The following is a 57671-nucleotide window of genomic DNA, read 5'->3' as shown; positions in this document are numbered from 1 at the left end:
ATTCATTCATTTAAATATATTTTTAAAAACTATTTTCTCTTAAACAATTTTTTTATTAAATTAATAATAACTCTAAAAAATCCTATTACTAGATATATCAAAAAAACATAAAGGAAAGGATGATATGCCATAGAGTGAGAAAACAGTGACTCCATATGTTCCATTGGATGGTTTATCCAAGCATCGAAATGTATTCCAATAGATACAATCACTAATAGTGAAAAAAAGATTATCAACTCTTTTTTTAAATTAATCAAAATTCGTCCTAACTATTTAGAGTAAGGAAAAGCCTTACTCTTTCATACTATTTTTTATAGAAATTTGTCTCTATATATTTAGCCATTTCATCTGGGCTATATCTCATACCTTTGTCTTCAATCTTCTCTTGGTTGTGTTCCATTACTTCATGGTCAGTTCCTGAAGATTGTGTTACGCTTCCTCTTTGAATCTCTAATAATTCAGATTCAATCTCATGAGCTGTCATTTTATTAAGTGCAGGTCCTTTTTTCTTAGGATTTCCCTCTGCATCTATTCCATGACATTTTGAACACATTTTTCCATATATTTCAGAAACAGTATATTTAGACTCTGAAACTTTTTTATAGTATTTTGCGTTTGGATTAAATTTAAAGAAAATATATTCTGACATTGATTTAGGCTCATAATTCATACCCTTTTCAATGATTTTCTTCATATTGTGTTCCATAATCTCATGCTCTGTACCAGAAGATTGATTTAATCCACCACTTTTTAAATCGTATAGACTAATCTCAAGCTCATGTGCAGTTTGGTCATTTAATGCAGGTCCCTTTTTTTCTGGGTTCCCCTCTGCACTTAATCCATGACATTTTGAACACATTTTAGTATAAATTTCTGCATTAGTATAATCTTCTGCATTTGCTGCCACAGCCATAACAGAAACAATGAAACTTATTAAAACTGCTTTTTTTACTTGCATAAATATCCTTTTCTATTTTTTACCTAGAGATGGTTATTACAACCGCACCTCTTATATCTCCACTCTTGTGTCCGTATCCTCTATCATTTTTATAAACTTCAGAGAATCTTCTCTTTGACTCTTTATCAACTTTACTATCTAAACCATGACATTTTTTACAGTCTCTACTATTCATCTCAATTGGAGAATAGATTTTATAAGTATTATCGTTTATAACTTGTACTATCTGCTCAGGCTCGTAGGCATCTGATTTTTGTATTAAATCAAAAGCTTTTAAGATATTTATTTCATTATTCTCTGGTTTTGCTTTTTCATTTCTATTATTTAAACTAACTCTTTTAATAGAAACTTTAGGACCATACTTACTATTAATCTCTTCTAAAACTTTTTTTGATTCATTAATACAATAATCTGTCATACCTTTTGTATCATTTACTTTTTTCGCCTCTTTTAGCTCTCTTTTAAGTCTAGATTCAAACTCTTTTGTAACTTTATATGCAAGCTCTTTTGCTTCTATCAAAGTTACTTCTTGAGCATATATATTTTGCACAAATAGCATTGATAATAAAAATATAAGACTGTTTTTAAATATCATTTTAACAATACCTTCTTACGCTCTACCAGAAAGCATTCCATATACTGTCATTGGTTTAAGTAAATAAACTTTTAATAGCCACCAAATATATCTCTCTTGAGTAGGATCAAGAGGGAATGATGGAGTTGGTTTTTTAGACCAGTCAAACTCAGCAAGCATTACTTTACCTAAATCAGTAATTAGTGGACAAACTGTATATCCAGCATATTTAGAAGTTAAATCTTTACCCTCCATTGCAGATATTAAGTTTTCAACTAATACTTTATACTGTTTTCTTGCACTACCACCGGTTTTCCCCATTGGAATACCAGCAACATCACCTATACCAAATACATTTGGATATCTTGTATGTTGAAGAGTCTCTTTATTTAATTCAACCCATCCACCTTTTGCAGCACTTCCTTTTTGCCAAGCTAAACTAGAATTTTTAACCGCATCAGGAGCTCTCATAGGAGGAGTAACATGCATAAAGTCATACTCTCTTTCTATTTTTTCACTCATTGGAACCATTTCATAATCTTCAATATCTGGATCCCATGCACCTTTTTCAAACCATCTTTTTTCAAAAGTTGCAATTTTTTTCTCAGTATCAACTTCAACTAAATTGTTTTTATATTCCCAGTGCATATTTCTTGCTTCAAACTGTTTTACAATCGCTTCATGATACTCAGGAACACCAAACATTGTTCCTCCATTAGGATAGAACCACATATCTACATTGTCTCTTACTCCAGCTTCTCTAAGTCTTGCTTCTGTTAGATACATAATTTTCTTTGGAGCCCCACCACATTTGATTGGAGTATTTGGGTGTGTATATAGTGCTTTTAATTTTTTCCCTGTTTTTGCTTCTGAAATCAGCTCTTGGATACCCTTCCAAGTGTTTACTGCTCCATCAGCATAGTAGATTGAATGTAAACCATTTTTACCTACTTTTTTAGATACCTCTTCATTTGCTTCTGATGAATGACCTACCCCTTCTAGTCCTTTAATTTCACCATAATCTAAAACTAGACCTGTTGCAACAATTAAATAATCATAAGAAATAGTCTCTCCCCCTTGAGTTAATACTTTATTAGCTTCAGGATTAAACTCTACAACTTTATCTTTTATCATTTTTACACCACTTGGTACAAAATCTTTTGTATTATAAACAATATCAGATTTTTCCCAAACTCCACCAGCAACTAAAGTTTGTCCTGGTTGGTATGATACTGAAACAGGATTTGGTTCAATAATTGTAATATCAGGATTAGATAAATCATGTGTTAATTTAGCTGCTGTTGCAATACCTGCCAAACCTCCACCAACGATTACAATTTTTCCTTTTGCTTCACTTGCTTTTGCCACTGTTGCAGCTTCAGCTTCAGTTGTATTACCCATTAAAAATGATGCTGAACCAAGTCCAGCTAGTTTAAAGGCATCTCTTCTTGAAATTCCTTTCTTTTTTAACTCTGAATCTAATAATTCTAAAGCTTTTTTAAGCTCATCATTATTTGCCATATAGCGTCCTTTGAAATTGTTTTTGATAGATTATCGAAAATAAGATAATAGAAAACTTAATAGTTGCTGAATTGATTAATTATAATTATTACTTCAGCTTATAATTGATTTTGCTTTTAAATACTCGTCTTTATTATTCATATTTAAAAACTCGTCTTCATCCTCGAATTGAAGCTCTTTTGTTGCAGAATTTTTCAAAAGGAAACCTACCTTATGAATATCCTCTTCAAGCATCTTATTTATAAATGATAAGCAAGATTTATGAAAAAGACCACACAAATTATGAGTTTTTTCTGTTTTCGCCACAGTTATACTATATTCTTGTGAATTATTAATTATTTTTTCTATTGTTTCTATTTTAACAAAAGGAGTATCAACTGTAATTATAAATATCTTATCTTCATTTTTAAGAGTTTCAAAAATATTTTTAAGGGCAACCATAGGTGAATGTATATTTTCTTTATCTAAAATTAAATTTTTTTCAAAATTAAATTTATCAGTTTTTGATGAAAGATATATCTCTTTAAAAAATGGTTTTAATCTTTCATATTGAAATTGTGAAAGTGTTGGATAGTTTGAAAAAGGAAGAAGAGCTTTGTCTTCTCCCATTCGTGAGCTTTTACCTCCACATAGAATTACACAAGGTATTTCAAAATATGGAGTTTCCATCTTAAAGACTTTTTGGATCTGTAATATATCCTGAGATTGCACTTGCTGCTGCAACTGCACTATTTGCAAGGTAAATTTTAGAGCTTCTTGATCCCATTCTTCCTACAAAATTTCTATTAGTTGTAGAGATACAAACTTCATTATCTCCTAAAATCCCCATATATCCACCTAAACATGCTCCACAAGTTGGATTTGATACAACAGCACCTGCATCAACTAAAGTATCAATATATCCAAGCTTTGTTGCTTCTCTTAGGATTTTTTGTGTTCCAGGAGTTAAGATTAGTCTTACATGTCGTGCCACTTTTTTATCTTTTAAAATCTCAGCTGCCATTTTAAAATCACTTAATCTACCATTTGTACAGCTTCCAATAAATACTTGGTCAACTTTAATATTATCACTTACTGCTTGTGAAACAGAGTGTCCATTTGATGGTAAAAATGGATATGCAATTACTGGTTCAAGTTTTGCAACATCTATTTCAATAATTTGACAGTAGTTTGCATCTTCATCACTATAATGAATTTTAGGTTCAGCTCTTAATCCACCATTTGTAGCAGATACTTTATCTAAGAACTCTTTTGTAGTTTCATCGTATGCAACAATACCATTTTTTGCTCCAGCTTCAATAGCCATATTACATAAAGAGAATCTATCATCCATTGATAGGTATTGAATAGTATCACCTGTAAACTCTAAAGCTTTATATAATGCTCCATCAACACCTAGGATTCTAATAATTTCTAAAATTAAATCTTTTCCTGTTACAAATGGTGCTGGTTTTCCTTTAAAGACAACTTTAATTGATTCTGGAACTTTAAACCAGTTTCCACCAGTAATCATTCCAAAAGAGATATCTGTACTTCCCATTCCTGTAGAAAATGCTCCTAGAGCTCCATGTGTACAGGTATGTGAATCTGCCCCAATAATAACATCTCCTGGTAAAACTAAACCTTTTTCAGGTAAAAGTGCATGTTCTATACCCATATCTTTTTCATCAAAATAGTTTTTCAAGTTATGTTTTAATGCAAAATCTCTAGAGATTTTTGCTTGATTTGCACTTGCTATATCTTTTGCAGGAATAAAGTGATCAAGAACAATTGCAAATCCATCAGGATTAGCTAATTTTTCAAAGCCACCATCTTCAAACGCTTTAATTGAAATAGGAGTTGTAATATCATTACCAATTACCATATCAATTGGACTTCTAACTATTTCTCCAGCGTAAACCTCTTTTCCTACGTGTTCACTAAATATTTTTTCTGTAATAGTTTGACCCATTAATCACTCGCTTTAATTTTATTTTTTGTGGATTATAGCTAAATTTCCATTAACTACCAAAGCTAAAGAGTCTCTTGACTCTTTTTTGAATTCCTAAATTGCTTATATATTATTAAAGCAACAGCTAAATCTATTAACACATCAGCTAAGTTAAATATTGCAAACTCAAACATATAGTGCCAATATACATAATCCACCACTGCACCATATGTAAACCTATCTAGAATATTTGACAAGCCTCCTGCATATAAAAGTGCAATTGCAAGATAGTACTCTTTAAAAAGATATTGATTTTTATATAAATAAAAGCTTCCAATAATCACAAGAGTTAACTGAATATATTTTAAATATTCAGCCAAAAAAGAGAACATTGAGAATGCTACTCCATAATTATATGCAAGTTGTAAAGAGATAATAGGACCTTGCACACCCCAACCAAAGTGTGCAAAGCCAAATTTTATAACTTGGTCAACTATTAATAATGCAATAAAAATAGAACAAGCTATTTTAAATTTATCTATCATAAAACTTTTTTAATGAAAGACTCTAACTCTTTCATAGACTTTTCAACCTCTTTTTTATCTTTACCCTCTAAAAGAAGTCTAATTTTATTTTCAGTTCCTGAGTATCTAATTAACTCTCTAATACCTTTTTCTCTAATACCTTTTAAAATATCTTCTAAGCCATCAATCTCATTTAATGGTTTTTTCTCTAATACTTTAACATTAACCAATTTTTGAGGATAAAGTTCAAAAGGGTTCAACACTTCACTTGCTTTTTTCCCACTTCTTAAAATAAGTGCTAAAACTTGTAGAGCTGAAGCTAAACCATCACCTGTTTTTGCAACATCAGAAAAAATAATATGTCCACTTTGTTCACCACCAAAATTTACACCATTTTTCTTCATCTCATCTAAAACATATTTATCTCCAACATTAGCTCTTATTAGACCTATTTTATGGATTGCCAAAAAATCTTCAAGGGCTTTGTTTGACATTACTGTTGCTACACAAGCATCACCTTTTAGCATCTTCTCATTTTTCAAAAATAGTGCCAAAGCTCCTAGAAGTTTATCTCCATCAACAACTTCTCCCTCTTCATCAACAACAACAAGTCTATCAGCATCACCATCTAAAGCTATACCAATGTCAGCTCTATACTCTTTAACTAAATTACAAACCTCTTCTGGATGAAGTGCACCACAACTCTCATTTATGTTGTAACCGTTTGGTTTGTTATTTACAGTGATTACATCAGCACCCAATTCATCTAAAATTGTAGGTGCAACTTTATAAGCTGCTCCATTTGCACAATCAAGAACAACTCTTATCCCATTTAGCGCTAAATCATGGGGAAATGAACTTTTAATTGAAACAATATATCTTCCTATAACATCATCAATTCTTTTTGAAGAGCCTATATTTCTCCCTGTTGCTTCTTCTGCTTGAAGTAAATCGTCATTGTGAAATATTTTTTCAATCTCAGCTTCACTCTCAATTCCTAGTTTATCTCCATGATTGTTAAAAAATTTAATTCCATTATCTTCAAAAGGATTATGAGAAGCAGAAATCATAATTCCTGCATCACATCTCATAGATTCAGTCAAATATGCAATTGCTGGAGTTGGCATTGGTCCAATTTGAATAACATTGTATCCAACTGAAGTAAGTCCACTTACAAGTGCATTTTCTATCATATATCCACTTCTTCTTGTATCTTTTCCAACTAAAATCTTCTTTGTAGTTGAATATTTTTTAAAATATATTCCAGCTGCTTTTGCCAGCTTTAATACGGTAATTGCATCAAGATACTCCCCTGCTTTACCTCTTACACCATCAGTTCCAAATAGTTTCATCTGTTGACTCTTCCTGTTTTTTATTAAACTAAGCTTATTTTAAACTAACTTTAAAGTTATTTAGGTAATATTCTACCCTTAAAAATTTTACAAAGAGGTTAAATTAATATGGCAAATCATAAATCTGCTGAAAAAAGAGCAAGACAAACTGGAATCAAAACAGAAAGAAATAGATTCTATAAAACAAGAATTAAAAATGTTGTTAAAAACGTATTAGCTGCGGTTGAAACTGCAGATAAAGATAAAGCGGTTGAAGCAATGAAAACGGCTAACAAATACTTACATCACTGCGTTTCAAAAGGTATTCTTAAAAAAGCGAATGCTTCAAGAAAAGTTAGTAGATTACAAGTAAAAGTTAACGCTCTATAATTAATACATTATAATAGAACATTTTTATAAAAAATATAGACAACAATGCTAAAAGATAAATTACTGCCTTTTATTGATAGATATGAGGAGATTAACCAACTGTTAAGTTCTCCTGATATCATTTCAGACATTAAAAAAATGACTGGTCTTTCAAAAGAACAATCAAGTATTGAACCTATTGTTACTAAAGCAAAAGAGTATCTTAAAGTATTAGCTGATATTGAAGATAACAAACTAATGCTAGAAGATGAAGAGCTTGGAGAACTTGCAAAAGAGGAACTAAAAGAGTTAGAAGTTAAAAAACCTCAATTGGAAGATGATATTAAGTTCTTAATGATTCCAAAAGATCCAAATGATGCAAAAAATATCTATTTGGAACTTAGAGCAGGAACTGGGGGAGATGAAGCTGCAATATTTGTTGGAGATCTTTTTAGAGGATATCTAAGATACGCAGAGAACAATGGCTGGAAAGTTGAACTTATGAGTCAAAGTGAGAGTGAGGCAGGAGGATACAAAGAGATTGTTGCCCTTTTTAAAGGTGACCATGTCTATTCAAAACTAAAGTTTGAAGGTGGTACCCACAGAGTTCAAAGAGTTCCTGCAACAGAATCACAAGGAAGAGTTCATACTTCAGCTATTACAGTTGCAGTTATGCCAGAAGTTGATGATGTTGAAGTTGATATAAATCCAAACGATTTAAAAATTGATGTAATGCGTTCAAGTGGTTGTGGTGGACAATCGGTAAATACTACTGACTCAGCAGTTAGAATTACTCACCTTCCAACAGGAATTGTTGTTACAAACCAAGACCAAAAATCTCAACACAAAAACAAAGAAAAAGCTATGAAAGTACTTAAAGCTAGACTTTATGACATTCAAATGCAAGAGAAAATGGAAGCAGAAGGCGCAAACAGAAAAGAACAAGTAGGTACTGGTGATAGAAGTGGAAGAATTAGAACATATAACTATCCACAAAACAGAGTATCTGACCATAGAATTAATTTAACACTATATAGACTAGACTATATTATGAATGATGGATTATTTGATGAAATAATTGATCCTTTAATAGCAGACTATCAATCAAGACTTATAGAAGCGAATGGATTATAATCCTTCTCTTCTTTGCCACATAACTCCTTTTTTTAATACACTTTTTTGATACCCACTTCATACATTTAGTAGTAACCGAAATGTAATCAATAAACAATAAAATTTCATATCTTAATTTTTTAACGGAGAAAAATATGACTATGAAAAAAACAACACTTGCTCTATTAGCATCTGCTGCGCTTACTGTTTCATTAAGTGCTAGAGACCAAATTAAAATTGTAGGTTCATCTACAGTTTACCCTTTCTCTTCTGCAGTAGCTGAAGAATTAGGTGCAACAACAAAATTCCCAACTCCAGTAGTTGAATCAACTGGTTCAGGTGGTGGTATGAAACTATTTTGTGCAGGAAATGATTTAAATACTCCTGATATCACAAATGCTTCAAGAAGAATGAAAGCAAAAGAGTTTGAATTATGTCAAAAAAATGGTGTAACTGATATTACTGAAGCTGTTATCGGATTTGATGGTATTGCATTTGCTCAAGATAAATCAAATGCTGCTTTTAATGTGACAAGAGAACAATTAGCATTAGCTGTTGCTGAAGAAGTTCCTTCAAAAGATGGTAAAACTTTAGTTAAAAATCCATATAAAAACTGGTCAGAAATTGATGCTTCTTTACCAAATAGAGAAATTATTGTTTATGGACCACCAAAATCTTCTGGTACAAGAGATGCTTTTGAAGAGTTAGTAATGCAACACACTTTCAAAAAAATGGATGTATATACTAGCAAAGCTTCTGAAGATAAAAAATATAAAAAATATTCAGTAATTAGAACTGACGGTGTTTATGTACCATCAGGAGAAAATGATAATATTATCGTACAAAAATTAACTAAAAATAAAACTGCATTTGGTATCTTCGGATTCTCATTCTTAGAAGAGAATGATGACAAATTATCTGGTTCAACTATCAATGGTATCGCTCCAACTCCAGAGAATATCTCATCAGCTAAATACCCAGTATCTAGATCATTATTTTTCTATACTAAAAACTCACATAAACAAGATGTTCCAGCTATGAAAAACTATGTTGAAATGTTTATGTCAGAAAATATGATTGGTAAAAGTGGTATCTTAACTGAAATCGGTTTAATCCCACTACCAGCTGACGAAAGAGCTTCATATAGAGAGTCTGTATTAGCAGGTAAAAAACTTACTTTAGAAGATTTATCTAAAAAATAGTTTTCTTTAAAGGGAAGAGTTTCTCTTCTCTTTTTAGATTTTCATCTAGATTTATCCTATTTTACGCGAAGAGATAGGTTTGAATCTAGATGAAAATCTAAATTGAGGATTCTAAGATAGAAAAGGAACTAGACCTAAGCAAAATAGATTTTGCTTATCAACCTATTATAAACACACAATCTGGAAAAACTTTCGCTGTTGAAGCCTTAATAAGAAACTATCAAGAGATTGGTTTCCAGTCAATTAATGACTTTTTTGACTACCTTGCAAACAAAGAGATACTCTTTGATTATGATATAAAATTAAGAAAAATTGCTATAAAAAAATTTACTCTTATTGATGTACCAAATCTAAAACTTTTTTACAATATTGATAATAGATTTTTCACCATGCCAAATAGAGCATTTGGTAAAACAGCTGAAATATTAGATGAACTGGACTTAAGTAGTGATAGACTCTGTTTTGAGCTAACAGAACATAATCCTTTTAGCGATGAAAATCTTTTTCAAGAGGCAATTCAAAACTATAAAAAAGATAATATAAATATTGCAATTGATGATTTTGGTACAGGAGTATCAGGTCTTCATCTTCTTTATATTTCAGATGCAAATTTTGTTAAAATAGATAAATTTTTTATTACAAATATTGATATAGATCAGAAAAAAAGGCTTTTTTGCTCTTCAGTTGTTGAAATGGCTCATATAATGGGCATAAGAGTTATTGCAGAAGGGATTGAAAGAGTTGAAGAGTACTTTACTTGTAAAGATATTAAAGTTGATTACCTCCAAGGTTACCTTTTTTGTAGACCAACTCTAAATGTAAATGAAGTAAAAAAGAGCTACAAAAATATGAGTTTTTTCAAAAAAGACAAAAGATTAGCAAGTAATAGTATTGACAAATCTTTTATAGAAAAAATTGATGCAATAAATGAAGACTCTTCACTCCATGATCTATTCGTATATTTTAAAGAGCATACAAAAAATACTTTTGTACCAATTGTAAATAGAGAAAAACAGATTTTAGGAGCTATATATGAAGTTGATATAAAACAGATATCTTATTCTCAATATGGTCTCTCTTTAGCAAAAAATCAATCTTTTAAAGCTAAATTAAAACACTATTTAAGACCTGTTCCAGAGATTGATATTAGTTGGGGTATTGATAAAGCTTTAGAGATATTTAATATGAGAAACGATGCAAAAGGTATTTTTGTTAGTAAAGATTCTAAATATTATGGTTTTATAAGCCTTAATAATCTTCTTTCACTCTCATATAAAAGAAATCTTGAAATAGCTCAAAACCAAAATCCTTTGACTAAACTTCCAGGGAATAATCAAATTGATGATTTTATCTATAATGTTTTTAACAATAAATATCAATCACAGATTATCTATTTTGATTTTAATGATTTCAAACCATTTAATGACACCTACGGCTTTAGACTTGGAGATAGAGCAATACTTATGTTTTCAGAGATTCTTCAAAAAAATCTCTCAAGGGAGAGTTTTATAGCACATATTGGTGGAGATGACTTTTTTGTTGGTTTTATTAACTCAACTTTTGAATATGTAAATGAAGTTATCGCGCATATTCAAAGTGAATTCGAAATTAGTGTACAAAGTCTATATAATGAAGAGGATATAAAAAAAGGATTTATTACAGCAAAAGATAGATTTGGAGTAGAGAGAGATTTTAAACTGCTTAGTGTCTCTTGTGCAATTATTGAGATTTGCAAAAAAAGTAGTTTAGAAAATCTAAACTCAAAATTGGGTGAATTTAAAAAACTATCTAAAAGAGTTGATTATCCATTTGGAGTCTGTCTAGACATGTAACTTTACTGTAACCATCTTTTAATAGAATATCACAAAAATTTATTTGAAAGGTAGACATTGCATTCTTTTGAATCAAAAAACAGATCTACAATATTAAAAGAGAGAGTTATTAAAATTGCTTTGATTCTTGCATCAACTATTTCAATTTTAACTACTTTTGGAATCCTTTTTTCAATATTGTTTGAAGCTATCTCATTTTTCCAATTAAGAAGTTTTTGGTACTTTCTTACAGGAACTACTTGGTCTCCAGGAGTTATAGGAAGTCAATTTGGTGCAGTACCTATCTTTGCAGGCACATTAATGATTACATTTATTGCAATGGCAGTTGCCCTACCAGTTGGTTTAGGAAGTGCTATTTATATGAGTGAATATGCAACGGGGAGAACAAGAGATTATCTAAAACCTGTACTTGAAATTCTTGCAGGAATACCTACTGTTGTATATGGTTTCTTTGCTGCAATTACTGTGGCACCTTTTGTTGTAAAAGCAGCAGATTTTTTTGGTCTAGAAGCTACATTTAACTCAGCACTTGCATCTGGAATAGTTATGGGAATTATGATTATTCCTGTAATTTCATCACTTTCAGATGATGTAATTAGAGCAGTTCCTGATAGCCAAAGAAAAGCCTCTCTTGGTCTTGGTATGACACAAGGAGAGACAATCAAAAATATTGTTTTGCCTTCTGCACTTCCAGGTATCATCTCAGCAACACTTCTTGGTTTTTCAAAAGCAATTGGAGAGACAATGATTGTTGTAATGGCAGCAGGTCTTAGACCAAATCTATCTTTTAATCCTTTGGAAGATATGACAACTGTTACAGTTAGGATTGTTGATGCTCTTGTTGGGGATCAAGCTTTTAACTCACCTGAAACTCTATCTGCATTTGCATTAGGGCTTGCACTATTTGTCGTAACATTATTTTTGAACATTATTTCATTGATGATGATTAGAAAATTTAAAGAAAAATATAAAGTGAACACATTATGATTAAAAGAAACAATAAACATATTGATAACCCATTTTATGATCCAACTCTAAATGGAAGACATAGAAAATCAAAAAGGTTTAAAGCTTTTACTGCTACCTCTTTAATTTTCTCAATAGCATTTTTGATATTCTTTCTATATGATATGATTTCAAAAGGAACACCTGCATTTGAACAAGCTTATATAAAAGTAGATGTGACTTATAATGAAGAGTCAATAGAGAATTCAAGAACTGCAATTAGTTCTGAATATTTAGGTGTTGTATCAAGAGCTTGGCTTAGAGAGATTCCAAGACATGTTGAACAAAATCCTTCTTTGATGGGACAAACTATTTCTGTTTGGGCTCTAGCAGATGACCAAGTTGACCAATATTTAAAAGGGCACTACTATAAACTAAAAAGAAAAGATAGAGCTTTGATTGACGATTTAAAAGCTTATGGAAATGTTGAACTTAAATTTAATAAGATATTTTTTACAAATGGTGACTCAAAAATCCCTGAATTTGCTGGATTAAACTCGGCAGTTATTGGTTCAATTTTAACTCTGATTATAACTATGCTTTTTGCTTTTCCAATTGGGGTTATGACAGCAATTTACCTTGAAGAGTTTGCAGATGATAATAAATTTACCCAAACAATAGAGGTAAATATTAACAACCTTGCTGCAATTCCTTCAATTCTTTTTGGTCTTTTGGGACTTGCTATTTTTATTAATCTTTTTGGACTTCCAAGAAGTTCACCTCTTGTTGGAGGTTTAACTCTTGCGCTTATGACACTACCAATTATTATAGTTAGTTCTAGAGCAGCATTAAGAGCAGTACCTGATTCTATTAGACAAGCTGGTTATGGTTTGGGACTAACTAAAATTGAAGTAACAAGAGACCACGTACTGCCTTTAGCATTCCCTGGAATTCTAACTGGTTCAATTATTGGTCTAGCACAAGCAATGGGTGAGACTGCCCCTCTGATTATCATTGGTATGATTGCATTTATTCCAGATGCTCCAAGTTCGGTTTTTCATGCAGCAACGGTTATGCCTGCACAATTGTTTACTTGGTCAGGAATGCCAGAGAGAATGTATGTTGAGAAGACTGCTGCAGGGATTATGGTGTTATTAACAATATTAATTTCACTTAACTCTTTTGCAATATATCTTAGAAAAAAATATGAAGTTAAATGGTAATAAGGAAAAAAATGTCTAATAAAAATATAAAAGTTGATGTAAGCGAATTAAATCTTTGGTATGGGGAAAACCATGCTTTACACAATATAACTGTTCCTTTATATGAAAATAAAATAACAGCTTTAATTGGACCATCAGGATGTGGTAAATCTACATTTTTAAGATGTTTAAATAGAATGAATGACCTTATATCTATTGTTAAAATTGATGGTTCAGTTGTAATTGACAATAAAAATATCTATGATAAAGATGTTGATGAAGTGAGTGTAAGAAAAAAAATTGGAATGGTATTTCAACAACCAAATCCTTTTCCAAAATCAATTTATGATAATGTCTCTTATGCTCCTTTAAAGCATGGTCATGTAAAAAAAGGAAAAGCTTGTGATGAGCTTGTAGAAAAATCTCTTAGAGATGCAGGTCTGTGGGAAGAGGTAAAAGATAAACTAGCGCAACCTGGAACTTCACTATCTGGTGGACAACAACAAAGACTTTGTATTGCTAGAACAATTGCTGTTAAACCAGAAGTTATTTTAATGGATGAACCAACTTCAGCACTTGATCCTATTTCAACTGAAAAGATTGAAGCTTTAATGCTTGAATTAAAAGAAAAATATACAATTATAACAGTAACTCACAATATGCAACAAGCGGCAAGAGTTGCAGACTATACTGCATTTTTCCATTTAGGAAAATTGATTGAATATGATGAAACAGATACAATTTTTGTTAACCCATCAAATAAAAAAACAGAAGACTATATTACAGGAAGGTTTGGATAATGTTAAAACCATATGAAGAGAATGTACAAAAAATAAAAGATGAGATATACAGCATAGGTCAAGAAGTTGTACATGCAAATAAAATCTCTTTGGCTGCTCTTAAAGAGAATGATTTAACAATGTTAAAAGACATAAATCTATCAATAAAAAGTCTTTCAACTAAGTCAAATGAAGTTGATAATTTAATAGTTAAAACTCTAGCTCTATACTCTCCTGAGGCAAGAGATTTAAGGGAAATGGTATCATTTTTAAAAATTACAAATGAGCTTTTAAGAGCAGGAGCAAACTCTAAAGCTTTTGTTAAAACTTTTAAAAAATCATTTGTTGATGATTTAGATAAACACGCTATTTTGGAGTATGCAATTCCTTTGCTTAAAGCATCAAATCAAGCTTTAGAGACTGCAATGCAACTTATTAAAGAGACAGATGAAAAAGTTATTGAAACTGGTTTCCAAAAGGTAAGTGTTGAAGAGAGTAAAACCGATGATTTATATGCAATCATTGAGAAAAACACTTTAAAACTAATTGCTAAAAAAATTGAACTTTCAAAAGACTATTTTGATGTTTTAAGTAGTTTAAGAAGATTAGAAAAAACTGCAGACAGAGCTGCTTCAATTGCAAACCTTTTACTGTTTGCACATGCTGGTGGAGTAATTGAACAAGCAAAATAGTTCAAATATATGGAAGAAAAAATTTTAAAACTTAAAAAAAAGTTCCGATACAATTTAGAAGTTTTAGTAGCTATAGTTATTTTTGCACTTATTATAGCTACTAAATTTGAATTTAGTAAAGCTATCGTTCTAATGTTAGAATTTATTGTCGTAATGGAAGTCATAAAGATGATTTCTGATTTTATAAAAAAAGAGAAGCTAAGACTTAGATTTGTAATTGATATATTTATTATCTTTTTAATTAGGGATGTAATTATCAACACTTCCCAATCTTCAAAAGATTATTTTAATATACTTTTTCTTCTTCTTGTGATTTTTATATTCTTTATTTTTAGGATTTTAGCATTAAAATATTCACCAGGAATTATTAAAATTAACCCAAATAAAAATAAAAGTATCTAACTAGATACTTCTACATAGAGTAAAAGATGAATGAAAAACTAATATTAATTGTGGAAGATGAAGAGGATATCTTAGAACTTTTGGAATACTCTTTACAAAAAGAAGGCTATGAAACAATTGGCTTTTTAAATGTAAATGACAAAGTAGAAAAAGTTTTAGATGAGGAGCCAGTTAATCTTATTATTATGGATAGAAATCTTCCTGGTATTGATGGAACTGAGTTTGTAAATAGCATAAAGAAAAAGGGTTATAATATTCCTATTGTTTATCTAACTGCAAAAGATAAAGATGAAGATATTCTTGAAGGTTTTGATGCCCATGCAGATGATTACATAACTAAACCATTCAATATAAAAGAGACTCTAGCTAGAATAAAAGCTGTTATTAGAAGATCAAGCAATGATGTAGATGTATTAAAAGTTAGAGATATTGTCTATAAAGCCTCAAATAAAAAATTCTATATAGATGATGATGAGATTGTATTAACCCACTTAGAGCATGATTTACTTTTGGAGTTTATGAAAAATAGAGATATTCTTATGACTAGAGAACATCTTCTTGAAACAGTTTGGGAAGACTCATATGATAAAAAACTAAAAACAGTAAATGTTGCAATTAAAAGATTAAAAGCAAAAATTGACCCGAAAAATAAAAAAGAGTATATAAAATCAATTAGAGGGGAAGGTTACCTATTTTGTTAAAGATTCACCAACTCTTTTTAAGAACCTTTTCTCTTATCTTTTTACTTCTTCTTATAGTATTAAGTATCACCATATATTTTTGGTCAAAACATATATATTTAGACCAAATAGAGAAAAATCTTTCACAAAATATTGACTCTCTCTCATTCTCCTTTAACACTTTGGATAATGCTTCATATATTGTTAAAACCTTTAAAGCAAAAACTGGAAATAGAATTACAGTTATTGATGAAGATGGTGTTGTAGTTGCAGATAGTGATAAAGATAAGGAGAGTATGGAAAATCACGCAAATAGAGATGAGATTATCCATGCAAAATATAATGGTTATGGTAAATCAATTAGATATTCTCACACATTAGAACAAGAACTTTTGTATGTAGCTAAAAAGATTGTTATTGATGATAAAATTTACTACATAAGATTAGCTGACTATACTTCAAAAATAAGAGATAATTTTACAGAATTAATCTATCAATTAATAGGTCTTATTGCCCTATTCTTAGTTGGTTTTTTTATTGTAACTTATTACTTAAGTTTAAAAATCAAAGATGAAACAAACTCTATTTTAGACTTTTTAATTCAAATGAGTAATAAAAGACCAAAATATGAGATATATTCAGAGTTTTCTGAGGAGTTTAATAAGATTACAAGACTTTTAAATAAAGTTGCAAATAAGCTCTCTAAAAAAGAGAAACAAAAAGATAAACAAACAGCAAAACTAAAACTTGCTAATAGACAAAAAGATGAGATAATCTCTGCAATTTCCCATGAGTTTAAGAATCCAATTGCAATTATTACAGGATATGCGGAAACTATTTTAAATGACAAAGATTTACCAGAGAAAATGAAAACTAAATTTTTAAATAAAATTTATACCAGTGGTAATAAAATGTCTCAAATTATTGACAAACTAAGGCTGACTTTAAAACTTGAAGAGGGAAAACAGACTATCTTAACTACCCAATGTTCTCTTCATGATCTTTTAAATGACATAATCTCCGATTTAAAAGAAAAATATGCCCAAAGAGAAGTTACTATAATAGGGAAGGATAAAGAGATAAATGTAGATGAAACACTCTTTTCTATGGCACTTACAAACTTAATTGAAAATGCTCTAAAATATTCTGAAGATGAAGTAATTATAAAAATTGATGATGAATTTATCTCTATTATAGATAAAGGGATAGGAATAGATGAACATGAAATTAAAAAGATAAATCAGAAATTTTACAGAGTATCTCAAAATGGTTGGAACAACTCTTTAGGACTTGGACTATTTATTGTTCATGCCATTTTAAAACTTCATGATTTTGAGCTAATTATCACAAGTAAACTGGCGCAAGGCTCAGAATTTAAAATAAAATATTAAATATCACTTAAATTAAGTATTTTTTAAGCTTAACTAGACTATTATTCCACCTCATTAACAAAATCGGAGAAAATAGATGAAATTTACTCAAATGGCAAAAGCTAACGAAATCGAAAGAGATTGGATAGTAGTTGATGCAACAGATAAAATATTTGGTAGAATTATTACTGAAGTTGCAACACTATTAAAAGGTAAACATAAACCTTCATATACTCCTCACGTAGACTGTGGAGATAATGTAATTATTATCAATGCTTCAAAAGCAAAATTTTCAGGAACAAAACTTGAAAATAAAAATTACTATACTCACTCAGGATATTTTGGAAGTACTAAAACTCACAAAATGGCTGAAATGCTAGACAAAAACCCTGAAAAATTATACAAACTAGCTACTAGAGGGATGTTACCAAAAACAAAACTTGGTAAAGAAATGTTAAAAAAATTAAAAGTATACGCAGGAAGCGAACACCCACACTCTGCGCAAATTAAAGGATAAGACTAATGGCAAAAGTATATGCAACTGGAAGAAGAAAAACTTCTATAGCTAAAGTATGGTTAGAAAACGGAAACGGTCAACTTACAATCAATGGTCAAACTTTAGACGCATGGCTAGGTGGACATGAAGCAATTAAAAAAAGAGTAATGCAACCATTAGAAGTATCTAAACAAGACTCTTCTGTAAATATTGTTGTAAAAACACTTGGTGGTGGATATTCAGCTCAAGCAGATGCAGTAAGACATGGTATCTCTAGAGCTTTAGTAGCTTTCGATGAGCAATTCAGAGCAATTTTAAAACCTTACGGATTATTAACAAGAGATGCAAGATCTGTTGAAAGAAAAAAATACGGAAAGAAAAAAGCGAGAAAATCAACTCAGTTTTCAAAAAGATAATATCTACTATATCTTTTCAAAGATTACAGATTTTCTATTCAAAGGGGGAAGACAGATGTCTTTCCCCTTTTTTTATATAAAAATATCTTACTAAACTAATAAAAAATAAGCTAATGCTATTATAGTTATGTTTAAGGACATAAAAAAGATTTAATAGGATATAATCCTAACATGAAAAGAGTTATTATATTTTTTACAATTAAATCATTTTTATTAATTAATTTACTCGCAAGTACCTTAAATCTCTCTATCTCCTCAAGTCCAAGTAGACTAAATCCAATTATTGCAGCAGATAGCACAAGCTCAGAGATAACACAATGGCTTTTTAACGGTCTTTTAAAATATGATAAAGATGGAAATATAGTAACTGACTTGGCAAAATCTTACTATTTTTTGAATGATAAAAAATTGATTATTGAATTAAAAAAAGGTATTAAGTGGCATGATGGAGTTGAACTAACAGCTGATGATGTTATTTTTACCTATGAAAAGATTATGGATAAAAATATCTTCACTCCTAGAAAAACAAACTATAAAGAGGTTGAATCTGTAAAAAAACTAGATAACTATACAATAGAAGTTAACTATAAAAGAGCCTATTTTAAAGCTCTTATAATCTGGATGATTGAGATTATTCCTAAACATATTTTAGAAAAACAAAAAGATTTAATGACTTCTGAGTTTAACAGAAAACCAATAGGTACAGGTCCTTATAAATTAGCAGAATTTAAAACTGGTTCTGATATTGAGCTTATTGCAAATGAGAACTATTTTGAAGGAAAACCTAAAATTGAAAAAATTCATTATAAGTTTTTACCTGATTCTAACACCTCTTTTTTGATGTTAAAGCAAAAACTTCTTGATATAGGAGGTTTAACTCCTCTTCAAATTGATAGACAAATTGATGATAAATTTAAGGACAAATTTAAAATAATAGAGAGACCAAGTTTCTCCTATGACTATTTAGGTTTTAACTTAAAAAATAAAAAATTCCAAAACCCAAAAATAAGAGAAGCTCTCTCTTTGGCTATAGATAGACAAGAGATGGTAGATATTCTTTTCTTTGGACATGGAAAAGTTTGTACAGGTCCTTTTTTGCCAGGAAGTTTTGCCTTTAATAAAGAGATTAAACCTATAAAACAAAATTTGCAAAAAGCAAAAGAGCTTTTAAAAGAAGCTGGATATGACGAAAAACACCCTTTCTCTTTTGAAATAGCAACAAATGCAGGGAATGAAACAAGGGTTAATGTAGCTCAAATTATTCAATATCAACTATCAAAAATTGGAGTAAAAGTTACCATTAAAATTATGGAATGGCAAGCTTTTTTAAATACGATTATCACTCCAAAAAATTTTGAAACCATAGTTATGGGATGGAGTTTGGCTCTAATGCCAGATGCTTATCCTTTATGGCACAGTAAATCAGATTTTCTGGGTGGATTTAATTTAGTTGGATATCACAATAAAAAAGTTGATGAATTAATAGAGAAAGGTTCAGAGATAGTTGATATAAATAAATTATCTAAAATTTATAAAGAACTTTTTTCTCTTATTACCCATGATAATCCTTATCTCTTTTTGTATATTCCAAACTCTATTTCAGTTGTAAACAAAGACATAAAAAATATTGAACCATCTTTTATTGGTATTATGCATAATCAAATTGAGTGGATTAAACCTTAAAATATATTAATTCTTCTATTAAATATGCTTGTAATCTTTTTTTTACTAAACTACTTGCCTATAAAATAATGAAGGTATAAATTTGCAAAAAATCATTCTATTTGACTTAGATGGAACACTAATTGACTCAACTGATGCAATCATCTCAACATTTCACCACTCTTTTAAAGAACTAAACTATGACTTCAAAGGTACTGACGAAGATATCAAAACACTAATTGGTTATCCTCTTGATATTATGTATCTAGAATTAGGTATTGAAAAAGAGGTTGTTTGGGATTTTGTACATGCCTATAAAGAGAGATATAGAGTTATATCTAAACAACAAACAGAACTTCTAAAATTTGCAAAAGAGGCAATTGAGTTGGCTAATACCTTTGCAAGACTTTCAGTGGTTACCACAAAAACTGGGCTTTATAGCAAAGAGCTTTTAGAACATCTTGAACTTATGAAATATTTCGAATTTGTAACAGGAAGAGAGAATGTTGAACACCCTAAACCTCATCCTGAACCAATACATAAAACTCTGGATCTAATGAAAATAGAAGGAACTTGTGATATTTGGATGGTTGGAGATACAGAACTTGATTTAATTGCTGCAAATAGCGCTGGTATTAACTCAGTTGGAGTTTTGTGTGGTTATGGGAAAGAAGAGACTTTAAAAGAGCACACATCATACATAGTAAGCAACCCCTTAGAGGCTGTTGAACTAATAAAAACTATCTCACAAAGCTAATTTTATACCAGCAAAAACAATAGTTACAATTTTGTAAATTCCTAAAATATTAGCACCTTTTTTTTATTCTTAAAGGGTACATAATTTGTGTATTTAATTAATTATATTAATTAATATCAACTTATTTCAGTTCACATTCAAGAGTATATAAGTTTACTTTAATTAATATCAATCCATAAGAAAATATATTTGAAGGAAATTACATGTCAAAACGATTTGCTACAATGGATGGTAACGAAGCAGCAGCATATGTTTCATATGCTTTTACTGAAGTTGCTGGTGTTTATCCGATTACACCTTCATCTCAGATGGGAGATAACACTGAAAAGTGGGCTACACAAGGTAAAAAAAATCTATTCGGTTCAACAGTAAAAGTTATTGAAATGCAAAGTGAAGCAGGGGCAGCTGGAACTTTTCACGGTTCACTTCAAGCAGGTGCACTTACTACAACATATACTGCATCTCAAGGTTTACTACTTAAAATTCCTAATATGTATAAAGTTGCTGGACAATTATTACCAGGAGTTATACATGTAAGTGCTAGAGCATTAGCAGCGCATGCATTATCAATCTTTGGAGACCACCAAGATGTTATGAGTGCTAGAACAACAGGTTTTGCAATGCTTGCAACTGGTTCTGTTCAAGAAGTAATGGATATTGGAGGAGTTGCACACCTTGCTGCAATTAAAGGAAGAGTTCCATTTTTACACTTCTTTGATGGATTTAGAACTTCACATGAAATCAATAAAATTGAAGTTATGTCATATGATGTGTTTGACAGACTTTTAGACTATGAGGCAGTTCAAAAGTTTAGAGACACTTCACTTAATCCTGAATCTCCAATAACAAGAGGAACAGCACAAAATGATGATATCTACTTCCAAGGGAGAGAAGCATCAAATAAATTTTATGATGCAGTACCTGATATTGTAAATGAATATATGCAAGAGATTTCAAAAGTTACTGGAAGAGATTATGCACCATTTACTTTCTATGGTGATCCTGAAGCAACAGACGTTATTATTGCAATGGGTTCAGTAAATGAAACAATTAGAGAAACAGTTGATTATTTAAGAAAAACAGAGGGAAGAAAAGTTGGACTTCTTACAGTTCATCTATATAGACCTTTTAGTACAAAATATTTTTTAAACGCTCTACCAAAATCTGTTGAAAGAATTTGTGTTATTGATAGAACAAAAGAGCCAGGAAGTTTAGGGGAACCTCTATATTTAGATGTAAAAGCAGTATTTTATGGTGAGAAAAAACAACCAAAAGTTATTGGAGGAAGATATGGATTATCTTCTAAAGATGTGCCACCAAATCAAATTATTGCTCTATTTGACAACCTTGCAAGTGCAAACCCTAAAGATCACTTTACAGTTGGTATTAATGATGATGTTACTTTCACTTCAATTGAAGTTAAAGAAAATGTATCAGTTGTGGAAGATGTAAATGAGTGTCTATTCTATGGTCTTGGAGCTGATGGTACTGTTGGAGCAAATAAAAACTCAGTTAAAATTATTGGAGATAAAACAGATCTTTATGCACAAGCATATTTTGCATATGACTCTAAAAAAAGTGGTGGATATACAAGATCTCACCTAAGATTTAGCAAAAATCCTATTAGGTCAACTTATCTTGTATCAAATCCAGGATTTGTTGCCTGTTCAAAAGAGGTTTATCTAGAACAATATGAAGTAATTGATAAAATCAAAGAGGGTGGAACTTTTTTACTTAACTCAATTCATTCAGTAGACGAAATAGTACAAACAATTCCTGACAGAGTTAAAAAAATACTTGCAGATAAAAAAGTTAAATTCTATATCATCAATGCTACAAAACTAGCTAGAGATATTGGTCTTGGAAATAGAACAAACACTATTATGCAAGCTGCATTTTTCAAACTAGCCGATATTATACCTTATGAAGAGGCTAAAACATACATGAAACAGTATGCTGAAAAAGCTTATGGCAATAAAGGGGAAGAGATAGTAAGAATGAACTATCTTGCAATTGATTCAGGAGAAGAGGGTCTTGTTGAAGTTCCAGTTGATCCATCTTGGTCAAAATTAGAGGGTGGAAAACTTGTAGTTCAATCTAAATACAAAGGAAGCGAATATGTTGAAACTTTTGCAAAAGTTGTAAATGCTGCAAAAGGTGATGAACTTCCTGTATCTGCTGTTGTTAATCTTGGAATGGAAGGGGGAACATTTGAAAATGGTTCTACAAAATATGAAAAAAGAACAATTGCAACTATGGTTCCTCAATGGAATGAAGATACCTGTATTCAATGTAATCAATGTGCATTTGAGTGCCCACATGCGGTTATTAGACCATTTTTAATGGATGAAGAGGAGTTTGAAAATGCTCCTGAAGGAGTAAAAACTCACTCTCTTGATTCAAAAGCTAAAGGAACTAAAGATCAAGGTCTTAAATATAAAATTCAAGTATCAATTATGGATTGTACAGGTTGTAATGTTTGTGTTGATATCTGTCCAACAAAAGAGAAATCTCTTAAAATGGTTCCTTATGAAGTTGAAGCAGGAAACAATGAACAAGAAAATGCTGACTACTTATTTAATGATGTAGCATATAAAGACTACTTAGTTAAAAAAGATACAGTTCAAGGTTCACAGTTTGCACAACCTCTATTTGAATTCCATAGTGCATGTCCAGGATGTGGTGAGACTCCATATATCACATTGGCAACACAACTATTTGGTGATAGAATGATGATCTCAAATGCTACAGGATGTACTTCTATTTACTCTGCATCAGCTCCATCAACTCCATTTACTAAAAATGCAAAAGGGGAAGGTCCAGCTTGGGCGAACTCACTATTTGAAGATGCGGCAGAGTTTGGATACGGAATGCATGCAGCAAATGAGACTATTAGAAATAGAATTGCAAGAATTATGAATGAAACTATGGAAGATGTAACTAATCCTCTAAAAGTTTTATATAAAGAGTGGTTGGAAAATAGAAGCAATGGTGTAAAAACTCAAGAGATTAGAGATAAACTTGTACCACAATTAGAACAAAATCAAAACCTTCCAGGAGTAAAAGATTTACTAAGTCTTAAAAAATATATAGTAAGAAAATCTCAATGGATGATTGGTGGAGATGGTTGGGCTTATGATATTGGTTATGGTGGACTTGACCATGTATTATCAACAGGAGAAAATGTAAATATGCTTGTTGTTGATACAGAGGTTTACTCAAATACTGGAGGTCAATCTTCAAAATCAGCTAGAACTGGTTCTATTGCTGACTTTACAAATGATGGGAAACCAAATAAGAAAAAAGACTTAGGTTATATCTCAATGACTTATGGAAACATTTTTGTTGCACAAATTAACTCAAGAGCAAACCAAAAACATGCAGTTCAAGCTATGAAAGAGGCTGAAGAGTATGATGGACCATCATTAATCATCGCTTACTCTCCTTGTATTGCTCACGGTATTCAAGGTGGATTGATGAAATCAGTTGAACATGGTGAACTTGCAACAGATTGTGGATATTGGCCAATTTATACTTTCGATCCAAGAAAGATTGACCAAGGAGAAAATCCTATTAAAATCTCTGGGAAAAAACCTGATTGGGAAAGATATGAAGAGTTTTTAATGAAAGAGAACAGATATAGATCTCTTAAAAAATTAAATCCAGAACATGCAGACTTTTTATTAGAACAAAATAAAAAAGATGCACAATACAGATATAGACAACTATCAAGAATGGCAGCAGCAGATTACTCTGACGAAATTCAAGGCTAATTAAAAGTGAGGTAAGGTTTACCTCACTTTTTCTCTTCTAACAAAATTCTATAAATTATCAAAAAGTTTTATTTTTACTTCTTATTTATCACATTAAATTACTTTAAAATTTCTTTCTAAAAACTATAATACATAAGAAAAAGTTATCAAAATAGGTACAATAATGAACATATGTTCATAACACAGAGCCCATAAAATGGACATATGTTCATCAACATAATAAATTTACAAATTTCGCAATTTTTGTACATATTTATTACATATTTTAATTTTAAGCTAAGTTTTGTTTCCCTAAACTTCCCCCAGACAAATTAGAGGTGTCTACTAATCTAAATAAATTTTAGGAGCAACCATGCTAGAAATTAGATGGCACAGCCGTGCTGGTCAAGGTGCAGTAACTGGTGCTAAAGGACTAGGTTCTGTTGTTGCTGAGACAGGTAAAGAAGTACAAGCTTTTGCATTCTACGGATCTGCAAAAAGAGGGGCATCAATGACTGCTTATAACAGAATTGATGATAAACAAATTATCAATCATGAGAAGTTTATGCACCCAAACTATGTCTTTATCTTAGACCCAGCTTTAGCATTTACAGACGATTTTACAGCACATGAGACTGAAAAAACGCAATACATTATTACAACTCACTTGAAAAAAGATGAGTTAATAGAGATGGTTCCAGCGTTGCAAGGAAGAGAAGATAGAACATTTATTTTAGACTGTTTAAAAATCTCTCAAGAGACTATTGGAAGACCAATTCCTAATACTCCAATGTTAGGTGCATTTATGAAAATAAGTGGAATGTTTGAACTTGAGTATTTTCAAAATGCGATGAAAAAAGTACTTAAAAAGCTGCCTCAAAAAGTAATCGATGCAAATATGATTGCTATACAAAGAGCTTATAACGAAGTACATTAGGAGATATAATGAGTAAATCTATAAAAGAGATGGGTTGGGACGAATTAGTTCCAGGAGCTGCACTATTTTCATTTAATGCAAATGTAGATTATCTAATGGCTGAAACTCAACCAGAAGATAGAATATATGCAGAAACAAACTCAAAAAATGCATATGTTGGAGATTGGAGAGTTTTTAAACCAGTTTGGAATAGTGAGCTTTGTATTGACTGTCAAAACTGTTGGTTGTTCTGTCCAGACACTGCAATTATTTCAAGAAATAAAGAGATGGTTGGAGTTGATTATGATCACTGTAAAGGGTGTGGAATCTGTGTAGAAGTTTGTCCAACAAATCCGAAATCATTATTAATGTTTAATGAAATAGAAAAAAATGAAGATGCACTTACAAAGTGGCCTGAGAAGAAAAAAAAGGGTGAAGAAGAATGAATAGAAAAGAGATGGAATTAAACAGCGTTGAAGTATGGGATGGAAATACCTGTAACGCACAAGCATTTAGACAAGCTAGTGTTGATGTAGTTGCTGCATACCCTATTACTCCTTCTACTAATACAGTTGAAAACTATGCAACATTTCATGCAAATGGATATGTTGATGGTGAGTTTATTATGGTTGAATCAGAACATGCTGCAATGTCTGCATGTGTTGGTGCAGCAGCAGCTGGAGGAAGAGTTGCAACAGCTACTTCATCGCAAGGTTGTGCTCTTATGGTTGAAGTTTTATACCAATGTGCTGGTATGAGATTACCTGCTGTTTTATGTTTAGTAAATAGAGCACTTGCAGCTCCACTAAATGTAAATGGTGACCATTCTGATATGTATTTAACAAGAGATGCAGGTTGGATTCAACTTGACTCTTTTAATGCACAAGAGGCTTATGATTTAACACTTATGTCATTTAAAATTGGAGAGCACAAAGATGTTAGACTTCCAGTTATCTCAAATCAAGATGGATTTTTAACTTCACACACAGCCCAAACAGTAAGACCCCTTCCAGATAAAGTTGCTTATGATTTTATTGGAGATTATGTACAAGTTAATGCAATGTTAGACTTTTCTAAACCAGTTACGCATGGAGTTCAAACAGAACATGACTGGCATTTTGAACACAAAGCAAAACAACATGCAGCTCTACAAGGTGCACTTCCAATAGTTGAAGAGATATTTAAAGAGTTCAAAAAGTTAACAGGAAGAGAGTACAACCTAGTTGAAACTCATAAAATGGATGATGCAGAAGTTGCAATAGTTTGTTTAGGAACTACTTATGAAACTGCAACAATTGCAGCTGATGAATTAAGAGAACAAGGGATTAAAGCTGGAGTTATAGCACCTAGACTATTTAGACCTTTTCCATTAGTTCAATTAGCTCAAAAATTACAAAATGTTAAAGCTCTTGCATGTATGGATAGATCTGCTCCTGGTGGAACTGTTGGGGCTTTATATAATGAAGTTGCTGGAGCTCTATTTAATACTCCTGCAAGACCAGTACTTAGAAACTTAATCTATGGGCTTGGTGGTAGAGATATTACTGTTAATGAATTAAAAGAGATATTTACTGATTTACAAAATGATGCAAAAAATGGTAAATTAACTGGAAAAATCCAAAGACTTCATGGAGTTAGAGGACCAGAATTAAGCTTTTATGAGCTGTAAGGAGAAAAAATGGGTGATCAAAAAGTAATTAAAAACTTAAAAACGTTTTCAACTTCGGCTGAAAGATTTGAGGGTTCTCACGTTTTATGTCCAGGGTGTGCGCACTCTATTATTGTAAGAGAGGTTTTAAATGCAACAAATGACAACCTTGTAGTTTCTGCTGCAACTGGTTGTTTAGAAGTTTGTACAGCTATTTATCCTCATACTTCATGGGACTGTTCTTGGATTCATATTGGATTTGAAAATGCTTCAACTGCAATTGCTGGAGCTGAAGCTATGAATAAGGCACTTAGAAACAAAGGAAGAATTAGTGCAGATACTCCACAACCAAAATTTGTTGCATTTGGTGGAGATGGTGCTACTTATGATATTGGTTTCCAATGGATCTCTGGATGTTTTGAAAGAGGTCACGATATGATGTATGTTTGTTTAGATAATGAAGTTTATGCAAACACAGGAGGACAAAGATCTTCTTCTACTCCTATTGGAGCATCAACAACAACTGCACCTGCTGGTTCAACATCTTACGGTGAAAAACAAGTAAAAAAAGATATGCTTCAAATTATGGCAGCTCATGGCTCACCTTATGTGGCACAAGTTGCTCCAAATAAATGGAAAGATATGGTTAAAAAAATCCAAACAGGATTTGCAACAAAAGGTCCTGTATTTATAAATGCAATGAGTGCATGTACAACAGAGTGGAAGTTTCAACCTCATCAAACAATTGAAGCTTCAGATTTAGCTGTTGATTCACTTGTATTTCCACTTTATGAGATAGTAAATGGAACTGAACTAAATATTACTTATAGACCAAAAAATATTGTTCCAGTTAGAGATTATTTAGCATTCCAACCTAGATTTAAACACCTTTTTAAACCAGAAAATGAACATATCATTGAAGAGTGGCAAAAAAGAGTTAATGAGAAATGGGAATATTTACAAAGAAGAGAAGAGGCAAGAGTATAAAAATTTCTCTTTTTTTATTGTAGTAGAGAGCTTTCTCCTCTCTACTATTTTCTAACATAAATACCAACTTTAATACCTAAAAATCCGTAAAATCCAAACAATAAACATTTTAACTTCAATTGTTACTATTTTGATATATAACTAAAGTATAATAAATAAAAAACTAATTCAATTTATATATTAATTAGTTATATATTAATTATTTATAATATAAATAATTAATATTTAATATAAATATGCTATACTTCGTCGAATTTTTAATAGCTCAAATAAAAAAATAATAAAAATCAAAAAATTATTTTCAAAGGTTTAAAATGATATCCAAATTTAAAGATGAACTTATTCTACTACTCTCAATCTTAATAATAATTCCTATTTTAACTTCTATAAATATTTTTGAACTGCTTTATGCTTTCTCAAGAGAGTATGAAAGATACCAAGTGGATGAACTTCTTATTATTGTATTGGCAATTTTAGTGTGCCTTTCAGTCTACTCTTTTAAAAAAACTTTTGATTTAAAAAAAACTAAAAATGTCTTATTCAACTACAGTGAAAAGGATATGTTGACAAGTTTGAAAAATAGAAATGCCTTTTTCAAAATTCCGGAAGAGAATAAAAAATATTTGGTACTTATAAATATTATAGACTTTACAATTTTTAATAAACATTTAGGTTTTAAAAAAGCGGATCAACTACTAAAAAAAGCAGCAATAACTTTAAATAAAATACTTGAAAAGGAGATAGGGGAAGAGTTATACAGAATCTATGGTGATGAATTTGCTTTTTATTGTGATTGTGAAAATATTGAAAAGGTTTTAGAATCAATTAAAAATAGATTTGAGAAGAGGCTATTTGGTATTGAAGGCTATAAATTTTATATTCACTTAAATCTAGCATACTCTTCTACAAGCCCAAAATATTTAACTTCTTGTGAAGCTCTTTTATCAACAAGAAAATCAATTGTAAAGAGTATAAAAGAGTATAGCAAAGATAATGAAATATCTTGCAATAATTCCCTTGATATGTTAAACACTATTAGAATCTCTTTAGAAAATAGTCAAGTGATCCCTGTATATCAAGGAATATATGACAATAACTCAAATACTACATACAAATACGAGACATTAGCCAGAATTAAAAAAGATGGAAAACTAATCTCTCCTTATGAGTTTATTGATATCTCAAAAAGATTTAAACTTTACCATAAAATTACACACAGAATAATAGAGAATGCCTTTGATGATTTTAAAGATTCACAATGTGAGTTTTCAATAAATCTTTCATATATTGATATAGTTAATGAAAATACTTGTAACTTTATCTTTTCTATGTTGAAAAAAAATCCTCAAATTGCAAAAAGATTAACTATAGAGTTTCTTGAAACTGAAAATATATCTGATTATGATTTATTAATTGAATTTACAAAAAAAATAAAAGAGTATGGAACAAAAGTTGCTTTAGATGATTTTGGAGCTGGATACTCAAACTGGAATAATATAATAAAACTCAAACCAAACTATATTAAAATAGATGGAAGTATTATCCAAAATCTAATTGGAAATGATAAAAACATAAACTTTATAAAACTAATTGTTGAATTTTCAAAAATGAATGAGATAAAAACAATTGCTGAGTATGTTGATTCACAAGAGTTGGCAAATCTTATAAAAGAGCTTAAAATTGACTATTCGCAAGGATTTTTATTTGCTCAACCGCAAGAGAGAGCACTTATAAAACTATAAAATAGTTTTTGTATATTTGCTACCCATAATTTAAGTAAAATTTGTATTACAATTTTGTTATACTAATAAAAAACAGGGAAAACAATGGGTATATTCGATATCTCTACACAACAAAAATCATATAAAATAGAAAAAAAAGATGAAGTTGTAAAACTTCTAAAAGAGAAACTTTCTACTTTTTCTAAAGAGACAGAATCTACAAAATCTCAACTAATATTTAGAAAATTTAAACCCTCAAATCTATATTTGTATTACGATTTAATTGTTGATATAAAAGCAGAAAAAGAGTCTTTTACTTTAAGTTTTGAAGGAGAACTTCAAAATGTTTGGATTCTAGTAGTTTTAATAGTTCTTGGTATACTTTTTACCTATGGCTTTGGTTTGATAATTGTTGTACTTTTTACATTTTTACAAAAAAAAGTTGCAACCAAATATATTGAATCTACTTTCGAAGAGATTAAAAAAGAGATAAATAAGGAATAAAACTTGCATACTTGATAACAAGGATGCGCGAATGGATTTATATCAAAAAGCTTACGATTGGGCTAAAACATACAAATTTGAATCAATCGAAATTGAGTATGCTACAAAATTAGCACTAAAAATGTTGGATGATTCATGTAAAATGACTCACGAAGATAGAAAAATATTTTTTTATGTCTATGATGCTATTTGCGATAGAACTGACATTAAACTAGAGGACGATATCAATAAACTTGTTCTTTTAGCACGAGACAGAGAGACTATCTTTTCAAAACCCCAATATGCTAATATTGTGCATGCTTGTAGAGTTGAAGTAATACCTTCTATGCTTAAAGTTCATATGAAGGCATTTAAACATATGGTTAGAAAAAATTTAAATCTTTTATAAACTAAAAGATTTTTTCTAACTCTTTATTATTTAACTACAAAACCAATTTAAGCCTTTAAAATAAGAATTTAGCTAAAATCACAAAAAATATTCAAGGATTAATTATGCCACTACTAGACAGTTTTAGAGTTGACCACACAATTATGCCTGCACCTGCTGTTAGGGTTGCAAAAACTATGAAGTCTCCTTCAGGGGATACTATTACAGTATTTGATTTAAGATTTTGTGTTCCAAATAAAGAGATTATGAAAGAGAGAGGTATTCACACTTTAGAACACCTTTTTGCAGGATTTATGAGAAACCATTTAAACTCAAAAGATGTTGAGATTATTGATATTTCACCAATGGGTTGCAGAACAGGTTTTTATATGAGCCTTTTAGGAGCACCAAAAGAAGAGAACGTTGCAAAAGCTTGGAAAGACTCTATGGAAGACGTGCTAAATGTACAATCACAAAATGATATTCCTGAATTAAATATTTTTCAATGTGGAACTTGTAATATGCACTCATTAGATGAGGCACAAGAGATTGCAAAAAATATTCTAAGTAAAGATATTGGTGTTATGTCAAATGAAAAATTATACCTATCTGATGAAAAGTTAAATAGCTTAGGTTGCTAATTGACACAAAAATTAAATCTTTTCAGAGGGTTATTTCAACCCTTTGAAAATATCTCGATTTTATACTATAAAACAACAATTACTACCATTAAGAGAAGTAATTTACAATGAAAGAGTTTATAAAAACTATTGATGGCTCTAACACGCTATTTTCTACAAAATATAATCAACATTTCCATGATTTAAAAACAGGGGCTATCCAAGAAGCATTTACAAAACATATAATTCCAAGTTTAAAATACCATAAAAATAAAAAAAATTTAAAAATACTTGATATCTGTTTTGGTATTGGATATAACACTCTAAGCACAATCTATTATTTACAAAAGAATAATATTGAGATTAATCTTGAAATATTCTCTCCAGAGTTTGATTTAGAATTAATTGAATCTTTAAAAGATTTTGAATATCCAGAAGAATTTAAAGAGTTAAAATCTATTATTGAAGAACTTTCAAAAAATAAAAAATATCAAAAAAATAAGCTAAAAATCGAACTTTTTATTGGTGATGCTAGAGAATATATTAAAACTTTAAAAGAGATAGATATAGTCTATCAAGATGCTTTTAGCTCTGAAGTAAATAGTGAACTTTGGAGTGTAGAGTATTTTAAAGATATTTTTGAAGCAACAAAAGATGATTGTATAGTAACCACCTACTCTATTGCCACAAATGTAAGACTTTCACTATATGAAGCTGGTTTTGAAATATATGAGATAAATCCAAATGGAAATAGAAAACAAACCTTTGCCATAAAACAAAAAAAAGAGTTAAAGGCTAAATATATAGATATGGAATTAAAAAAACAAAGGAATAAAGAGGCAAAAGCTATCTATGATAAGCTTTAATATCTTTTAACTGTTTGACTCTTCAACTATATTGTCAAGAATATATTTTTCTAAATCTTTTTTAGATACTTCACTTTTAATAGCTTTTAGATATATCTCTTCAATCTTTTTATTATATTCGTCATAAGGAAAATATGGAAATCTAAGAGCCCAAGATCTTTTTATCTGTTTGTATGTAATTTCATCTCTCATTTTAGATCTAAAGAAATTAAATCCCATAAAAATAACTGCTGTAATAACCATAGCTCCCAAAATAGATATATGTGGGTCAATATTTGCCAAGGGTTTGTGAGTTATTGCAGAAAGTGGTATCAAAATTAAAAGCACAATTCCTATATAAACTAAATATGCTCTGCCAAGTTTTAGTCTAAATCCAAGCTTTGCAGGGTCAACATGCATTCCTTCATTATATTGTCTATTAGCTTCTAACAAATCTCTTAAGAGGATAGGTTGTTTTGATAAAATATAGATGTAATCTAAAATTTTCTCTTTAATGCTTTTTTCTTTTGTCATAACTCTTCCTACTGTTTAATGAATCATATTTTATCTAATTAATAGTAAAATTACTCAAATCAAGGTTGAGAAATTTTATGAAATATTTGTGGCTTACTCTATTTTTTGCTGTTTTTATCTGGTCAGGGATCAATCCAAAGGATTATTTTACTTGGATTTTAGAGGTTTTCCCTGCAATAATTGGTCTTTTTGTATTGGCTTTGACCTATAATAGTTTTAGACTAACTACTTTGCTTTATGCCCTTATTTTAATACACTGTATTATTCTAATGATTGGTGGTCACTACACCTATGCAGAGGTACCCCTTTTTGATACGATTAAAGAGCTATTTCACCAAAGTAGAAACAACTATGATAAGATTGGACATTTAGCTCAAGGATTTATTCCAGCTATGATAGCTAGGGAGATTGTTATTAGAAAAAATATAATTTTGTATCCAAAATGGAGAGCTTTTTTTATAATCTGCTTTTGTTTAGCTCTATCAGCTTTTTATGAATTAATTGAGTGGTGGGTAGCCATTCTAAGTGGACAAGGAGCAAGTGCTTTTTTAGGAACACAAGGAGATATTTGGGATACACAAAGTGATATGCTTATGGCACTAATAGGAGCTATTTTAGCCTTAGTTTTATTAAGTAAAATTCATAATAAGCAATTAAAAGTTTTTATAGAAAAGTAAAATCCAAGAAATTGCTAGTTTTAGTTTAGTTCAAGGCGAACAAGAAAATTTAGGGAGGAGTTTACATATAGTAAATAACTCTCTAAATTTTTGAAGTTTAACGAAGAAATAAGCTAAAAATAACAATTTCTTCTAGATGTTGTAGTAGTTGGCTTTGTGATGTGGCACTATTATGGCGCAAGTACTCTGTTCTGGATCAATTTGGAAAGTCTCACTTAGAGTTATTCCAAACTCTTCAGGTTTTAATAAATCAAAAATATCTTTGCTTAATTCTAACTCTGGACAAGCAGCGTATCCTGGAGAGTATCTACACCCTACATATTGTTTCATCTGTACATCATTTAGCGTATGTCCTTCTTTTGGAACAATATCCAAATCAAGTCTTACTTGTTTATGAATCACCTCAGCCAAAGCTTCAGCTAGCTCAACTCCTAATCCATGAACTTGATAATATTCCGTAAATTTACTCTCTTTATAAAGCTTAGCTTCATAAGGGCTTAATTTTACTCCTGCACTTGCAAGTGAAAAGGCAACCACATCAAGTCTATTATTCGCAAAGAAATCAGCAATACATCTATGTGGTTTTCTTTTTTGCCTTGGGAACTCAAAAACTTTTATTGCTTTTTCCAAAGGTGGTACTTTTTTTGCCTCTTCAAGGGAATGAAAAGCATACTCTTCACTAAAAATATAAAGCTTATTCTCTTTTGCAATACAAGGGAAATATGCATATATTGCTATTGGAGCAAACAAACCTTTAGAAATAAACTGCTCTTTTAGTTTTTCATATAGCGGCTCAACTACCTCTTTTTCATGTTTTAAAAACTCTTCACTAGATTGTTTTGCTCTTTTATATCCCCATCTTTGTCTAAATAAAACCCTATGATTTATCCATTTAAAACTAAGCTCTTTATTTATCATATTTTTATTTTGTGCAACTCTTCCCCAAAGAGGAGGAAAAGTAAAAGTAGACTCTTCAGGAAGTTCAACATCAGACTCTTTTACAATAATCTCTTGCTCTTCATTTTTTGCTATTGCATCTTCATCTATTAAATCTGCTGCTAAAGTGGTGTTATCTAACTCGCCACTTTCAATTCTTTGCATAGATACAACACCATCAAAAGCATCTCTACAATAGAAAATTGGACCATCATAGATAGGTCTGCAATAATCATTTACAAAACTTTTTGTAAGGGCAGCTCCTCCTAAAAGTACAGGAATATCTATTCCTTGTTTTTGAAGCTCTTCAAGATTGTCTTTCATTACAGCGGTACTTTTTACAAGCAATCCACTCATTCCAATTGCTTGGGCTTTATGCTCTTTTACAGCAATTATAAAGTCATTTAGATCAGCTTTTATTCCAATATTTATTACTTTGAAACCATTATTTGAAAGAATAATATCCACAAGGTTTTTACCAACATCATGAACATCTCCTTTTACAGTTCCTAATACAAGTACGGTTTCACTTGCTTTTTCCTCTTTTGGTAAATATGGATTTAAAGCATCAACTGTTGCTTTCATAGTCTCAGCACTTTGAAGTACAAAAGGAAGTTGCATTTGACCACTTCCAAAAAGTTCTCCTATTACTTTCATTCCATCAATAAGCCATTCATTAACTATTATCTCAGGGTTAACACTATGTCTAAGCTCTTCAACAAGGGGAAGCATTCTCTCTTTATCCCCATCTAAAAGAAGTTTTTTTACCTTATCTATTGACTCCAACTTCTCATACTCTTCATCACTTTTGTCTTCTTGCGACTCCACATTTGAAAAGTGATCAATAAAAGCAAAAAGTGGGTCACCATTTTCATGGTTATTAAAAATTAGATTATCACAAGCTTTTCTATCTTCATCACTTATTTTATTTAGTGGCAAAATATGTTTTACATTTACAATAGCACTTGTAAGCCCTGCTTTTACACAGTGATCAAGATAGATTGAGTTTAAATATATTCTTGCATTTATTGATAATCCAAAAGAGATATTTGATAGTCCTAAAGTGGTACCCACTTCTGGATGACGCAGTTGAAACTCTCTGATTGCTTCAAGGGTTTCCATTCCTGCTGTTCTATACTCATCATCCCCTGAACCAATAGTAAACGTAAGCATATCAAAAACTAAATCATCTGGATTAAAGCCATGTCTATTTACACATAAATCATAGATTCTTTCTGCAACTTCAAGTTTTCTATTCTTTGTTTTTGCCATTCCAACTTCATCAATAACTAAACAAACAAGTGCTGCACCAAACTTTTTGGCTAAATTACAAACTGCATCAAATTTCTCTTCCCCATCTTCAAGATTAACTGAGTTAATTATTGGTCTTCCACCAATCTGTTTTAAAGCCTCTTCAAGAGCTGGAAGTTGCGTTGAGTCTGGCATAAGTGGAAGTGCAACTTTTTGAGAATATAAAGATACAACTTTATTCATATCTTCTCTTTCATCACGTCCAGCAAATCCGACAGAAACATCAATTACATGTGCTCCTGCTCTTACTTGTTGTTGACCAACAGATAATGTTCCCTCATAATCATTTGCTTTTAGAAGTTCTCTAAAGGCTTTACTTCCTGTTGCATTAGATCTCTCCCCTATTAGAAGCGGTGCTGGATCTTGTTTTAGGGGAACTACATTAAACAGTGATGCCAATGAAGCTTTTAAAAAGCCACTTGGTTTTTTTGGTTTTATCTTTGAAGCCTCTTTTGCCAAAGCTTCAATGTGTGCTGGTGTTGTTCCACAACAACCACCTAAAAAAGAGACTCCATTAAACTCTAAAAACTCAATACTAAGCTCGGTAAACTCTTTTGGCTGCATTGGATAATAAGTTACTCCACCTCTATTTTGAGGAAGACCTGCATTTGAGTGAACTGATATCGGGAATCTGCAAACTTCACTTAGAGCTTTTACATGTTTATGTACCTGTTTTGGTCCTGTTCCACAGTTAAACCCTAAAGATAAAATATTAAAAGGAGCCATAATAGCTGCAATTGTCATTGCATCTGTCCCAATAAGCATTGTTCCACTTAACTCAATGGTTACAGAAACCATAATAGGAGTTTGTGGAGAAACCTCTTTTAAAGCATGAAGTGCAGCTTTTATTTGAAGAGGATCTTGGCAAGTCTCAAGTAAGAAGATGTCACATCCTCCATCAACAAGACCTTGAGCCATAATCTTATACCCTTCAAACATCTCATCATAAGTTATATGTCCAAGACTAGGAAGTTTTGTTCCAGGACCAATTGAACCTAAAACAAATCTAGGTTTCTCTTTAGTACTAAACTTCTCACAACTTTTTTTTACAAGTTGTGCACCCAGTTTTGAAAGCTCATAAGAGGTTTTTGCTATTCCATACTCTTCTAATACCCAAGGCATAGAACCAAAAGTATTTGTAGTGATTAAATCAGCCCCTGCAATAGCATAAGCATCATGAATTCCCTCTAAGATATTTGGTGCAGTTAAGTTTAATAATTCATTACACCCTTCTAAATCTTTACCTTCATATTGCCAAGATTCATTTTTAATATCTGCAATTTGAAGTTGGGTTCCCATTGCACCATCTATAATTAAGACTCTATTTTCTATTATTTCTTTTATTTTTTCAATCATATAAGTATCTATATTCCCTATAAAATAAGTATTGTTTATTATTTAGTTAAGCAAAGAGTATATTAAAAAGCTCTTTAAAATCTTGTAAAAACAAAAAACTATATTTTTTGTAAAATAACTCTAATGACACTTGCTTCACCTTGATGGCCTTTTCCTTCGTCTAACTTGGTAATTAGCTCTTCAAGCTTAAGTTTTTTACAATATAAAAATCTATTCAAAAAATCTTCTATGGTATATAGTAAATCAATATCTTTTGGACCACCACTGTTGTAAGATAACTGTTTAGTAGAAAAAAACTCTCCTATAAAATAACCTCCCTCTTCTAAAGTATCTTCAATTTTTTTAAATAGAACATCCCTATCACTTTTATGCATATGAAGATAAGAAGCTACGATTGAACCATACGCCTTATTTGGCTCCCATTCATTTAAATCTATACATTTTGTTTTTACATGAACACTCTCAAAAGATGCAAACTCTTGAAGTTTTTTAAGTGCTATGTCAGAGGCATCAAGTGCCATCACATCAAAACCCTTCTTTGCAAAAAAAATTGCATTTCTACCTTCTCCCTCACCTAAACATAAAAAAGCTTTTTCTCTATTAAAGAGGTGGGAACAAGACTCTATAAAAGCATTTGGTTTTTTCCCGTAAAGATATCCTTGTCTTGAAAATTTTTCATTCCAAAAGTGTTGTTGACTCATTAACTCTCCTAATTTTTTATTTTAATATTTTTTTGTTGATTAAATATTTTATTATACAATTAATAAATGCAACTAAGTTGCATATAATTTTTCTTGCAGTAATATTCAAACGCAACTTAGTTGCAATATATATTAAAAGGAACATATATGAAATACATAATTTCAATTCTTCTTCTTTCTACATTCTTATTCGCAAAAATAGATATTGTAGTTAGTATTTTACCTCAAAAAACATTTGTTGAAAAAATTGGAGGGGATAAAGTTACAGTTACTGCTATGGTTAAGCCAGGAAGTGATCCCCACTCTTACGAACCAAAACCTTCTCAAATGAAGGCAATAACAAAAGCTCAACTTTATTTTCCAATCAAAATAGAGTTTGAAAATGCTTGGTTAGATAAATTTGCTAATCAAAATTCAACTATGCAGTTTATTGATATGACTAAAGGTATAGAATTTTTAAAAATGCCTGCACATCACCACCATCATCATGAAACAAGTGAAGTTGATTTGCCATACGAATGGGCTGGACTTTTTGATTTAAAAAAAGGTGTTTACTCTTGGAGTTTTTCTAAAGTTGAAGGTAAATATGCCGAACCTAGTATGAAATTTTTAATAAAAAAAGCTTCAAAAGATACTTCAACTATTGAACAATATGAAGAGGAAGCAAAAAAAGAGTTCTCTTCACCAAATATCACTGAAGTAGAAGATAACTATAAATTAAATCCAAATAGTTTTTATGAATTAAATTTTGATAAAAACAAAGAGGTATCAACATTTAAAATTGATATTAAAGAAGATGGAAAATATCTATTTTTTACAGAGCATATGCCAACAGAGTTTGAAGGACACGAACACTTTTTTAAAGACATTAACAAGAATGATATAGAAGCTTCATTAACACATCCAGAAGAGAGTGAACATGAGCACCATCATCATGGAGAGTTTGATCCACACACTTGGACTAGCCCAGCAAATGTAAAAATTATGGCTAAAAATATTTTTGATGCTTTAGTTAAAGTTGATGGGAAAAATAAAAAATATTATGAAACAAACTATAAAACATTTTTAGCTGAGATTGATAAAACTGATTCTACTATTAGAAAAATATTATCAAATATTCCTAAAAAATCTAAATTTATGGTTTTTCATCCTTCTTGGGGATATTTTGCTAGAGATTATGATTTAGTTCAATTTCCTATTGAAGTTGAAGGGAAAGAACCAAAGCCAAAAATGCTTGAAAAAATAATAGATGAAGCAAAAGAGGAGAATGTAAAAGCAATTTTTGCACAAGAAGAGTTTTCTGATAAAAGTGCAAAAGCAATTGCAAGTGAACTTAATATTAAAGTTATAAAAGAGACTCCTTTATCTGCAAATTGGTCTGAAAATCTAATAAAAATGGCTAAAGCAATTGATAACATCAACTAATGTTCTAACCATAAACAACCTTTTTTTCAAATATGAAAAAGAGGTTGTTTTAGAAAATATAAATTTGGAAATTAAAAAAAATGAGTTTCTAACAATTCTTGGACCAAATGGTGGAGGGAAAAGTACTCTTCTTAAAATAATTTTAGGAATAAACCCTTTGCAAAAAGGGAAAATTGAGATTTTTGGAAACCCCTATTTAAATGAATTACAAAATATTGGTTATGTCCCACAAAATACAAATATAAACATTGACTTTCCTATAAAAGTTTTAGAAGTTGTAATGATGGGACAAAACTCCTTTAAAAAAAGACTCTTTGGGTATAAAAAAGATGAAAAAAGAAATGCTTTAGATGCTTTAGAAAAAGTAGGTATGAAGGATTTCTTTAATTATAAAATCTCTAACTTATCAGGAGGGCAGAGGCAAAGGGTTCTTATTGCACGAGCTCTATTTTCAAATCCATCTATTTTATTACTTGATGAACCTACATCAAATATCGATTTACAAGGCTGTGAACAGATCTATAGTGTACTTAAAGAACTCTCCCAAGAGATAACTATAATTGTTGTAAGCCATGATATTTCAATTGTCTTAAAATATGCAACAAAAGCAGTATATATAAATAAAAAACTTACTTTTCATGATTTAAGTAGAATGAAAAGTGAATTTCAAAATATCAATTCTCATATATGTGAAATTGAACTTTTAGAGATGTTAGGGAAATGCAAATGTTAGAATCTTTATCTTATACTTTTATGCAAAATGCCCTTATATCAGGAGTATTAATTGGTATTATCTCAGGAATTATTGGTTCACTAATTGTAGTGAATAAAATGGTATTTTTATCAGGAGGCATAGCCCATAGTGCCTATGGAGGAATTGGCATAGCAATATTTTTTGGCTTACCTATTTTACTCTGCACTTCTATATTTTCTATATTTATTACAATCATTATTGCAATTTTAAGCTATAAGCAAAGAGGTAATTTAGATGTTATCATTGGTCTAACATGGGCACTTGGTATGTCATTTGGTATATTGCTTGTAGATTTAACTCCTGGATATAATACAGATTTAATGAGTTATTTATTTGGTTCTTTATTAGCAGTTTCAAATGATGATATTATTTTTATGATTACACTTTTAGTATTCGTTTTATTAACTATATCAGTACTTTATAGAGATATATTAAGTGTATCCTATGACAGCGAATACGCAACGTTAAGAGGGGTTAAAAGTAGATTAATTTATACACTAATACTCATTTTATCATCCCTTACAATTGTTATTTCAATAAAAATCGTTGGTTTGATTTTAGTTATTGCTCTGCTTACAATTCCTATTTATATTGCACAGAAATTTGCAAACTCACTATTTTCAATGATGCTTATATCAATATTTTTATCTCTGTCTTTTATAATAATTGGATTATATATCTCTTATACTTATGATTTAAGCTCTGGTCCATCTATAATACTGGTTGGTTCAATAGTACTTTTTTTTGTTTTTATTTATAAATCTTTGACAAAAAAATAGTATTTAATTATATTATTTAATATAAGGTTACATTTGCCATGTATATTTATATCTCACTTTATTTTAATATTTCTTTGGATAACATATTATCTAAAAATTTTAGACAGGATAAATTAGATGAATGAAGCAAAATACATCTGGATGGATGGAGAATTTGTTGAGTGGAAAGATGCAAAAGTTCATATTTTAACTCATACATTACATTATGGTAATGGAATATTTGAGGGAACTAAAGCCTATAGAACTCATGATGGAAGATGTGCAATATTCAGATTAGATGAACATACAAAAAGACTTTATAACTCTGCTAAGATGTTACTTTTGGATATACCTTTTTCAATTGAAGAGATGAAAAAAGCTCAAGTTGAATTATTACAAAAAAATGAATTATTTAATGGTGCATACATTAGACCTCTTGTATATTTAGGATATGGGGTTATGGGAATTTATCATAAAAAATGCCCAGTAAACGCTAGTATTGCTGCTTGGGAATGGGGAGCATATTTAGGTGAAGAGGGAATGAAAAATGGAGTAAGAGTAAAAATTAGTTCATTTAACAAACCTTCAAATAACTCAACTATGGGTAAAGCTAAAGCTTCTGCAAACTACTTAAACTCTCAAATGGCAAAATTTGAAGCGGTTGAAGCTGGATATGATGAAGCTCTTTTAAAAGATACTGATGGATATATAGCAGAAGCTAGTGGTGAGTGTCTATTTATAATTAGAGATGGTGTAGTAATTACTCCACCAAATGATAACTCTCTTGAATCTATTACTCAATCAACAGTAATTGAACTTGCAAAAGATTTAGGTTATGAAGTTGTAAGAAAAAGAGTAACAAGAGAAGAGATCTATATTGCTGATGAAGCATTTTTTACAGGTACTGCAGCTGAAGTTACACCAATTAGAGATGTTGATAGCAGAATTATTGGATGTGGTTCAAGAGGTCCTATCACTGAAAAACTTCAAAGTGCATACTTTGATGTAGTTCAAGGAAAGAATGAAAAGTATACTAAATACTTAACATATATAAACTAAAAAAGGGAATATTATGCCAATTGATAACGACTATTTTAAAAACAGGCAACAACAGAATAAAAATAGCGGGAATTCAAACGGAGACGGTGGTTATCAACCACCTTTTGAACCACCAGAATTTTTTAAAAATTTTGGTAAAAAAGCAGGAGTTATATATGTAATTATTATTGTAATTGCACTTCTGTTTATTTTTAAACCATTTATGACAATTGAGTCAGGTAATGTTGGGATTAAACAAACATTAGGAAAATATGATGATCAACCATTAAATCCTGGTTTTCACTTTATAATTCCAGGATACCAAAAAGTTACTGTAGTGGATACAAAAGTTAGACTTATGAACTATGCTTCAGTTGAGACAAGTACTGGGTTTGACCAAAGTATTAGAAGTAATCCTGCAATCAATATCCTTGATTCAAGAGGACTTCCTGTATCTATTGAGTTAACTGTTCAATATAGATTAACAGCAAGTGGAGCACCTCTTACTATTGCAACTTGGGGACCAACATGGGAAGATAAAATTGTTGACCCTGTTGTAAGAAATATTGTAAGAAATGTAGTTGGTGGATATAACGCTGAAGAGTTACCAACAAAAAGAAATGAAATTGCAACTCAAATTGAAAATGGTATTAGAACAAAAATTGAAGACTTAGAAGATAAACCTGTTTCAATAGAATCTGTTCAATTAAGAGAGATTGTTCTTCCTCAAAAAATCAAAGAACAAATTGAGAGAGTTCAAATAGCAAATCAAGAAGCTCAAAGAGTTAGATACGAAGTTGAAAGAGCGAAACAAGAAGCAGAGAAAAAAGCAGCCCTAGCAAAAGGGGAAGCTGATAAAAATAGAATTGAAGCACAAGGTAGAGCAGATGCTGTAACTATTGAAGCTAAAGCACAAGCAAAAGCTAACCAAGAGATTGCGGCATCGTTAACTTCTAAACTTCTTGATATGCAACAAATTCAAGTTCAAGGTAAGTTTAACGAAGCACTTAGAGAAAATAAAGATGCAAAAATCTTCTTAACTCCTGGTGGTTCTACTCCAAATATTTGGGTTGATACAAAAGATAATAAAAGAGATACTACAATAAATCAATAAGAGTATTTAACTCTTATTGATTGTCTTCGCTCTTCTTAAAAAACAAGGCAATATAATGGAAAGTTTAGAATCAATAGATTGGGAAAAAATGAATGGGTTAATCCCTGTAATAACCCAAGACTCTAGTAGTAACGAAGTATTAATGCTTGCATATATGAATAAAGATGCTTTAGAGTTATCTTTAAAAACTAAATATGCTCACTACTTTAGTAGAAGTAAACAAAGACTTTGGAAAAAAGGTGAAAGCTCTGGACATACCCAAGAGATTGAAAATATTCTAATCGATTGTGATAATGACACTCTTCTTTTAAAAGTAAAACAAAATGGAGTTGCTTGTCATACAGGGCGAAAATCTTGTTTTTTTACTAATTTAGAAACAAAAGAAGAGACTTCTAAAATTGAAGTTGATACATCATTAGCTTATGGAATAGTTGATACTTTGTATCATGTTATTCAAGATAGAAAAAATGATAATCCAGATATTTCATATACTGCAAAACTTTTAAAAGGAAAACAAAACTCTATGCTTAAGAAGATTGTTGAAGAAGCAGGAGAGTTCACCTTTGCAATTAAAGACAATGATGAAAATGAAGCTGTTTATGAAGCTGCTGATATTGCATATCACGTTTTAGTTGCCCTTGCATCTAAAAATATTAGTCCTGATAGAGTTAAACAAGAACTTGCTAGAAGGTTTGGTATTTCTGGTATTGAAGAGAAAAACTCAAGAACAGAGAAGTAAAGGTAACTTTTTTATTTACCCCTACTTAAAATATTTTTTAAAGTTTTTTCTCTCTTCTTTTTCTTTTTCTTTCAATTTTTCTCATAGTTCCATTTACAGTTTGAACTGTAAGTGCTGTTGTAAGCAGTGCTGCTAATGGTAATAATAATGGCATTTTGAATCCTTATTGATATTAATTATTAAAATTGTACACTATACTTTATTAAAAGTAACTGATAACTATTATCAATATACAATTACTATTCCTTTTAAGTTAAAAAAAGCTTTTGTGAATTATTCTTGAGTTTCTTCGCAGCAGTTATCACATAAACCATATATTATCATGCTATGGTCATTTAGGACATATCCATTTTTTTCTGCAATTTTTATTTGATTTAATTCAATAATATCATCACTAAATTCAATGATTTTATTACAAGAGGTGCAGATTAGATGATCATGATGTTTTTTATTAAACTTAAACTCATATCTTCTTGTTCCATCTCCAATATTTAGTATTTCAACTAACTTCATCTCTTCAAAAAAGTTAAGACTTCTATATACAGTTGCTATTCCAATATCAATATTAAACTCTTTTTGAATTTTGTCAGTTATCTCTTCTGCACTTAAATGATGTTCACTATAGTACAAAACTTTTAGAATGTAGTCTTTTTGAATGGTGTTTTTAAAACCTTGTTTGCTTATATGCCCTTTGTAATTTTTAATAAAAATATCAAATTGCTTGTCCTCTAATTTCCCCATTTAGTTCAATCCAACACAGCAAATCGCGACAGATAGAAGTAATGTAAATGCATACACTTTAGGTAGATTTCTATTAATCTTCATATTTGTTTTATAAAACATTGAAGACTCAAAACTATTTTTTTTCTCTTTTACAACCATATCAAGGTTCCTTAATAATGAATATCAAAATTATACTCATAGGAAACTTAATGTAAATTGAATGATAATTATTATCATATTTATAATAAGATTTATTAAAAAATCTTAGAGTTATGAAAAATTTGAAGAAATGTTAGGGAAAAGATAAATAAAAAGAGATAATTATCTCTTTTTATTTTTTAGTGTCCACATCCACAGCTCCCGCTGTCATTAGAACTTTTTTGACCACTTGCTGCAGTTGAACAAGCAGATACACCAGGAGGTGTTGTAGGTTGAATTTCAGCATTTGATGCACTTGCACTTACTTTATCAATAAATTCAATAAGTTTATTAGCTGATTGCATATATCTTTTTGCAGATTCTGACTCAGGATTACAGTAAACTACAGGTTTCCCTGAATCTCCACCTTCTCTAATAGCTGGTTCAATTGGAAGATTTCCTAAAACTTGAGTATCGTATTGTTCTGCTAATGCATCACAAGTTCCCATCCCAAAAATATCAGACTCTTCTCCACATTTAGGGCAAATAAATCCACTCATATTTTCAACTATTCCACCAATTGGAATATGTAGTTTTTTAAACATATCCAAACTTCTTCTACTGTCATCTAGTGCCACATGTTGAGGAGTAGTTACATTTATACCACATGTTACAGGTACACTTTGAGCTATTGTTAATTGTGCATCACCAGTACCTGGAGGCATATCAATAAATAAAATATCTAACTCTTCCCAAAGAATATCTCTTAAAAGTTGTTGAACTGCTTTCATAATCATAGCACCTCTCCAAATAAGAGCCTGCCCCTCTTCCATTAATGAACCCATAGACATAACATCTACTCCATAGGCACTAAAAGGTTTAGCTTTATTTCCAACAATTTCAACCTCTTTTCCATTAATTCCCATCATTCTAGGAATATTTGGACCATAGATATCTGCATCTAAAATACCAACTCTTTTACCTTGCATTGCTGCTGCAACTGCTAAGTTAACTGTTGTAGTTGATTTACCAACTCCACCTTTACCAGAACTAACCATTACAAAGTTTTTGATTTGTGGAGCAATATTTTGTCCACTTACACTATTACTTTGTTGTTTTGGTGCTTCTGGTTTAGTAATTTTAATTTCAATATTTGATACTCCAGCATTTGAAAGTACTACTGTAATATCTTTTTTTAATTGTTCTTCAACTTCAGGAGCACTTGATGTAATGTCTACTAAGATTAATGCGCTATTATCTCCAACTTGTACATCTTTTACAAATCCAAAATCAATAATAGATTTTTGAAATCCTGGGTATAAAACTTTTTTTAATTCCTCTTTTATATCAGCTACTGTTGCCATATATTTTCCTTATATTCAGAGATTTTTCGTATTATATGTAAAATAGGATAATTTTTGTCTTAATTATACTATCTAAAGTGGGAAAGTGAAAACTTTCCCTTTACTTTGAAATTTTATCCTAAATTGATTAAAAAGTTTAAATTTGAATTAAACAGCTTGAGCTATCTCTGCTCCATGTTTATCCACAATTTTTTGTGTAATTTTATATGAACAAAATTTTGGTCCGCACATAGAACAAAACTCTGCTTCTTTAAATACATCTTGAGGTAGAGTTTCATCATGATACTCTTTTGCTCTTTCTGGATCTAAACATAGTTCAAATTGTTTATTCCAATCAAAAGCATATCTTGCATCAGACATTTCATCATCAATATCTCTTGCGCCTTTTCTTCCTCTTGCAATATCTGCACTATGCGCTGCAATTTTATATGCAATAATTCCTTCTCTAACATCATTTGCATTTGGCAAACCTAAATGTTCTTTTGGTGTAACGTAACATAACATTGATGCTCCATGCCATCCACCAACAGCTGCACCAATTGCAGAAGAGATATGATCATATCCAGCAGCAATATCAGTTGTAAGAGGTCCTAAAATATAAAAAGGAGCTTCATGACAATACTCTCTTTCAAGTTTCATATTTCTCTCTATTTGGTTTAAAGGAACATGTCCTGGACCCTCTATCATAACTTGAACATCTTTTTCCCAAGCTCTTAATGTAAGTTCACCTAAAACTTTTAGTTCTGAAAGTTGTGCTTCATCTGAAGCATCAAAAAGGCATCCTGGTCTTAATGAATCTCCTAAAGATAAAGAGACGTCATATTTTCTACAAATATCTAAAATGTCATCATAAGCATCATAAAATGGATTCTCTTTGTGGTAATGCATCATCCATGCAGCCATTAATGACCCACCTCTACTTACAATTCCCATTTTTCTTTTTGCAATATGTGGCATAAATCTTAAAAGAAATCCTGCATGGATTGTAAAATATGAAACCCCTTGCTGAGCTTGTTTTTCTAAAACTTTAAGCATACTCTCTATTGTCAAATCTTCAATTTTATCATGGCAATCGTGCAAAATCTGATACATAGGTACTGTACCAATTGGCACAGTTGAGTGTTCTACAACAGCTCTTCTAATTGAATCTAAATCCCCGCCTGTGCTTAAATCCATAATTGTATCTGCCCCATGTTTTAAACATACATCAACTTTTTCTATTTCACCTTGAATATCTGAAGCTAATGCCGAAGAACCTATGTTTGCATTTATCTTACAAGAAGATGCAATACCTATTGCCATAGGTTTCAAATGTTTATGGTTAACATTAGCTGGAATTATTAATCTTCCTCTAGCTATTTCACTTCTAACTAGCTCAGGGTCAAGATTTTCTACTTTTGCTACATACTCCATATCAGGGGTTATAATTCCCTGTTTTGCGTAGTACATCTGTGTTCTTACTTTATCATCTTTATGATTATCAAGCCAGTCTCTCATATAATATCCCTATAAAAATTTTCTTGATTATAGCAAATTTAGTTTATATAAACTTAATTATCCTTACTAAATTTATTTTATAATTTTTGCTTGTTTCTTATTATAACTAATATTATAAACATTAGTTTTTAAATAATAATCAGAATTATAATGGAAAAAATTTCTCTTAGTTTCTATTTGTTACAGATGAGTATAAAGAATTAATTGATATTATATAAAAATTAAAGTCGTTTGAAATAGGAAATTAGATGAAGAAACTTATTATCGAAAAGATTGATTCATTACCACCACTTCCAAAGAGTGTTCTAGAGTTAGAAGAGTTTAGAAAAATGCCTAATCAAGAACCTTTAGATTTGCTAAAGATTATTGAGAAGGATCCTTTAATCATTACAACTGTTTTAAGAGTTGCAAACTCTGCGATGTTTGGCTTTGTAAGTGAAGTTGAGACTCCTAGTCGAGCAATTTCATTACTTGGAGTTAATTTTACTATATCAATCGCGCTTGGAACTGTAATTCAAAGCCTTATAAATACAAATTTAGACGCATATAATGTCACCACTGATGATTTTATATTCTCTTCAAATTTGGCTTCTTCTTTAGTAAATAGTTGGGTTTCAAAAATTAGCTTTGATTTAAAAGAGGAGCTTTTATTACCTGCTTTTTTACAAGAAGTTGGTAAATTTGTAATATCTGAAATCATTGATGAAACTGGAAGAAAAGAGGATTTTAGAAGTAGACTTGACATAAGTAGAAATATTTCAACAGTAGAAAAAGAGTTTCTTGGATATACATGTGCAAGAATCACAGCTAATATATTTAAACATTGGAACTTAAGCCACAATCTAATTTTTACAATTGGTTTTGTAGAAGATTTAGAAAATTGTCCAAAAGAGTACTTACAAAAAGTAAAAATTTTAGAGATTATAAAAATTTTATGTGATATGAGAAGTCCTCTATCTGATCAGAATATACAAAGAGCACTTAATAAAGCCAATGAATATGGTATTGACGCTGAATTATTACTACAATCAATAGACACCATTAAATTTAAACTAGAAAATAGTCTTTAAGCTTTCATAAGTTACATTAAAGTATAATATGTAACTTTTTTACTCAAAGGTGTCTAGTGTCAGATATTACATTAATTGTGCTAAGTGCTGGAAACTCCTCAAGATTCCAACTGACGGCAAAGAAACAATGGCTTAGAGTTGATAATACTCCATTGTGGTTATTTGTTACAAATAGATTAAAAGATTTTTATCCCTTTCAAAATGTTATTATTACCTCACATCCTGATGAATTAGAGTATATGAAAAATTTTACAGATGATTTTGTATTTGTAGAAGGTGGAAATAGTAGACAAGAGTCTATGAAAAATGCCCTAAAAAAAGTTACAACTAAATATGTAATGGTAACAGATGTAGCAAGAGTTTGTATTCCAAAAAAAGTTATTGAGGATTTGATTGCTTCAAAAGATGATGCTGATTGCATAGTACCTACATTAAGTGTTAGCGATACAGTAGTCTATGAAAGTAACACAATTAACAGAGAAGAAGTAAAACTAATCCAAACACCTCAACTATCAAAAAGTGATACTTTAAGAAAAGCCTTAGAGACAACTGTTGAGTTTACTGATGATAGTTCAGCTATTAAAGCGATTGGTGGTTCTATTAAATATATAGAAGGAGATATTGCAAGTAAAAAGTTGACTATAAATAGTGATATTTCTGAAATTACTTGTTTAAAACCCCCTTCAAATAACTTCTTTACTGGAACTGGTTTTGATATTCACCCTTTTGAAGAGAATAAAAAAATGTTTTTAGGTGGAGTAAATATTGATGTACATTATGGGTTTAAAGCTCATAGTGATGGAGATGTACTTATCCATTCATTAATTGATGCTTTATTAGGTGCAGTAGGCGCTGGAGATATTGGTGAGTTTTTCCCTGACACAAGTGAAAAATATAAAAATATTGATTCAAAAATTCTACTTAATAATATAGTTGAATTTATCTGCAATGTTGGTTATGAAATAGTAAATATTGACCTAACAATAATTGCTCAAAAACCAAAAATCAATCCATATAAACAAGAGATTAAAGCAACTATTGCAAAATTGTTAAATCTTGAAAAGCAATTTGTTAATATTAAAGCAACAACTGCTGAAAAATTGGGATTTATTGGTAGAGAAGAAGGTGTTGCAGTACAAAGTATTGCCACATTAAAATACTATGATTGGACGAAAAAATGAATATATTAATAATTGAAAGTGAAATCTACTTGGCACAGAAAGTTGTATCAAGATTGTTAGATGATGGACATAATTGTGATTTTGTTGAGTCTCCAAATATTGAGAATTTGACAAAAGATTATGACATTATTCTATTATCAACTTCACTTCCAGGACCTTTGTGCAAAACAATTATTAGAAGATATAGTGACTCTATTATTATTCTTTTAGTTTCATATATCTCAGATGAAACTGTAACTGACCCAATAAAAGAGGGTGCAAAAGATTATATAATGAAACCTTTTATAATGGATGAATTGGTTAGAAAAATATATCACTATAGAGAGTGCAGATCATTAAGAAAAGAGTTACAAACATTAAGGGATTATCAAAGTTTTCAATTTTTGAATGTTGATACTTCAGGTGCGGTTTTACCAACAACTTTTCCTCTGCTTATAGAAACAAATTCACAAATAAGTGCAGATAAATTAGCTTTTGATTTATCAAGAAAACTTGATTTACAAATAAAATTTATCTCTCTTAGTAGTGATAATTGGCAAAAACAAGTTAATGAAAGATTTAATGGGATGCTTTATCTAACTGATTATCATGCTTTGAAGAAAAGCTCAAAAGATAATTTAATTAGAGTAATAGAAGATAAAAAAGCTATATTGGTCTCTTTGGAGAGTGAAGATGAGTTTCCTTTTACAAAAATTGAGTTCCAAAAAAATGAACAAATAATCCCTACTAATAGTATTATGACAATCAATGATTATGTAAAAATGATTGTTGTTTCATATCAAGGTAAATATCCAGATACTGAGCTTTCTAAAAAACTGGGAATCTCAAGAAAATCACTCTGGGAAAAAAGAAAAAAATTAGGAATTGAGAAAAAAAATAAATGAGAAAACTTTTTTTAACACTCTTTTATAGTGGTCTTAGTCCAAAAGCTCCTGGAACTGTAGGCTCATTTGTAGCTTTAATTTTAGGTATGTTTTTAATTAAATATATTCCTGAATCAACACTTTTTCTTTTGGCATTTTTAATAAGCGTAATTGCTGCAAAAGAGATTGATAAGTATGAAAAAGAGGTTGGTGTGCACGATGGTAAAGAGATTGTTATAGATGAACTTGCAGGTATGTGGATAGCTCTTTCTATATGTGGAATCAATCAAGAAAATTTTTATATTCTTAGTGCACTTGCATTTGTATTTTTTAGAGTTTTTGATATTTGGAAACCCTCTATTATTGGGAAAATAGATAGAGAAGTAAAAGGTGGCTGGGGAGTAATGGGAGATGATATAGTTGCTGGATTTGCTGGTGGAGTTGCAGCAGCAGGAGTTTATCAACTTTTAGTATATTTTGTTTTATAGTGAATTATTTTCTTTTATTCACTATAAAAACCCCTATAAAAATCAAAACTGTCCCTAAACAATCAATTAAATCAATATCTTCACCTATAAAAAAATATCCTATTATCAATGCTACAACAGGTGGTAAATATGTTGTAGAAGCTGCTGTAACTGCTCCTAAATGTTCTATTATATAATAATATAAAACAAAAGCCAATCCTGTACCAAGTAATCCTAAGCCAACTACTGTTCCTAAAAACACATGTGTACTTGTTGTTATATTAGAGATACCTTCCCACTTTGTTACAACAAGAAGCGTTAAAAGTGCAAAACCCAACTGATAGGTAGTTAAAGCTGAAAAATGGATTTTTAAAGGCATTACAAATTTTTTTGCATAAACAAAAGAGGAACCCACTATCAAAGAACCTAAAATAATATCCATTATACCTTCTAGGTTTGATTCAAAAATATTTGCTTCAAAAGGTTTTGCAATTAGTATTACACCTAATATACCAACTAAGATTCCAACTATTCTTTTATCAAACTTTTCATCTTTTAGAAATACCACAGCTAATATAAAAGCAAATAGAGGAATCGAACCACTTAAGGCTCCTGTTACTCCGGATAAGAGTAAAGAAGTTGCTTTTACAAAAAAATAATAATATACAGTTGTACCAAGTAAAGACATTACAAAAAAATGAAAACTGTATTTTAAATGTTCAATTTTTATAGCTTTTTTGTAATATGCATAAACTAATACAGGGATAAAGCCAAATAGAACTCTTAAAAATACTACTTGAAGTGGAGTTATCAACTCACTAGCCCATTTCATATAGATAAAATTACTTCCCCAAATTATTCCAAGAAGTAAAAATATGATAATGGCATTTTTTTTGTTTTCCATAATTCTCTTTATATATAAAATCGAATTTTGATTTTATATAATATGTGATAAAGATTTAGTTATATCTTTTAGGTATTTTAAATTTTAAAGAATTTATATTTTATATATTACTATTTATATCTATTTTCACTTTATAAGAAAGATTCCTTTATAATATAATCTTTACTTAATAAGAAAGGATTAATAAAATGACTATTACAAAAAGAGTTACATTTATAGCAAAAGAGGGATGTGAAGATATTATGAAAGATCTTTTAACTGCTATGGTAGAACCAAGCAAAGCTGAACCTGGAGTGATTTTTTATAATATTTTTCAATGCACTGAAAATAGAAGAAAGTTTTATGCTGTTGAGTCTTGGGCTAACCAAGAGGCTTTAGCAGGACATGCAAAAACAGAGCACTATGCAGTTTATAAATCAACTTATGAGCAGTACTGTGAAGATAAATATACTGAGCATTTAGAGATTTTAGGTTAATTATGCAAAATCTGTGGAATCAAGAAAAAGCATCATCTCTTAAAACTGATTTAGAGTTTAGAGTATATACATCAAATCTTTTAGGACAAAGTGATGAGCTAGTTCTACATGGCGGTGGTAACACTTCTGTAAAATCAAAAGTTGATGGAGAAGATATTCTTTATGTAAAAGGAAGTGGCTGGGATTTAGTAAGTATAAAAGAGGAAGGATTTGCCCCTGTAAAACTTGATGTACTAAAAGAGATGGCTAAGTTAAAGACTCTTAGTGATTCTGATATGGTTAGTCAACAAAAAGCTGCTATGATAGACAAAAGTGCTCCTAATCCATCAGTTGAAGCAATTCTACATGCCATTATTCCATATAAATTTGTAGATCATACCCATGCTGATGCAGTGGTTACTATCTCAAATAGTAAAACAGGAATAGAAAATATAAAAAAAATCTTCCCAAATTTCCTAATAGTTCCTTATGTAATGCCTGGATTTATTTTGGCTAAAAAGATTTATGAGATGTGCAAAGATATCAATTGGGAAAGTTGTGAGGGGATAATCTTACACAATCATGGGATTTTTACCTTTGATGATGATGCAAAAAAATCTTATGACAAAATGATTGCTGCTGTTAGTTTAGCGGAAGAGTTTTTGGAAAAAAATGCGAGTTTAAAAATAGAAAAATTTATGCCAAGATTTGAGGTAAACTTAGAAGAGCTTCAAAAAATATTATCACAAGAAAAAGGGTATGAAGTATCTTTAAAAATAAATCAATCTGCCTTATCTTTACACTATGCAAGTCAAAATAACCTAAACGCCTTTGCCACAAGAGGAGTTCTAACACCTGAGCATATTATTAGAACAAAAAGAGAACCACTTATTTTAGAAGATAAAGATATTCAAAAAGCAATAGATAGATATAAAAAGAGCTATATAGAGTATTTTAATAAGTTTGCAAAAGATGAAGTTATGTTAAATCCAAGTCCAAACTGGATAGTAGTAAAAAACTACGGAACTATAACCATTGGAAAAACTGAAAAAGAGGCAAATATTATTGATGATATTATAACCCATACTATGAATGCAGTCTTAAAAGCAGATAAGCTTGGTGGATATGAAAGTATTAGTCTAAAAGATAGCTTTGAGATGGAGTATTGGGAACTAGAACAGGCAAAACTGAAAAAGTAGTAATTTATGAAGTCCCTTTTAAAATGGGACATTTTAAAAGGAATTCAATGCAATATTTAATGGCAATTGATGCAGGGACAGGAAGTATAAGAGCTGTTATTTTTGATACAAAAGGTAAGCAAATCTCATCTTTTCAAGAGGAGTGGACGCACCTAGAAGAAAACGGCATAGCAAATAGTATGAGCTTTGACTTTGAGACAAACTGGCAATTAACAAAAAAATGTATTAAAACTGCTATAGATAAAGCATCAATTAACCCTGAAGATATCTTAGCTGTTAGTGCCACAAGTATGAGAGAAGCTATAGCTTTATATGATAAAGATGGGAATGAACTTTGGGGTGTTGCAAATGTTGATGCAAGAGCCTACAAAGAAGTAAAATATCTAAAAACCTCTTTTGAAAATATTGAAGAGAAGTTTTATAAAACCTCTGGACAGACCTTTGCCCTTGGTGCACTTCCTAGAATCTTATGGCTTAAAAACAATAAACCTGAACTTTATGAAAAAGTTACAACTATCTCTATGATAGGGGACTGGATATTAGCAAAACTTTCAGGTGTAATAGCAACTGACCCTAGTAACGCAGGAACAACTGGAATCTTCTCACTAAAAAATAGAGTTTGGGATAGCTCTATGGCAAAAGAGATTGGAATAAAAGATGATATCTTCTGTCCTTGTTATGAGGTTGGAACAGTAATTGGAAATGTTACACAAAAAGCAAGCCATGAGACCACATTAAGTGTAAATACAAAAGTTGTAACAGGTGGTGGAGATGTACAGCTGGGAAGTGCTGGACTTGGAGTTGTGGAAGTTGGACAAGTTGCCATCTTAGGTGGCTCTTTTTGGCAACAAATAGTAAATATCCCAAGTGACATTTTACCACCAAAAGATATGAGCCTTAGAATCAATCCCCATGTTATCCCAGAGCAATCCCAAGCAGAGTGTATCACTTTCTTTTGTGGTCTTATAATGAGATGGTTTAGAGATGCCTTTTGTGATTTGGAAAAAATTGAAGCAAAAAAACAAAATAAAGATCCCTATGAGATTCTAGAAGAGAATGCAAAAGATGTACCAGTAGGCTCATATGGAATTATGCCAATATTTAGTGATACTATGAATTATGGTAAATGGTACCATGCAAGCCCAAGTTTTATAAACCTAAACCTTAATCCAAATATTTGCAATAAAGCTTCAATGTTTAAAGCCTTGCAAGAGAATGCTTGTATAGTTAGTGCCATAAACTTAGAAAAAGTAAAAAACTTTACAAAAAGTGAATTTGATACAATAGTATTTGCAGGAGGCGCTAGTAAAGGAAAACTTTGGTGCCAAACCCTAGCAGATGTAACAGGGTGTAAAATCAAAATACCAAAAGTAACAGAAGCCACAGCCTTGGGAGCAGTAATGAGTGCAGCAGTTGGCGCAGGAATATATAAAGACCTTAAAAGTGCCGCAAAAGAGCTTGTAGTATGGGATAAAGAGTATTTACCGAATATGGAAAATAAAAAGCTATATGATGAGATAAAAGAGAAATGGCAAGAGGTGTATAAAAAGCAGTTGGAACTTGTGGATCAAGGATTAGCTACTTCTATGTGGAAAGCACCAGGACTTTAATTAATAATATAACAATCTGCAATATTTTTATATATAAACTAATTTGTTTGATATAGTTTTAAAAACTATAAGGACTCTTATGGAAGAAGATTTTGATAGATGGAATAGGATAAAAAAAGATACTCATAAGAAAATAAATAGTGTAGGTTTTAAACAGCGTGAAATTTTTTGGTTAAGACTTGGACAAAATATTGGTAATGAAGAGTATGGCAAAGGAAATGAATTTCAAAGACCTGTCTTAATTGTAAGAAAATTAACAAAGGATATTTTTGTTGGCTTACCTTTAACGAGCACCTTAAAAGAGAATGATTATTTTCATCAGTTTTCGTATAATACAAAAAAAGGCTTAGTAGAAAATTCTGCTATGATTCTTCAATTAAAAACATTTGATAAAAATAGACTAATGACAAGAATTGGAATGATAAATAAAATAGATTTTGCGAAAATAAATGAAAAAATTTCTAGATTGTTTATCCCGTCTAAAGACTAGACGGGGCTGCCCGTAGGCGAATTATGTTGTATTATACCAATATAATTAAATTAAATCAAGTTTTTGTATTAGTCCAATACATATGGCACTGAGGATTAGTATTTAAAAGGTATTATATATGGTTACGTTTAAAATGAGCCGATAAATTTCCCGCAGGGTAATTTATTGGCTCCACTGATTTGTTATGAGTCCTTACTTCTTAAATATCTCAATTAATTCTTGAGGCACACCATAAGAAGCTGAAAAATAATCCTCTACACCTTCTTTTACAAACTTTTCAAATGCTTCATAATACCACTCAGAATCATTAGCCTCTTTTCCAAATTCTTCATAAACAATAACATTATAAAATTCTTTATTAGGCCAAGGTTCAATGCCATAAATATTTATATTAAACATTTTTACCCTTTCTAATACTTTTTGAAAATCAGATTTTGAAAAATATCTTATTGTATCTGCATCAAATCCGTCATTTAAATCTTCTAAATCATAAAATATATGCTGATCTAAAAATAAATCATCATCTGATTTTTCGGCTAATCCCATAGTTGAAATTAGTTCTTGTCTATGTTGAACATACTTTGTACTATCCCTAAAATCTGCATATTTTTTATCAATTAAAAATAAAGGTATATTACAATCCTCAATTAAACAAGGAAGTACAACAACTTGTTTCCCATAAATCTCTTTATTTAAAGCAATATTAACTTCTTTTTTGACCCATTCTGATTCACAAGAAGCTTTTGACAGTAGTACGATGACAAAATCTGTTTCAGATAATCCTTCTGAAATTTTTTCAATTAATGAATCACCAATTTTAATTTCAGCTTCATCAATCCATACCTTCGCCCCATACTGCCTTAAATCATTTCCTAGTCTTCTAGCAAATGGTTTATTAACAGAGGAATGACTTAAAAAAACACCTGCCATATATCATATTCCTTTCTAATCATAACGTTTAAAATGAGCTGATGAATTGCCCGCAGGGTAATTTATTGGCTCCACTGTTTTGTTAGTCTTTATCTTGCTTTTTATGAATTATTTTTAGTTGTTGTATTAATTGTGGTTTCAAGTTCTTTAAATTTATCTTGTATTTCAATATCACTTAGTTTTCCACTTACCCATGTTCTCCAGATTTTGACTAATGAACTTTTTAAATTTCTTGGATAACATATACTATCATTATCTAATATTTTAAATAAAGCATCTGAACCCAAATCTTTACTCCATATGTAATTTTCTTCTGAATCAAATTCACATGTTGCTTTTCTTGCACTCATTGAAATGGTCATAATATTCTCTTCTAAAACAATTTTATACTCATCAGTATGTCCCCATCTTGGACTAAATAAATCAATTTTTACTGTTGTTGTCATTTTTTGTTCCTTTTGTATAGACTAACGTTTGTCGTGAGCGATAATTTCCCCGCTAGGGTAAATTATTGCGTTCCTCGTACTTGTTATACATTTACCATTACCCAACTTTGAAATCTACTGAGTTGTTATTAAATAGTATTCCAAAACGTTTTGTAGATTTATTCCAGCCTAAAGTATAAGATTCTAACATTCTTTTTAGTTCTTTTCTAGTTGAAGTATCTAAACTTATTAAAACGTACATCATAAATAATTGAGCATCTTCTATTTCTTTTATTGCAACATTTGAGTTTTCAGTTGCTAGAGAAAGATTCAATATATCTTCTTGAAAGCTAGAGAACTTTTTAAATAATGGCATATTTTTAATAAAACCTATTTCTCCATATTTTAAACTTTTAATATTAAAATTACCATGCAGTAAATCATTTCTCTTATTAAATATTGTATGGATGGATTTACATATATCACCTTCCCAATCAATAGGATAAATAAATCCAATACATTTTTCGTGAAGTTTTTGTATTTTAATATGAATTTGTTCTCTTATATATTCCTCAAATTTATCTCTATCATCTTTTATCTCTTGTTTTGCAAGAATTTGAATTGTAAAATTTAAAAAAGTCTCAATATAAACAGGAACTAAGCATTTAAGAGCATAACTTTTTGCAGATAATTCTTCTGTTAATTGAGCCCATTTTGAAAATTCTTCCAAAGACAATTCTGTGCCATCAACATGAGAATGTTTAAAGTCTGGTATTTCGCTTACAAGATTTTCAATTTCATCTATAAAAATATTGATTTGCTTTTGTACTTTTGCAAAAGGATTGACTATCATTTCCCAATTTTCAATTATTTTACGTGTTTTTGTAGCTTCTGCTT

The 57671-nt window shown here is 30.4% G+C and carries 59 protein-coding genes (1 of these 59 running past the window's edge); 40 read left to right on the top strand and 19 right to left on the bottom strand.

All coding sequences use genetic code 11. The features are described 5' to 3' along the window. Nucleotides 1–29 precede the first annotated feature (29 nt). From AEBR_RS01515 to glmM, 8 genes are all read right to left on the bottom strand, one after another. On the bottom strand, nt 30–257 hold the full coding sequence (locus AEBR_RS01515) for a hypothetical protein (RefSeq protein ID WP_128981329.1): 228 nt from the start codon (nt 255–257) through the stop codon (nt 30–32). 47 nt (nt 258–304) lie between these two features. Next, nucleotides 305–958 (bottom strand): c-type cytochrome, encoded by a 654-nt coding sequence (locus AEBR_RS01510; protein ID WP_129086157.1) that lies wholly within the window; start codon nt 956–958, stop codon nt 305–307. 19 nt (nt 959–977) lie between these two features. After that, nucleotides 978–1553: a Tll0287-like domain-containing protein gene (locus AEBR_RS01505; RefSeq protein WP_129086156.1), complete on the bottom strand. Its 576-nt coding sequence runs from the start codon at nt 1551–1553 to the stop codon at nt 978–980. Nucleotides 1554–1568: 15 nt separating this feature from the next. Beyond that, nucleotides 1569–3053, bottom strand: a complete 1485-nt coding sequence (locus AEBR_RS01500) for an NAD(P)/FAD-dependent oxidoreductase (RefSeq protein WP_129086155.1) — start codon at nt 3051–3053, stop codon at nt 1569–1571. Nucleotides 3054–3146: 93 nt separating this feature from the next. Further along, on the bottom strand, nt 3147–3722 hold the full coding sequence (gene mobA / locus AEBR_RS01495) for a molybdenum cofactor guanylyltransferase MobA (RefSeq protein ID WP_129086154.1): 576 nt from the start codon (nt 3720–3722) through the stop codon (nt 3147–3149). 1 nt (nt 3723) lies between these two features. Then, entirely contained in the window at nt 3724–5004 is a 1281-nt protein-coding gene (gene leuC, locus AEBR_RS01490; RefSeq protein WP_129086153.1) for a 3-isopropylmalate dehydratase large subunit, read from the bottom strand. Between the two features lie 62 nt (nt 5005–5066). Continuing rightward, nucleotides 5067–5528 carry a signal peptidase II gene (lspA, locus tag AEBR_RS01485; RefSeq protein ID WP_129086152.1) on the bottom strand — a complete coding sequence of 154 codons (462 nt, stop codon included), beginning with the start codon at nt 5526–5528 and terminating at the stop codon, nt 5067–5069. After that, nucleotides 5525–6859, bottom strand: a complete 1335-nt coding sequence (gene glmM / locus AEBR_RS01480; protein ID WP_129086151.1) for a phosphoglucosamine mutase — start codon at nt 6857–6859, stop codon at nt 5525–5527. Before glmM ends, lspA begins: the two co-directional genes overlap by 4 nt. A gap of 108 nt (nt 6860–6967) precedes the next feature. Here glmM and rpsT point away from each other — a divergent pair, with 108 nt between their 5' ends. The 25 genes from rpsT to AEBR_RS01355 all read left to right on the top strand — a co-directional run bounded on the left by rpsT (nt 6968) and on the right by AEBR_RS01355 (nt 32136). Further along, nucleotides 6968–7228 (top strand): 30S ribosomal protein S20, encoded by a 261-nt coding sequence (gene rpsT, locus AEBR_RS01475; protein WP_129086150.1) that lies wholly within the window; start codon nt 6968–6970, stop codon nt 7226–7228. Nucleotides 7229–7273: 45 nt separating this feature from the next. Next, on the top strand, nt 7274–8341 hold the full coding sequence (gene prfA, locus AEBR_RS01470) for a peptide chain release factor 1 (protein ID WP_129086149.1): 1068 nt from the start codon (nt 7274–7276) through the stop codon (nt 8339–8341). A 140-nt stretch (nt 8342–8481) separates the two neighbouring features. Then, a complete protein-coding gene (locus AEBR_RS01465) occupies nt 8482–9522 on the top strand; it encodes a PstS family phosphate ABC transporter substrate-binding protein (protein ID WP_420370940.1) in 1041 nt (346 codons plus the stop codon). Between the two features lie 101 nt (nt 9523–9623). Further along, nucleotides 9624–11354 carry a GGDEF domain-containing protein gene (locus tag AEBR_RS01460; RefSeq protein WP_323807944.1) on the top strand — a complete coding sequence of 577 codons (1731 nt, stop codon included), beginning with the start codon at nt 9624–9626 and terminating at the stop codon, nt 11352–11354. 90 nt (nt 11355–11444) lie between these two features. Next, entirely contained in the window at nt 11445–12341 is an 897-nt protein-coding gene (gene pstC / locus AEBR_RS01455) for a phosphate ABC transporter permease subunit PstC (protein ID WP_228711999.1), read from the top strand. Continuing rightward, a complete protein-coding gene (gene pstA, locus AEBR_RS01450; RefSeq protein ID WP_129086146.1) occupies nt 12338–13522 on the top strand; it encodes a phosphate ABC transporter permease PstA in 1185 nt (394 codons plus the stop codon). Before pstC ends, pstA begins: the two co-directional genes overlap by 4 nt. Before the next feature lie 26 nt (nt 13523–13548). After that, nucleotides 13549–14301, top strand: a complete 753-nt coding sequence (gene pstB, locus AEBR_RS01445) for a phosphate ABC transporter ATP-binding protein PstB (protein ID WP_438940229.1) — start codon at nt 13549–13551, stop codon at nt 14299–14301. Next, entirely contained in the window at nt 14301–14972 is a 672-nt protein-coding gene (locus AEBR_RS01440) for a phosphate signaling complex PhoU family protein (protein WP_129086144.1), read from the top strand. Before pstB ends, AEBR_RS01440 begins: the two co-directional genes overlap by 1 nt. A gap of 9 nt (nt 14973–14981) precedes the next feature. Continuing rightward, nucleotides 14982–15374, top strand: a complete 393-nt coding sequence (locus AEBR_RS01435; protein ID WP_128981361.1) for a phosphate-starvation-inducible PsiE family protein — start codon at nt 14982–14984, stop codon at nt 15372–15374. Between the two features lie 26 nt (nt 15375–15400). Beyond that, nucleotides 15401–16075 carry a response regulator transcription factor gene (locus AEBR_RS01430; protein WP_128981363.1) on the top strand — a complete coding sequence of 225 codons (675 nt, stop codon included), beginning with the start codon at nt 15401–15403 and terminating at the stop codon, nt 16073–16075. Further along, nucleotides 16069–17445 carry a sensor histidine kinase gene (locus tag AEBR_RS01425; protein ID WP_129086143.1) on the top strand — a complete coding sequence of 459 codons (1377 nt, stop codon included), beginning with the start codon at nt 16069–16071 and terminating at the stop codon, nt 17443–17445. Before AEBR_RS01430 ends, AEBR_RS01425 begins: the two co-directional genes overlap by 7 nt. 76 nt (nt 17446–17521) lie before the next feature. Continuing rightward, nucleotides 17522–17941: a 50S ribosomal protein L13 gene (rplM, locus tag AEBR_RS01420; protein WP_128981367.1), complete on the top strand. Its 420-nt coding sequence runs from the start codon at nt 17522–17524 to the stop codon at nt 17939–17941. Between the two features lie 5 nt (nt 17942–17946). Then, the gene (gene rpsI, locus AEBR_RS01415) at nt 17947–18336 is read left to right on the top strand and encodes a 30S ribosomal protein S9 (protein ID WP_128981369.1); all 390 of its coding nucleotides are present in this window, start codon (nt 17947–17949) and stop codon (nt 18334–18336) included. A 171-nt stretch (nt 18337–18507) separates the two neighbouring features. Beyond that, nucleotides 18508–20019, top strand: a complete 1512-nt coding sequence (locus tag AEBR_RS01410) for a peptide-binding protein (RefSeq protein WP_129086142.1) — start codon at nt 18508–18510, stop codon at nt 20017–20019. Nucleotides 20020–20101: 82 nt separating this feature from the next. Further along, on the top strand, nt 20102–20755 hold the full coding sequence (locus tag AEBR_RS01405) for an HAD family hydrolase (protein WP_129086141.1): 654 nt from the start codon (nt 20102–20104) through the stop codon (nt 20753–20755). A gap of 203 nt (nt 20756–20958) precedes the next feature. Next, nucleotides 20959–24528, top strand: a complete 3570-nt coding sequence (gene nifJ, locus AEBR_RS01400) for a pyruvate:ferredoxin (flavodoxin) oxidoreductase (protein WP_129086140.1) — start codon at nt 20959–20961, stop codon at nt 24526–24528. 352 nt (nt 24529–24880) lie between these two features. Further along, nucleotides 24881–25444: a pyruvate flavodoxin oxidoreductase subunit gamma gene (locus AEBR_RS01395; RefSeq protein ID WP_129086139.1), complete on the top strand. Its 564-nt coding sequence runs from the start codon at nt 24881–24883 to the stop codon at nt 25442–25444. Nucleotides 25445–25452: 8 nt separating this feature from the next. After that, on the top strand, nt 25453–25869 hold the full coding sequence (locus AEBR_RS01390; RefSeq protein WP_172658833.1) for a 4Fe-4S dicluster-binding protein: 417 nt from the start codon (nt 25453–25455) through the stop codon (nt 25867–25869). Beyond that, nucleotides 25866–27092, top strand: a complete 1227-nt coding sequence (locus AEBR_RS01385; RefSeq protein WP_129086138.1) for a 2-oxoacid:ferredoxin oxidoreductase subunit alpha — start codon at nt 25866–25868, stop codon at nt 27090–27092. Before AEBR_RS01390 ends, AEBR_RS01385 begins: the two co-directional genes overlap by 4 nt. Before the next feature lie 9 nt (nt 27093–27101). After that, a complete protein-coding gene (locus AEBR_RS01380) occupies nt 27102–28058 on the top strand; it encodes a thiamine pyrophosphate-dependent enzyme (RefSeq protein WP_129086137.1) in 957 nt (318 codons plus the stop codon). A 314-nt stretch (nt 28059–28372) separates the two neighbouring features. Continuing rightward, nucleotides 28373–29800 carry an EAL domain-containing protein gene (locus AEBR_RS01375; RefSeq protein WP_129086136.1) on the top strand — a complete coding sequence of 476 codons (1428 nt, stop codon included), beginning with the start codon at nt 28373–28375 and terminating at the stop codon, nt 29798–29800. Nucleotides 29801–29884: 84 nt separating this feature from the next. Further along, nucleotides 29885–30283, top strand: coding sequence for a hypothetical protein (locus AEBR_RS01370; RefSeq protein WP_129086135.1), 399 nt, complete (start codon nt 29885–29887; stop codon nt 30281–30283). Between the two features lie 31 nt (nt 30284–30314). Further along, the gene (locus tag AEBR_RS01365; RefSeq protein WP_129086134.1) at nt 30315–30671 is read left to right on the top strand and encodes a hypothetical protein; all 357 of its coding nucleotides are present in this window, start codon (nt 30315–30317) and stop codon (nt 30669–30671) included. Nucleotides 30672–30775: 104 nt separating this feature from the next. Then, the gene (gene luxS, locus AEBR_RS01360; protein WP_129086133.1) at nt 30776–31291 is read left to right on the top strand and encodes an S-ribosylhomocysteine lyase; all 516 of its coding nucleotides are present in this window, start codon (nt 30776–30778) and stop codon (nt 31289–31291) included. 107 nt (nt 31292–31398) lie between these two features. Then, nucleotides 31399–32136, top strand: a complete 738-nt coding sequence (locus AEBR_RS01355) for a tRNA (5-methylaminomethyl-2-thiouridine)(34)-methyltransferase MnmD (protein WP_129086132.1) — start codon at nt 31399–31401, stop codon at nt 32134–32136. 6 nt (nt 32137–32142) lie between these two features. Here AEBR_RS01355 and AEBR_RS01350 read toward each other — a convergent pair whose 3' ends face one another. Next, nucleotides 32143–32649 carry a hypothetical protein gene (locus AEBR_RS01350; protein WP_128981393.1) on the bottom strand — a complete coding sequence of 169 codons (507 nt, stop codon included), beginning with the start codon at nt 32647–32649 and terminating at the stop codon, nt 32143–32145. 77 nt (nt 32650–32726) lie between these two features. Between AEBR_RS01350 and AEBR_RS01345 the strand changes: the two genes are divergently transcribed. Next, a complete protein-coding gene (locus AEBR_RS01345; protein WP_129086131.1) occupies nt 32727–33326 on the top strand; it encodes a DUF2238 domain-containing protein in 600 nt (199 codons plus the stop codon). 132 nt (nt 33327–33458) lie between these two features. Here AEBR_RS01345 and metH read toward each other — a convergent pair whose 3' ends face one another. Both metH and AEBR_RS01335 read right to left on the bottom strand, forming a co-directional pair. Continuing rightward, complete coding sequence (gene metH, locus AEBR_RS01340; protein WP_129086130.1) at nt 33459–36929, bottom strand: methionine synthase; 3471 nt, start codon at nt 36927–36929, stop codon at nt 33459–33461. Nucleotides 36930–37027: 98 nt separating this feature from the next. Next, entirely contained in the window at nt 37028–37630 is a 603-nt protein-coding gene (locus tag AEBR_RS01335; protein ID WP_129086129.1) for a class I SAM-dependent methyltransferase, read from the bottom strand. A gap of 147 nt (nt 37631–37777) precedes the next feature. Here AEBR_RS01335 and AEBR_RS01330 point away from each other — a divergent pair, with 147 nt between their 5' ends. The 6 genes from AEBR_RS01330 (at nt 37778) to hisIE (ending at nt 43458) form a co-directional block, all read left to right on the top strand. Beyond that, a complete protein-coding gene (locus AEBR_RS01330) occupies nt 37778–39055 on the top strand; it encodes a metal ABC transporter solute-binding protein, Zn/Mn family (protein ID WP_129086128.1) in 1278 nt (425 codons plus the stop codon). Beyond that, nucleotides 39039–39788, top strand: coding sequence for a metal ABC transporter ATP-binding protein (locus tag AEBR_RS01325; RefSeq protein WP_228712126.1), 750 nt, complete (start codon nt 39039–39041; stop codon nt 39786–39788). The genes AEBR_RS01330 and AEBR_RS01325 overlap by 17 nt, the downstream gene beginning before the upstream one ends. Further along, entirely contained in the window at nt 39782–40588 is an 807-nt protein-coding gene (locus AEBR_RS01320) for a metal ABC transporter permease (protein WP_129086127.1), read from the top strand. Before AEBR_RS01325 ends, AEBR_RS01320 begins: the two co-directional genes overlap by 7 nt. 117 nt (nt 40589–40705) lie before the next feature. Then, on the top strand, nt 40706–41626 hold the full coding sequence (locus tag AEBR_RS01315) for a branched-chain amino acid transaminase (protein ID WP_129086126.1): 921 nt from the start codon (nt 40706–40708) through the stop codon (nt 41624–41626). A gap of 13 nt (nt 41627–41639) precedes the next feature. Continuing rightward, on the top strand, nt 41640–42719 hold the full coding sequence (locus tag AEBR_RS01310; RefSeq protein ID WP_129086125.1) for an SPFH domain-containing protein: 1080 nt from the start codon (nt 41640–41642) through the stop codon (nt 42717–42719). A 55-nt stretch (nt 42720–42774) separates the two neighbouring features. Beyond that, the gene (gene hisIE / locus AEBR_RS01305; protein WP_129086124.1) at nt 42775–43458 is read left to right on the top strand and encodes a bifunctional phosphoribosyl-AMP cyclohydrolase/phosphoribosyl-ATP diphosphatase HisIE; all 684 of its coding nucleotides are present in this window, start codon (nt 42775–42777) and stop codon (nt 43456–43458) included. Nucleotides 43459–43731: 273 nt separating this feature from the next. On the opposite strand, the gene AEBR_RS01300 is transcribed toward hisIE, so the two are convergent. The 4 genes from AEBR_RS01300 to thiC form a co-directional block, all read right to left on the bottom strand. Next, nucleotides 43732–44199: a Fur family transcriptional regulator gene (locus tag AEBR_RS01300; protein WP_129086123.1), complete on the bottom strand. Its 468-nt coding sequence runs from the start codon at nt 44197–44199 to the stop codon at nt 43732–43734. Beyond that, a complete protein-coding gene (locus AEBR_RS01295; protein ID WP_164969434.1) occupies nt 44200–44340 on the bottom strand; it encodes a hypothetical protein in 141 nt (46 codons plus the stop codon). It abuts the gene before it with no gap. 179 nt (nt 44341–44519) lie between these two features. Next, a complete protein-coding gene (locus AEBR_RS01290; protein ID WP_128981414.1) occupies nt 44520–45683 on the bottom strand; it encodes an Mrp/NBP35 family ATP-binding protein in 1164 nt (387 codons plus the stop codon). Nucleotides 45684–45830: 147 nt separating this feature from the next. Then, a complete protein-coding gene (gene thiC, locus AEBR_RS01285) occupies nt 45831–47180 on the bottom strand; it encodes a phosphomethylpyrimidine synthase ThiC (protein WP_129086122.1) in 1350 nt (449 codons plus the stop codon). Between the two features lie 248 nt (nt 47181–47428). On the opposite strand from thiC, the gene AEBR_RS01280 reads away from it, so the two are divergent. The 4 genes from AEBR_RS01280 to AEBR_RS01265 are packed head-to-tail and all read left to right on the top strand — an operon-like array spanning nt 47429 to nt 50782. Then, nucleotides 47429–48250 carry an HDOD domain-containing protein gene (locus AEBR_RS01280; protein WP_128981418.1) on the top strand — a complete coding sequence of 274 codons (822 nt, stop codon included), beginning with the start codon at nt 47429–47431 and terminating at the stop codon, nt 48248–48250. Between the two features lie 56 nt (nt 48251–48306). Further along, nucleotides 48307–49431: a bifunctional 2-C-methyl-D-erythritol 4-phosphate cytidylyltransferase/2-C-methyl-D-erythritol 2,4-cyclodiphosphate synthase gene (locus AEBR_RS01275; RefSeq protein ID WP_129086121.1), complete on the top strand. Its 1125-nt coding sequence runs from the start codon at nt 48307–48309 to the stop codon at nt 49429–49431. After that, complete coding sequence (locus tag AEBR_RS01270; protein WP_129086120.1) at nt 49428–50315, top strand: DNA-binding transcriptional response regulator; 888 nt, start codon at nt 49428–49430, stop codon at nt 50313–50315. Before AEBR_RS01275 ends, AEBR_RS01270 begins: the two co-directional genes overlap by 4 nt. Beyond that, nucleotides 50312–50782: a phosphatidylglycerophosphatase A family protein gene (locus AEBR_RS01265; RefSeq protein WP_129086119.1), complete on the top strand. Its 471-nt coding sequence runs from the start codon at nt 50312–50314 to the stop codon at nt 50780–50782. The genes AEBR_RS01270 and AEBR_RS01265 overlap by 4 nt, the downstream gene beginning before the upstream one ends. A gap of 4 nt (nt 50783–50786) precedes the next feature. Here AEBR_RS01265 and AEBR_RS01260 read toward each other — a convergent pair whose 3' ends face one another. After that, complete coding sequence (locus AEBR_RS01260; RefSeq protein WP_129086118.1) at nt 50787–51665, bottom strand: DMT family transporter; 879 nt, start codon at nt 51663–51665, stop codon at nt 50787–50789. Nucleotides 51666–51853: 188 nt separating this feature from the next. On the opposite strand from AEBR_RS01260, the gene AEBR_RS01255 reads away from it, so the two are divergent. The 4 genes from AEBR_RS01255 (at nt 51854) to AEBR_RS01240 (ending at nt 55419) form a co-directional block, all read left to right on the top strand. Then, on the top strand, nt 51854–52141 hold the full coding sequence (locus AEBR_RS01255; RefSeq protein WP_129086117.1) for a putative quinol monooxygenase: 288 nt from the start codon (nt 51854–51856) through the stop codon (nt 52139–52141). A gap of 2 nt (nt 52142–52143) precedes the next feature. After that, entirely contained in the window at nt 52144–53319 is a 1176-nt protein-coding gene (locus tag AEBR_RS01250; RefSeq protein ID WP_129086116.1) for a class II aldolase/adducin family protein, read from the top strand. Between the two features lie 47 nt (nt 53320–53366). Further along, complete coding sequence (gene lsrK, locus AEBR_RS01245) at nt 53367–54929, top strand: autoinducer-2 kinase (protein WP_129086115.1); 1563 nt, start codon at nt 53367–53369, stop codon at nt 54927–54929. Between the two features lie 79 nt (nt 54930–55008). Next, nucleotides 55009–55419, top strand: a complete 411-nt coding sequence (locus AEBR_RS01240; protein ID WP_129086114.1) for a type II toxin-antitoxin system PemK/MazF family toxin — start codon at nt 55009–55011, stop codon at nt 55417–55419. Nucleotides 55420–55611: 192 nt separating this feature from the next. Here AEBR_RS01240 and AEBR_RS01235 read toward each other — a convergent pair whose 3' ends face one another. From AEBR_RS01235 to AEBR_RS01225, 3 genes are all read right to left on the bottom strand, one after another. Then, nucleotides 55612–56349 carry a toll/interleukin-1 receptor domain-containing protein gene (locus AEBR_RS01235; RefSeq protein ID WP_129086113.1) on the bottom strand — a complete coding sequence of 246 codons (738 nt, stop codon included), beginning with the start codon at nt 56347–56349 and terminating at the stop codon, nt 55612–55614. 101 nt (nt 56350–56450) lie between these two features. Next, nucleotides 56451–56795 (bottom strand): hypothetical protein, encoded by a 345-nt coding sequence (locus AEBR_RS01230; protein ID WP_129086112.1) that lies wholly within the window; start codon nt 56793–56795, stop codon nt 56451–56453. A gap of 97 nt (nt 56796–56892) precedes the next feature. After that, a protein-coding gene (locus AEBR_RS01225) for a hypothetical protein (protein ID WP_129086111.1) crosses the window boundary here: on the bottom strand, nt 56893–57671 show its 3' portion. The gene runs 376 nt beyond the window's last position; only the last 779 of its 1155 coding nucleotides appear in the window; the start codon falls outside the window, past its right edge; the stop codon is at nt 56893–56895.

The organism is Halarcobacter ebronensis, from assembly GCF_013201825.1.
Taxonomy (GTDB): Bacteria; Campylobacterota; Campylobacteria; order Campylobacterales; family Arcobacteraceae; genus Halarcobacter; species Halarcobacter ebronensis.
Note: the sequence above shows the minus strand (reverse complement) of the source record. Positions and strands in the feature narration are given on the sequence as shown.

Coding starts and splice junctions, on each gene's coding strand:
- AEBR_RS01380 (WP_129086137.1), top strand. CDS start 27,102: ATGGGTGATCAAAAAGTAATTAAAAACTTAAAAACGTTTTCAACTTCG.
- AEBR_RS01320 (WP_129086127.1), top strand. CDS start 39,782: ATGTTAGAATCTTTATCTTATACTTTTATGCAAAATGCCCTTATATCA.
- rpsT (WP_129086150.1), top strand. CDS start 6,968: ATGGCAAATCATAAATCTGCTGAAAAAAGAGCAAGACAAACTGGAATC.
- lspA (WP_129086152.1), bottom strand. CDS start 5,528: ATGATAGATAAATTTAAAATAGCTTGTTCTATTTTTATTGCATTATTA.
- pstA (WP_129086146.1), top strand. CDS start 12,338: ATGATTAAAAGAAACAATAAACATATTGATAACCCATTTTATGATCCA.
- lsrK (WP_129086115.1), top strand. CDS start 53,367: ATGCAATATTTAATGGCAATTGATGCAGGGACAGGAAGTATAAGAGCT.
- AEBR_RS01505 (WP_129086156.1), bottom strand. CDS start 1,553: ATGATATTTAAAAACAGTCTTATATTTTTATTATCAATGCTATTTGTG.
- hisIE (WP_129086124.1), top strand. CDS start 42,775: ATGGAAAGTTTAGAATCAATAGATTGGGAAAAAATGAATGGGTTAATC.
- rpsI (WP_128981369.1), top strand. CDS start 17,947: ATGGCAAAAGTATATGCAACTGGAAGAAGAAAAACTTCTATAGCTAAA.
- AEBR_RS01315 (WP_129086126.1), top strand. CDS start 40,706: ATGAATGAAGCAAAATACATCTGGATGGATGGAGAATTTGTTGAGTGG.
- AEBR_RS01255 (WP_129086117.1), top strand. CDS start 51,854: ATGACTATTACAAAAAGAGTTACATTTATAGCAAAAGAGGGATGTGAA.
- AEBR_RS01335 (WP_129086129.1), bottom strand. CDS start 37,630: ATGAGTCAACAACACTTTTGGAATGAAAAATTTTCAAGACAAGGATAT.
- glmM (WP_129086151.1), bottom strand. CDS start 6,859: ATGAAACTATTTGGAACTGATGGTGTAAGAGGTAAAGCAGGGGAGTAT.
- AEBR_RS01280 (WP_128981418.1), top strand. CDS start 47,429: ATGAAGAAACTTATTATCGAAAAGATTGATTCATTACCACCACTTCCA.
- AEBR_RS01260 (WP_129086118.1), bottom strand. CDS start 51,665: ATGGAAAACAAAAAAAATGCCATTATCATATTTTTACTTCTTGGAATA.
- AEBR_RS01330 (WP_129086128.1), top strand. CDS start 37,778: ATGAAATACATAATTTCAATTCTTCTTCTTTCTACATTCTTATTCGCA.
- leuC (WP_129086153.1), bottom strand. CDS start 5,004: ATGGGTCAAACTATTACAGAAAAAATATTTAGTGAACACGTAGGAAAA.
- AEBR_RS01310 (WP_129086125.1), top strand. CDS start 41,640: ATGCCAATTGATAACGACTATTTTAAAAACAGGCAACAACAGAATAAA.
- AEBR_RS01240 (WP_129086114.1), top strand. CDS start 55,009: ATGGAAGAAGATTTTGATAGATGGAATAGGATAAAAAAAGATACTCAT.
- AEBR_RS01430 (WP_128981363.1), top strand. CDS start 15,401: ATGAATGAAAAACTAATATTAATTGTGGAAGATGAAGAGGATATCTTA.
- mobA (WP_129086154.1), bottom strand. CDS start 3,722: ATGGAAACTCCATATTTTGAAATACCTTGTGTAATTCTATGTGGAGGT.
- AEBR_RS01370 (WP_129086135.1), top strand. CDS start 29,885: ATGGGTATATTCGATATCTCTACACAACAAAAATCATATAAAATAGAA.
- AEBR_RS01510 (WP_129086157.1), bottom strand. CDS start 958: ATGCAAGTAAAAAAAGCAGTTTTAATAAGTTTCATTGTTTCTGTTATG.
- prfA (WP_129086149.1), top strand. CDS start 7,274: ATGCTAAAAGATAAATTACTGCCTTTTATTGATAGATATGAGGAGATT.
- luxS (WP_129086133.1), top strand. CDS start 30,776: ATGCCACTACTAGACAGTTTTAGAGTTGACCACACAATTATGCCTGCA.
- AEBR_RS01300 (WP_129086123.1), bottom strand. CDS start 44,199: ATGGGGAAATTAGAGGACAAGCAATTTGATATTTTTATTAAAAATTAC.
- AEBR_RS01250 (WP_129086116.1), top strand. CDS start 52,144: ATGCAAAATCTGTGGAATCAAGAAAAAGCATCATCTCTTAAAACTGAT.
- AEBR_RS01500 (WP_129086155.1), bottom strand. CDS start 3,053: ATGGCAAATAATGATGAGCTTAAAAAAGCTTTAGAATTATTAGATTCA.
- thiC (WP_129086122.1), bottom strand. CDS start 47,180: ATGAGAGACTGGCTTGATAATCATAAAGATGATAAAGTAAGAACACAG.
- AEBR_RS01390 (WP_172658833.1), top strand. CDS start 25,453: ATGAGTAAATCTATAAAAGAGATGGGTTGGGACGAATTAGTTCCAGGA.
- nifJ (WP_129086140.1), top strand. CDS start 20,959: ATGTCAAAACGATTTGCTACAATGGATGGTAACGAAGCAGCAGCATAT.
- AEBR_RS01365 (WP_129086134.1), top strand. CDS start 30,315: ATGGATTTATATCAAAAAGCTTACGATTGGGCTAAAACATACAAATTT.
- AEBR_RS01375 (WP_129086136.1), top strand. CDS start 28,373: ATGATATCCAAATTTAAAGATGAACTTATTCTACTACTCTCAATCTTA.
- rplM (WP_128981367.1), top strand. CDS start 17,522: ATGAAATTTACTCAAATGGCAAAAGCTAACGAAATCGAAAGAGATTGG.
- AEBR_RS01235 (WP_129086113.1), bottom strand. CDS start 56,349: ATGGCAGGTGTTTTTTTAAGTCATTCCTCTGTTAATAAACCATTTGCT.
- AEBR_RS01230 (WP_129086112.1), bottom strand. CDS start 56,795: ATGACAACAACAGTAAAAATTGATTTATTTAGTCCAAGATGGGGACAT.
- AEBR_RS01355 (WP_129086132.1), top strand. CDS start 31,399: ATGAAAGAGTTTATAAAAACTATTGATGGCTCTAACACGCTATTTTCT.
- AEBR_RS01350 (WP_128981393.1), bottom strand. CDS start 32,649: ATGACAAAAGAAAAAAGCATTAAAGAGAAAATTTTAGATTACATCTAT.
- AEBR_RS01270 (WP_129086120.1), top strand. CDS start 49,428: ATGAATATATTAATAATTGAAAGTGAAATCTACTTGGCACAGAAAGTT.
- AEBR_RS01395 (WP_129086139.1), top strand. CDS start 24,881: ATGCTAGAAATTAGATGGCACAGCCGTGCTGGTCAAGGTGCAGTAACT.
- AEBR_RS01385 (WP_129086138.1), top strand. CDS start 25,866: ATGAATAGAAAAGAGATGGAATTAAACAGCGTTGAAGTATGGGATGGA.
- AEBR_RS01295 (WP_164969434.1), bottom strand. CDS start 44,340: ATGGTTGTAAAAGAGAAAAAAAATAGTTTTGAGTCTTCAATGTTTTAT.
- AEBR_RS01265 (WP_129086119.1), top strand. CDS start 50,312: ATGAGAAAACTTTTTTTAACACTCTTTTATAGTGGTCTTAGTCCAAAA.
- AEBR_RS01435 (WP_128981361.1), top strand. CDS start 14,982: ATGGAAGAAAAAATTTTAAAACTTAAAAAAAAGTTCCGATACAATTTA.
- metH (WP_129086130.1), bottom strand. CDS start 36,929: ATGATTGAAAAAATAAAAGAAATAATAGAAAATAGAGTCTTAATTATA.
- AEBR_RS01290 (WP_128981414.1), bottom strand. CDS start 45,683: ATGGCAACAGTAGCTGATATAAAAGAGGAATTAAAAAAAGTTTTATAC.
- AEBR_RS01410 (WP_129086142.1), top strand. CDS start 18,508: ATGAAAAGAGTTATTATATTTTTTACAATTAAATCATTTTTATTAATT.
- AEBR_RS01440 (WP_129086144.1), top strand. CDS start 14,301: ATGTTAAAACCATATGAAGAGAATGTACAAAAAATAAAAGATGAGATA.
- AEBR_RS01345 (WP_129086131.1), top strand. CDS start 32,727: ATGAAATATTTGTGGCTTACTCTATTTTTTGCTGTTTTTATCTGGTCA.
- AEBR_RS01465 (WP_420370940.1), top strand. CDS start 8,482: ATGAAAAAAACAACACTTGCTCTATTAGCATCTGCTGCGCTTACTGTT.